Raw genomic sequence first — 56645 nt, forward strand, 5'->3', positions numbered from 1 at the left:
GTCGGCGCCTCCGGATCGTGGACGAGCAGCGGCCGTACGCCCGCCTCGCGCAGCGCCCGGTCGTGGCGACCGGGAAGGTTTGCCGGGCGTCGCGAGCCGGTGAACCTTTCCGGTCGCAGCACTAGTCACACTCAGGTGAAGCACGCGCGAGGGGCGCGCCCGTCGTCACGGGCGCGCCCCTCGGTGCTGTGTGCGGGCGGGGTCAGTTGTGCCCGAAGCGCTTCTGGCGGCCCTTGCGGGCCATGTCGCCCGGGGTGACCTGGCTGGTGCGCTGCTCCGACTGGGCCTCGATCGAGGACCGCTGCGCCTGCTGCGTGCCGCGTTCGGCCTGCGAGGTGCGCTGCTGCTGTTGCTGACTGCGGTCCTGCTTGCGGTTCTTGGCCATGGGGGTGATGCCTCCTCGTAGGGGGTCTAAAGGCCGGGGCCGCTGTCAGACTCACATACGGTACGAGGGGTCGCATTTTGGATCATTACGGACCGTAAGCACCGCCCGGAAGTGAGATTCGCCACGCCGATGATCCAGTTCCGGACCTCAACCCCACCCCGGTCGGGCAGACTCGAAGGATCCTGGAGCACATCCGATCCCGAGATCCCCGAAGAGTTGGGCGAAAGAGGGTGGAACACGTGGACCGATGCGTCGTCCTGGTGGACGCCGGCTACCTGCTGGGCGCAGCTGCCAGTCTCCTCGCGGGCGAGCCGGCCCGCGCGCGGATCACCGTCGACCACGCGGCGCTCGTCCGGCAGCTGCGCGAGTGCGCCGAGGCCGACACCCGGCTGCCCCTGCTGCGGATCTACTGGTTCGACGGCGCGCCCGGCCGCTCGCCCCAGCCCGAGCACCGCAGGCTGCGCGTGCTGCCCCGGGTCACCGTCCGGCTGGGCGCCCTGACCCGCAGCGACGGCCGCTGGGCGCAGAAGGGCGTCGACGCGGCCATGCACACCGAGCTGACCGAGCTGTCCCGCAACCGCGCCTGCTCCGACATCGTCCTCGTCACCGGCGACGGCGATCTGCTGCCCGGCCTGATGTCCGCCAAGGAACACGGCGTCGCCGTCCACCTGTGGGCCGTCCAGGCCGCCGACGGCGACTACAACCAGTCCGAGGACCTGGTCGCCGAGGCCGACGAACGCCGGGTGCTCGACCGGGCCTGGATCACCCGGGCCATCCGCGCCAAGGAGCTGGGCGGATCGTGCGCCCCGCCGCCCGTGCCCCGCCCCGAGATCGCCGCGATCCTCTCCGCGCCGCTGCCCGAGTCCGGACTCTCCTCCGCCGAACGGGCCGCCGCGCCGGCCGACGCCGCCCCGGCCCCCGCCTCCGGGCCGGACCGGAACGGGGACCAGGGGCCGGGCCCGGGCCCCGGTCCGGGCCGAGGCGGCGAGCCGGAGCCCGCACGCGAACCGGAACCGGAGTACGCGGGGGTCCGCGGCGGCGACACCGACCGGGAGACGAACGGGGAAGGGGCCGCCGGAATCCAGGTGAACGGTTCGGCCGTGCCCGCACCCGCGAACGGCAAGGCCGTCCCCACTCCCAAGGACCTCGCCGGACTCCGCGGCCCCGCCACCGCCCTCGCGCCCGCCCCGCAGTCCGCCGCCACCCTGCGCTGGTCCTCCGACCGCGGCTGGATCGACCGCCCCGCGTCGCTCGGCGAACCCGCCGAGACCGCGTCCCTGCCCACCCTCGCCCAGCTCACCAGCGCCGAACAGCGCTGGGCCGACCGCGAGGAGGACATCACCACCGTCGGCGGCGACCCCTACGAGGTCGGCCAGGTGTTCGCCCGGCGCTGGCTCGACCGGCTGCCCGAGCCCTCCCACGTACCGAAGCTCGCCGCCATGTACCCGCGCATCCCGCACCGCATCGACGGCGAACTCCTCCGCTACGCCGCCCGCTTCGGCCTGCTCGCCCACAAGGACGACCAGATCGACGAGCACGACCGGTATGCGATCAGGGCCGGATTCTGGCGCGAGATCGATCTGCACGCGGCCACCCGACACGCCCCCGCGCCCGAGGAGAACGGGCGGACCCCGTAGGCTGCTCCCTCGTGAGTACGGTGTGCGAGGTGCGGGATCTGGTCAAGACGTACCCCGCCACACGCGGCAGGCGCGGTACCCCCGCGACCCCCGAGGTGCGGGCCACCGACGGCATCAGCCTCGATGTGCGCGGCGGGGAGATCTTCGGCCTGCTCGGCCCCAACGGCGCCGGCAAGTCCACCCTGGTCCGCCAGCTCACCGGACTGATGCGCCCCGACTCCGGCACCGTCCGCCTCCTCGGCCACGACGTGGTGCGCCACCCCGAACGCGCCGCCCGGCTCCTCGCCTACCTCGGCCAGGAGTCCACCGCCCTCGACGAACTGACCGTCGCCCTCGCCGCCGAGACCACCGGCCGGCTGCGCGGGCTCGGCCTCCTTGAGGCCCGCGCCGAACGCGACGCCGTCCTCGACGAACTGGGCCTGACCCCGATCGCCGGCCGGCCGCTGAAGAAGCTCTCCGGCGGCCAGCGCCGGCTCGCCTGCTTCGCCGCCGCCCTCGTCGGCGAACGGTCCGTCCTCGTCCTCGACGAGCCCACCACCGGCATGGACCCGGTCGCCCGTCGCGCCGTGTGGGCCGCCGTCGACCGGCGCCGCGCCGACCGCGGCACCACCGTCCTGCTCGTCACCCACAACGTCATCGAGGCCGAGACCGTCCTCGACCGGGTCGCCGTCATCGACCGCGGCCGCGTCATCGCCTGCGACACCCCCGCCGGACTCAAGGAACGCGTCGCGGGCGAGGTCCGCGTCGAGCTGGTGTGGCGCGAGCGGGCCCCGCTCGACCTCCCCGAGGTGGCCGCGCTGCGCGAACTCGCCCAGGAGTCGGGCCGCCGCTGGGTGCTGCGGCTCGCCCCGGACGAGGCCCGCGCGGCGGTCGCCGCGGTGACCGGCGGGGCGGCCTTCGCCTCGCTCGACGACTTCACCCTGGCCACGCCGAGCCTGGAGGACGTGTACCTGGCGCTCGGCGGGCAGGCCCGGGGACTGGTGAAGGCGTGACGGACCCGAGGTCCCGCGCGGTGCCGTACGGTGTGCCGCGCGCCATGCCGGGGAAGCCGGCGCGCGAGGCGACACCCGAGACGTACGAGTGGACTGTCAGGAGCTGGACGAGTTGAGCACCCTGCCCGCCGAGGCCCCGGCCGCCGCCGTGGCCGGTCCGGCCCGGGACGAGGAACCGGGCGCCGCGCCGCTCGCCCCCCGCGCCCGGCTGCTGCCCGCCCTCGGCGCCGTCTACCGCGCCCAGCTCTCGCGCGCCCGGGTCTCCCGTATCCCGTTGCTCTTCGTGGCCACCTTCCAGTCCGTCGGCATCATGATCCTCATGCGCGGGGTCGTGGACGGCGGCTCGGAGGCCCGGGCCGTGGTGGCCGGCTCCGCCGTCCTCGTCGTCGCCTTCGTCGCGCTCAACCTGCTCGCCCAGTACTTCGGGCAGCTCCGGGCCGGCGGCGGACTCGACCACTACGCCACCCTCCCGGTGCCGCCCGCCGCCGTGGTCCTCGGCGCGGCCGGCGCGTACGCCTCCTTCACCGTGCCCGGCACCGTGCTCACCGCCGTCGCCGGCTCCGTCCTCTTCGGGCTGCCACTCGGCCACCTGTGGATCCTCGCGGCCGTCGTCCCGCTGTCCGGGGCGGCGCTCGCCGGACTCGGCGCCGCCCTCGGCCTGCTCGCCCCCCGGCCGGAACTGGCCACCCTGCTCGGCCAGCTCGGCATGTCCGCGGCCCTGCTCCTCGGCGTCCTGCCCGCCGACCGGATGCCCGGCCCGATCGCCTGGGCCCGCGACCTGCTGCCCTCCACGTACGGGGTGGAGGCTCTGGCACGCGCCTTCGACCCCCACCCGGACTGGCCGGTGGTCGGCCTCGACCTCGCGGTGTGCGGGGCGGTGGGCGTCGTCTCGCTCGTGGTGGCGACCTGGGCCTACCGCCGGGCCGCGGTGCGCTGATCCGCGCAGGGCGTCGACGAAGGTCGCGAGCGCGGCCTTGCCGACCGCGCACTCGTCCCGGTGCGGGAGCGGCAGGAAGCCCGAGGGCGGCTCCAGCTCCGCCTCGAAGACCTCCCCCTGGCGCGGGAAGAGGCGGGAAGCCCCGTTGGACGGGTTCCACCGGGTCTGGTCGTCCGTCACGTCGTACCGGCTCATGGCGGCTCCTCGTCCGGATGATCTTGGCGGGGCGGCGTATCCGGTCCGATGCGCCGAGGCGGCCCACAGGGACACCTGGCACGATGGCGTCGTGACCGCACCCCTGACGCCTCCGCACCAGCCGCCGCCCGATCCCTGGTCCGCGAACCCGCCGGAGCCGCCCGACGGCGGGCCTGGTGTCGCGGCCGAGGTCCGGCAGGCCGTCGTGGTCGCCCTCGCCTCGGGTGTGGCCGGCGCGCTGCTCGGGCTGCTGTGGCTGTGGCTGGCGCCGCGGGTCGGCCTGATCTCCGACGGCAAGGCGGTCTACCTGCGCAACAGCGAGGCGGAGGCGGCCGTCGGCGGGGACGGGACGTTCATCCTGCTCGCCCTCGGCTTCGGGGCCGTGGCCGCGGCCCTGGCCTTCCTGGTGCACCGGCGCGGCGGCGTCCCGCTGGTGTTCGGCCTCGCCGCGGGCGGGGTGCTCGGCTCGCTGCTCGGATGGGGCGTGGGCGTCTGGTTCGGACCGGGTCAGGACGTCGTCGCCCACGCCAAGGCGGTCGGGCCCAAGGTCCCCTTCGACGCGCCGCTCGAACTCAACATGGCGGCGGCGGCGATGCTGGCCTGGCCGATCGGCGCCATGCTCGTCCACCTGGTGCTCACGGCCCTCTTCGGGCCCCGTGAACCGCGGCCGGCCGAGGACTTCCCGGCCTGGCCGCCGCTGCCGACGCCGCAGGCCCCGCCGCACTGAGTCCGGCCGTCACCGGCCCCCTCCGGCGATTCGGCCCCGTTCTCCACGCGCGCGTGGAGAACGGGGCCGAGGCGTATCAGGATCAGGGCCCGGACAGGGGGGCGCTCAGGCGCGGCCGATCGGGGCCAGGACGGCGCCGGTGAGGCCTGCCAGGTCCTGCGGGGTCAGCTCGACCTCCAGGCCGCGCCGTCCCGCCGAGACGCAGATGGTCTCGTGGTCCGAGGCCGAGTCGTCGAGGACCGTCCGCAGCCGCTTGCGCTGCCCCAGCGGGGAGATGCCGCCGCGCACATAGCCGGTGGTGCGCTCGGCCGCCGCCGGGTCCGCCATCGCGGCGCGCTTGCCGCCGACCGCCGACGCGAGGGCCTTCAGGTCGAGCTGCCCGGCCACCGGGACGACCGCGACCGTCAGCTCCCCGTCCACGTCCGCGACCAGCGTCTTGAACACCCGCGCGGGCGACACCCCGAGCGCCTCGGCCGCCTCCCCGCCGTACGAGGGAGCCGCCGGGTCGTGGTCGTAGGAGTGCAGGGTGTACGCCGTGCCGGCCGCGGTCAGCGCGACCGTCGCCGGGGTCCCGCCGCCGCTCTTCTTCTGCTTCTTCGCCACCGGGGCTTCTCTCCTCAGTTGGGACTGGTCGGCGCGTGCGTCAGATCCACCGCCGGGAGCGACGGCAGGTGACGCAGCATCGCCGTCTCGGCCCGCAGCAGCGCCAGCTCCTCGCGCAGCCGGGACGAGGTGTCCGGGGCCTGGAGCAGCCGCTGCTTCGCCGGGGTGTCCAGCACCGTCGCGGCGGCCACCAGATAGGAGACCACCGACGGGTCGTCGGGCAGTTCGCTGGTGGTCAGCGACCGCTCCCGGGCGCCCGCGAGCCGTTTCTGGTACGTACGGAACGCGCGCAGCACGCCCTCGGCGAGCGGGCCCGCCTCGTCGCCCTGCTCCTCCGGGACGTCCTCGATCTCGGCGGTCAGGAACGGGCCGGTCGCGTCGACGGAGAGCAGCCGCACCCGGGTGGTGCCGGTGGCCATCACGTCGAAGCCGCCGTCCGGGCGCTCCCGGATGGACACCGCGTCGGCCACACAGCCGACCTCGTGGAAGGACCGGAACGGGTCGGGGCCGAAACCGGCCCCCGGACCCTTCTCCGACAGTTTCGTCTGGTCCGGCAGGCCGAGGGCCGTGGGCGCGGTCTCCCGGCCGTCGCGGATCGCGACGACGACGAAGCGGCGCGGCTCGGACTCGTCCGTCCGGAGCAGCTCGCGCATCAGCGCGCGATAACGCTCCTCGAAGACGTTCAGGGGCAGCACGAGGCCCGGGAACAGCACCGCGTTGAGCGGGAAGAGTGGCAGACGAGCGGTGGTCACAGCGGTCAAGCGTAATGGCCGCCGGGCCCGCCTCGGCCGGGCCGTCCGTCCGGATCCGCGGGGTCCGCCCCCGAGCCGGTGTCCCGGCCCGTGTCCGGGCCTGCGCGAAGGGCCGTGCCGGGGCCTGTTCCGAACCCGTCCCCGTCCCCGGTTCCGCCCCTCGATCCGCCCCGCAGCGGGGTGCGGCGCGCCACCTCGCGTACGGCCGTGGCCCGGGCGTCCAGGAAGCCGCGCAGCGGATCGTCGGCGACCAGCCGCCAGGGGAACGCGGTCGCGTGCGGGCCGATCCGCCCGAACTCGGCGAGCGCCTCGTGCCAGCGGCCCCGCTCCACCAGGACATGGACGAGCAGATTCCGTATCTCGGCCGGCCACAGATCGGCCACCGGGTACTCCGCCGACAGCGCGAGCGCCCGGTCGGCCGCCGCGTCGATCCGCTCGCCCGGCACCCCGTGCTCCGGCCCGGGGCGGGCGGCGAGCTGCGCGAAGGCCGCCCGTACCGGCAGTGCCTGCGCCAGCGAACCGGGCAGCGCGTCCTCAGCCGCCTGCTCGGCGAAGTCGAAGCACTCGTGGTGCGAGCCGTACCACTGGGCCGACAGGTACTTCAGGGCCGCCACATGGCTGCCGTAGTGGTGCGGGGCCCGGCGCAGGGCCTGTTCCCACAGGGCCTCGAACGCCGTGTGCCCGGCGCGGACGCCGCGCGCGTGGTCCAGGGCGATCCGCCACGGCACCGGATCGCGGGGATCCGCTCCGGCCGCCGCCTCGACCAGCGGCCCGACCTCGTGCAGCCGTTCGGCCCGCGCGGGGGAGTCCCAGGCGCGGCGGACCGCGAGCTGCGCGGCGACGAGCAGGGCGTCCGGGTCGTCGGGCGCGCTCGCCAGCCAGCGTTCCAGCCAGCCGTCGCGGTGGTACGCGAAGGCGGCGAGGCGGGTGACCTGGCGGTCCCGGTCCTCCCACTCGGCGGCGTCCCGGGTGGTGGCGAGGAGTTTGGCGGCGGGCTCCGGGTCGCCGAGGGCGGCCGCGACCAGGGCCGGAGCCAGCCGAGCGTCCGGTATGTCGAGCAGCACGTCGTCGTCCGGCGGGCATCCGGCGGCGAGCCGGGGCGCGTGCCGGACCAGGCGTGCGGTGCCGATCAGGGCGCGGAGCAGTGACATCGTGCGAATCATTGAAAACCGCAGGTGAGGGCGGCGCCAGAGGCGGCCTGTGAAGCTTTGGTAGCGGCCGGAAGGTTGTATCGACGGGGGTCAAGACAGCGTAAAGAAAGGGGCGAACCGGTGCCGATCCGACCCCCCTCTATCTTCTTTCTTCACGCGCCGTCCCGACCCGCCGGCCGCACCGGTCAGCCTGCCGCCGCCCCGTGGCGGCAGGCGCGCGTCCTCCGGGCCGCCCCGCCGCACCACCAGCCGGCCCTCACCGCCCGCGCGTCACCCGCGCCGCAGCAGCCGCGACGCCCCCGCCGCCACCGTCGTCGCCAGCACCCAGCCGACCAGGATCAACGCCGTCGACAGCCACTGCCACAGCCCCTGCATCCGCCAGTACCCGACCTCGCCCAGGTCGATGACCGGCAGCAGCAGGTCGAGCGCGTACAGCGTGGCGTCCCAGTGTGGTGCCTCGCCCGGCTTCAGCGGCACCGGTTCGTACCGCGAGAACGCGTACGCGCTCGCCGCCCACAGCACCGCCATCCACAGCGCGGCCCGCCCGGGCCGGTAGCCGTACGCCACCGCCAGGTCCTGCACGTACCCCCACAGCTTCCCGGCGACCGGCAGCGTCTCGCGGCGCCGCCGCTGCTTGGCGAGCAGCACCTCGCGCGCGTCCGCGTCCTCGCCGCTGTTGCGCAGCACGGTCGCGAGGCGCTCGTACGGCTCCGGCGCGTACTCCGGGGTGGCGGCCGCGACCCATTCGAGGCGCCGGGACAGCGGGAAGTGCCCGTAGGGGACGAGCGTCTCGTAGACGAATCCGCTTATCGCGAGCCCGCCCGGGCCCGGCCAGCTGCCGGCCAGGTCGAGCAGCGTCACCACCTTCGCCCCGTTGAGCACCACCCGGCCCTCCTCGGGGCGCTCCCCGCTGAACCGCAGCTCCGGAGTGACGATCCTGCGCAGCGACAGCTCCTCCCGCTGCGCGCCGTCCAGCAGGAACCGCGCCCCGCGCAGGTCCACCGCGTCGCCGAACCGCCCGTCGTCCAGCCGCACCCCGCCGTGGCACTCCACGGCCTTGCGCCGCGCCCCCTGGGCCGGCGTCACCCCGTACGGCGGGGTGGTCGTCGAACTGCCCGAGCTGTCGTAGACCCAGGCCGAGTCCAGGTAGAGGGTGCGCTCCACGGTCAGCTGCGGCGCGTTCAGCGCGCGGCGCTGCTGGGCGCCGCGCAGCACACTGCCCCGCAGGCTGAGCGACACGCCGATCCGCGCCCCGCGCAGACTCACCTCCCCGAACGTCTCGATCAGCTCGGCCTGGAAGTCCTGCGCCACCACCAGCCCGTCGGCCGCGATGGCCCGGCCGCGCCGGTCCGGCCACACCCGGATCTGGTTGATCAGCAGATCCGTCCCGATCTGCGCGTCCGTCAGCCGGATGCCCCGCTCCACCCGGCAGCGCGGCAGATGCAGATCGCCCGCCGTGTGCAGGCGCGCCGCCTCCAGCCGCGGGATGGCGCATTCCACCATCCGCAGCGTCCCGAACCGGGCCTCCGGCAGCACCACCTCCCCGTCGAAGCGGCAGCCGTTCATCTCCACATAAGGCCCTATCTCACCGCCCGCCAGATTCAGCGCGCCGGTGATCCGCACCCCGCGCAGCCGCAGCGCCGCGACCCGCCCGGCCCGCGCCTGGGGGCCGTGGAGCAGCAGCAGCGCCACGATCTCCGCCCGTACGCTCCGCTCGGCGCCCCACGCCTCGCGCACCGCGAACGGGTCGTCCCGCTCGGCGACCCCTTCTCGCAGGTCACAGGTGTCGCCGACCCGGAACGCCGTCCACATCTCCCGCTCGGGGCCGGTCAGGCCCTCCGGCATCTCGTCGTCCTCGCGCGGCTCGGTCACTGCCGCCCCCTCGCTTCCCACGATTCCGGTTCCCGGATTCGTACAGCCGTTCTTCCCGCTGTGTGACGGACTGAACGCTAACGGTCAGGAGTGGCGACAAGACGCCAGAGTGGTTCGTATCAGCCAGTGATACGAACGGCGGGCTTCCTGGGGCGTCTGAGAGAATTGACCCGTGATCTCTCGAATCGATCTGCGTGGCGCGGCCCTCCCTGAGGGTTCCGCCCTGCGCGACCTGCTGCCCCGTGCCGAATTCGACGTGGAAGCCGCCCTGGAGAAGGTGCGGCCGATCTGCGAGGGCGTACGGCATCATGGCGCGGCCGCGGTGATCGACTACGGGGAGAAATTCGACGGCGTGCGGGTCGCGAGCCTGCGCGTACCCGCCGAGGAGCTCACGCGCGCCCTCGACGAGCTGGACCCGGCCGTCCGCGCGGCCCTGGAGGAGTCCATCCGGCGCGCCCGCATGGTCCACCGCGACCAGCGCCGCACCACCCACACCACCCAGGTCGTCCCCGGCGGCACGGTCACCGAGAAGTGGATCCCGGTCGAGCGCGTCGGCCTCTACGTGCCCGGCGGCCGTTCCGTCTACCCGTCCTCCGTCGTGATGAACGTCGTCCCGGCGCAGGAGGCCGGCGTCGAGGGCATCGCCGTGTCCTCCCCGCCGCAGAAGGAGTTCGGCGGCCTGCCGCACCCCACGATCCTCGCCGCCTGCGCCCTGCTCGGCGTCGACGAGGTGTACGCGGCCGGCGGCGCCCAGGCCGTCGCCATGTTCGCGTACGGCACCGAAGACGCCGGGAGCACCGCCGGCGACGAGCCCGGCTGCGCCCCGGTCAACCTGGTCACCGGCCCCGGCAACATCTACGTCGCCGCCGCCAAGCGCCTCCTCAAGGGCCGGATCGGCATCGACGCCGAGGCGGGCCCGACCGAGATCGCGATCCTCGCGGACTCCACCGCCGACCCGGTGCACGTCGCCGCCGACCTGATCAGCCAGGCCGAGCACGACCCGATGGCCGCCTCCGTCCTCGTCACCGACTCGGAGGAGCTGGCCGAGGCCACCGAGGCCGAGCTGAAGACCCAGGTCGCCGCCTCCAAGCACGTCGACGACCGGATCGTCCCGGCCTTGGCCGGCCGGCAGTCCGCGATCGTCCTCGTCAACGGCCTGGCCGACGGTCTCAAGGTCGTCGACGCCTACGGTGCCGAGCACCTGGAGATCCAGACCGCCGACGCCGCCGCCGTCGCCGACCGGGTCCGCAACGCGGGCGCGATCTTCGTCGGCCCCTGGGCGCCGGTCTCCCTCGGCGACTACTGCGCCGGCTCCAACCACGTCCTGCCCACCGGCGGCTGCGCCTGTCACTCCTCCGGCCTGTCCGTGCAGTCCTTCCTGCGCGGTGTGCACATCGTGGACTACACGCGTGACGCGCTCGCCGACGTCGCCCACCACGTGGTGACCCTCGCCGAGGCGGAGGACCTGCCGGCCCACGGCGCGGCGATCAAGGCACGGTTCGGCTGGAAGGTTCCGGAGAGCAAGTGACTGCGCACAACCCCGCACGACGGCCGAGCGACACGCCCGGCCTCGGCATCGGCATCGGCATCGACGATCTCCCCATCCGTGACGAGCTGCGCGGCAAGACCCCGTACGGCGCGCCCCAGCTCGACGTGCCCGTCCAGCTGAACACCAACGAGAACCCCTACCCGCTGCCCGAGCCGCTCGTGGCCCGGATCGCGGAGCGGGTCGCCGAGGCCGCCCGCGGCCTCAACCGCTACCCCGACCGCGACGCCGTCGAGCTGCGCACCGAGCTGGCCCGCTATCTGACCCGTACGGGCGGATACGAGGTCGGCCTCGGCAACGTCTGGGCCGCCAACGGCTCCAACGAGGTCCTCCAGCAGCTGCTCCAGACCTTCGGCGGCCCCGGCCGTACCGCGATCGGCTTCGAGCCCTCGTACTCGATGCACGCGCTGATCGCCCGCGGCACCGGCACCGGCTGGATCTCCGGCCCGCGCAACGACGACTTCACCATCGACGTCGACGCGGCCCGCCGGGCGATCACCACGCACGCGCCGGACGTCGTCTTCATCACCTCGCCGAACAACCCCACGGGGACGGCGGTCGAGGCGGAGACCGTCCTCGCGCTGTACGAGGCGGCCCAGGAGGTCAAGCCCTCGATCGTGGTCGTGGACGAGGCGTACGTGGAGTTCAGCCACCGCCCCTCGCTGCTGCCCCTGCTCGACGGCCGGCCGCACCTGGTCGTCTCCCGGACCATGTCCAAGGCGTTCGGCGCCGCCGGACTGCGCCTCGGCTACCTGGCCGCCCACCCGGCCGTGGTCGACGCCGTCCAGCTGGTCCGCCTCCCGTACCACCTGTCCGCCGTCACCCAGGCCACCGCGCTCGCCGCCCTGGAGCACACCGACACCCTCCTCGGGTACGTCGAGCAGCTCAAGGCCGAGCGCGACCGCCTGGTCGCCGAGCTGCGGGAGCTCGGCTACGAGGTGACGGACTCCGACGCCAACTTCGTCCAGTTCGGCCGTTTCGACGGGCCCGGGGGAGCCCAGGCGGCCTGGCGGAAGATCCTCGACCGGGGCGTCCTGGTCCGGGACAACGGCGTACCGGGCCGGCTGCGGGTCACCGCCGGCACCCCCCAGGAGAACGACGCGTTCCTCGACGCGGTTCGTCAGTTGAAGAAGGAGCAGAGCGCATGAGCCGCGTAGGCCGCGTGGAACGCACCACCAAGGAGACGTCCGTCGTCGTCGAGATAGACCTCGACGGCACCGGAAAGGTCGACGTGTCGACCGGGGTCGGCTTCTTCGACCACATGCTGGACCAGCTCGGCCGGCACGGTCTGTTCGACCTGACCGTGAAGACCGACGGCGACCTGCACATCGACACGCACCACACCATCGAGGACACCGCCCTCGCCCTCGGCGCCGCCTTCCGGCAGGCCCTCGGCGACAAGGTCGGCATCTACCGCTTCGGCAACTGCACCGTCCCGCTGGACGAGTCGCTCGCCCAGGTCACCGTCGACCTCTCCGGCCGCCCCTACCTGGTGCACACCGAGCCGGAGAACATGGCGCCGATGATCGGTGCGTACGACACCACCATGACCCGGCACATCCTGGAGTCCTTCGTGGCCCAGGCGCAGGTCGCGCTGCACGTCCACGTACCGTACGGACGTAACGCGCACCACATCGTGGAGTGCCAGTTCAAGGCGCTGGCCCGAGCCCTGCGCTACGCCTCCGAGCGCGACCCGCGCGCGGCCGGAATCCTCCCCTCCACGAAGGGCGCGCTGTAACCGTGAACGGTCTCTCCACCATCCTCATCGTCGTGGGGCTCTTCCTCCTCGGCGGTGTGTACTCCTTCGTCAAGCAGAAGCAGTCGAAGAGCGTCATCGGCGTGCTCGCGTTCGGCGCCGTGATGAGCCTGGCGGCCGGCCTGCTGCGACTGGACCTGTGGTCATGAGTACGTCCGCCAAGACCTCCAAGAAGGTCGTCGTCTTCGACTACGGCTTCGGCAACGTCCGCTCCGCCGAGCGCGCCCTCGCCCGGGTCGGCGCCGACGTCGAGATCACCCGCGACTTCGACAAGGCCATGAACGCCGACGGACTCCTCGTCCCCGGCGTCGGTGCCTTCTCCGCCTGCATGGAGGGCCTCAAGGCCGCCCGCGGCGACTGGGTCGTCGGGCGCCGGCTGTCCGGCGGCCGGCCCGTCATGGGCATCTGCGTCGGCATGCAGATCCTCTTCGCCCGCGGCATCGAGCACGGCGTCGAGACCGAAGGCCTCGACGAGTGGCCCGGCACGGTCGGACCGCTCGACGCGCCCGTCGTCCCCCACATGGGCTGGAACACCGTCGACGCGCCCGCCGGCAGCGAGCTCTTCGCCGGTCTGGACGCCGACGCCCGGTACTACTTCGTGCACTCCTACGCGGTGCGCGAGTGGACCCTGGAGACCGCCAACCCGAACATGCGCGCCCCCAAGGTCAGCTGGGCCACCCACGGCGAGCCGTTCGTCGCCGCCGTCGAGAACGGGGCGCTGTGGGCGACCCAGTTCCACCCCGAGAAGTCCGGCGACGCCGGCGCCCAGCTCCTCACCAACTGGATCGGAACCCTGTGACTGTCCCGCCGAGCGGCACGCTCGAACTCCTCCCCGCCGTCGACGTCCGCGACGGCCAGGCGGTCCGCCTCGTGCACGGCGAGTCCGGCAGCGAGACCTCCTACGGCTCCCCGCTCCAGGCGGCCCTCGCCTGGCAGCGCGCCGGCGCCGAGTGGCTCCACCTGGTCGACCTGGACGCCGCCTTCGGCACCGGCGACAACCGTGCCCTCGTCCGCGAGGTCACCGAGGCCATGGACATCAAGGTCGAGCTGTCCGGCGGCATCCGCGACGACGCCACGCTCGCCGCGGCCCTCGCCACCGGCTGCACCCGCGTCAACCTGGGCACCGCCGCCCTGGAGACCCCCGAGTGGGTCGCCAAGGTCATCGCCGAGCACGGCGACAAGATCGCCGTCGGCCTGGACGTCCGCGGCACCACCCTGCGCGGCCGCGGCTGGACCCGCGACGGCGGCGACCTCTACGAGACGCTGGCCCGCCTCGACTCCGAGGGCTGCGCCCGCTACGTCGTCACCGACATCGCCAAGGACGGCACGCTCCAGGGCCCCAACCTGGAGCTGCTGCGCAACGTCTGCGCGGCCACCGACAAGCCGGTCGTCGCCTCCGGCGGCGTCTCCTCGCTGGATGACCTGCGCGCCCTGGCCGGGCTCGTCCCCGCGGGCGTGGAGGGCGCGATCGTCGGCAAGGCGCTGTACGCGAAGGCGTTCACCCTGGAAGAGGCCCTGGAAGCGGTGGCCGCGGTATGAGTGACCAGCCCAGGAAGGTGGTGACCGGCGCTCCCTGGGAGGAGCAGTTCGGTTACTCCCGCGCCGTGGAGCTGCCGAACGGCACCGTCCTGGTGGCCGGCTGCACGTCCGTCGTCGACGGTGTCATCGCCGACGGCGGCCCGTACGAGCAGGCCGTCAACTCCTTCAACGTGGCCTTCGCCGCTCTGAAGCGGCTGGGCCTCGGTCCCGAGCACGTGGTGCGGACGCGGATGTACGTCACCCACGCGCGCGACACGGACGAGGTCGGCCGCGCCCACAAGGAGCTGTTCGACGCCGTCCGCCCGGTCGCGACCATGGTCATCGTCTCCGGCTTCGTCGACCCGCGTCTGGTCGTCGAGGTCGAGGTCGAGGCCTACCGCCCGGACACCCGCCCCGCGAGTATCGAGGGAGGTGCGGCGTGAGCCTCGCCGTACGCGTGATTCCCTGCCTGGACGTGGACAACGGCCGCGTCGTCAAGGGCGTCAATTTCCAGAACCTGCGCGACGCGGGCGACCCGGTCGAGATGGCCAAGCTGTACGACGCCGAGGGCGCCGACGAGCTGACCTTCCTCGACATCACCGCCTCCTCCGGCAATCGGGAGACCACCTACGACGTGGTGCGCCGCACCGCCGAGCAGGTCTTCATCCCGCTGACGGTGGGCGGCGGCGTCCGTTCCGCCGACGACGTGGACAAGCTGCTGCGCGCCGGGGCCGACAAGGTGGGCGTGAACACCGCCGCCATCGCCCGCCCCGACCTGATCCGCGAGATCGCCGAGCGCTTCGGCCGCCAGGTCCTCGTCCTGTCGGTGGACGCCCGCCGTACGGCCTCCGGCTCCTTCGAGGTGACGACGCACGGCGGCCGCCAGGGCACCGGCATCGACGCCGTCGAGTGGGCCCACCAGGCCGCCGAGCTGGGCGCGGGGGAGATCCTGCTCAACTCGATGGACGCCGACGGCACGAAGGACGGCTACGACACCGAGATGATCACGGCGGTACGCAAGCACGTGACCGTCCCGGTGATCGCCTCGGGCGGCGCGGGCAAGCTGTCCGACTTCCCGCCGGCCATCGCGGCGGGCGCGGACGCGGTGCTCGCCGCCTCCGTCTTCCACTTCGGCGATCTGCGGATCGGCGAGGTCAAGCACACGCTGCGGGAGGCGGGCCACCCGGTCCGCTGACCCGTCGCACGCCTGACAGTTTGCCAGGAAGGGCCCCTCCGGGGGCCCTTCGTCGTGTCCGGGGTCGGCCGAGAAGTACAGGATCAGTTGCGCAATTTATCTTGTGCAAGTTTTCTTTCGCATTTATAGTCAGGGACATGACCTCGCAGGAGAATCGCCGGATCACCGACCTCGGCACCCTCAAGGCCGTCTCGCACCCGCTGCGGATGCGTCTCTACCGCGCCCTCTTCGTCGCCCGCGTCGCGACCGCCTCACAGCTCGCCGAACAGGTCGACGAGGCCGTCTCGCTCGTCAGCTACCACCTGCGCAAACTCGCCGACCACGGCCTGATCGAGGAGGCCGAGCCGCAGTCGGCGGACGGTCGCGAACGCTGGTGGCAGCCCAGTTCGCGCGGCGTCAGCGTGCATGACGAGGACATCCGGGACTCGCCCGAACTGGTCGCCGCGAACGACGCGTTCAGCCGTATCCTCGGCGATCAGCGGGCCGCCCTCCACCGCCGCTTCGTCGACGAACGCCTCACCTGGTCCGAGGAATGGCGCGCCGCCTCCCTCAGCTCCGAGTGGCTCCCCAAGCTGACCGCCGCCGAACTCGCCGCACTCGGCGAGGAACTGGACGCCGTCGTCGAGAAGTACGACCAGAAGGCCCGCGCCGCCGAGGCGGCCGGCGACACCGAGGGCCGCGAGAACGTCGCCCTCCACCTCCACGGCTTCCCCTACCGGGGCTGAGCCGATGACCACGACCGAGATCGCCGCCGCCTCCGGCACCACCGCCCGCCCGGCCCACCGCAACCCCCAGGTGCTGCGCTGGCTCGGCGCGTACACCGCCTCCACGCTCGGCGACAGCGTCTACTACCTCGCGCTGTCCTGGGCCGCCGTCAGCGGCGGCAGCCCCGCCCAGGCCGGGCTCGTCATGACCGTCGCCGCCGTCCCCCGCGCCCTGCTCATGCTCGTCGGGGGAGTGGTCGCCGACCGGCTCGGCCCGCTCCGCGTCGTCCTCGCCTCCGACGCCGTCCGCTGCCTGGCCACCCTCGGCCTCGCCGCCGTCCTCTTCCTCGCCTCGCCCGGCCTGTGGGTGCTCGCCGCGATCGGCCTGGTCTTCGGCACCGTCGACGCCCTGTTCCTGCCGGCCGTCGGCGCCCTGCCGCCCCGGATCGCCGACCGCGACCAGCTCGCCCGGGTCCAGGGCATGCGCGGCATCGCGTACCGCATGGGCTCCGTCCTCGGCTCCCCGCTCGGCGGCCTCGCCGTCGCCCTCGGCGGCTCGGCGACCGCCTTCACCGTCGCCGGCGTACTCTTCGCGCTCTCCTTGCCTCTGCTGTGCGGGCTCAGGCTCCGCGCACTGCCCGGCGAGGACGCCGGCGCGCCACGGGGCGGCACCGCCTGGCGCGACCTCGCCGACGGCCTGCGCTATCTGCGCGGCCACCGCGTCCTCGGCCCGCTGATGATCGTCATCCTGCTCGCCGACCTGGGCTTCGTCGGCCCGCTCAACATCGGCCTCGCGGTCTTGGCCGACCAGCGCGGCTGGGGCGCCGCCGGCATCGGCTGGGTGCTCTTCGGCTTCGGTACGGGCGCGGGCGCCGCCTCGCTGCTCCTCACCGTCCGCGGCCGGGTCCCGCGCGCCGGCGCCGTCATGGGCTGGAGCATGACCCTGGGCGCGATCACGATCGGCGCGCTGGCCTTCGTCCCCGTACTGCCCTTCGCCGTGCTCGTCGCGGTCGCGATCGGACTGCTCGCCGGCCTCAACGGAGTCCTGTGCGGCTCCCTCGTCCAGACCGAGGCGGACCCCGCCTACCTGGGCCGGGTCAGCGCCGTCTCCAGCCTCGGCAGCCTCGGCCTCGCCCCGCTCAGCTATCCCCTCACGGGCACGGCCATCGGCCTGTGGGGCACGGGCCCGGTGTTCGTCGTGAGCGCCTCTGTCTGCGTCGCCTCGGGCGCCCTGGCCCTCCTGGTCCCGGCCCTGCGCCGCGCCGAACTGCCGAAGTGACGCCCGGGGTGCCGGATCCCCGGACGCCCTGGGCCCCTAGATCCCCAGCTGCTTCGTCGCGTGCAGCCGTTCCACCGCCTCCGGCTCCCCCTCCAGGTCCACCTTCGCCACGTCCTGCCGGCCGAACAGGAACATCATCAGCTCGCCCGGCTCCCCGGACGCCGTCACCACCGGGGTGCCGCGGTGGGCCACCACCGTCTGGCCGTTCGGCCGCCGCAGGACCAGGCCCACCGGCGCCTTCCGGCCGAGCAGCCGCGCCGACTTCTCCAGGCGCGCCCACAGGGTGTCCGCGAACACCGGGTCCAGCTCGCGCGGCGACCAGTCCGGCTGCGCCCGCCGTACGTCCTCGGCGTGGACGAAGAACTCGACGACGTTCGCGCCCTCGTCCACCTGCTTGATCGTGAACGGGGACATCCGCGGGGGCCCCGTTCGGATGAGCTGGATCAGTTCGTCGTACGGCTTCCCGGTGAACTCGGCCTGCACCCGTTCGAGCCGCGATTTCAGCGCCTGCATCGGCACCACCGCGCCCGCCGCGGCGTCCGGGCGGCGCTCCCGCACCACCACGTGCGCCGCGAGGTCGCGGGTCAGCCAGCCCTCGCAGAGCGTCGGGGCGTCCGGGCCCGCGGCCTCCAACAGGTCGGCGAGCAGAAGTCGTTCACGCTTGGCATGGGTCGACATGCCCGCCAGCCTACGACCGCCGCCACCGGTCCGCCCAGTGGACGTCGCCGCGTGCACCGCCCGCGCGGCGGCACAATGGCGCCATGAGCAGCACGCCCCGGACCCCCAGCGACCTCGACCCGGCCATCGCCGCCCGCCTCAAGCGCGGCGCCGACGGTCTGGTCCCCGCCATCGCCCAGCAGTACGACACCGGCGAGGTGCTCATGCTCGGCTGGATGGACGACCAGGCGCTGCATCTCACCCTCACCACCGGCCGCTGCACCTACTGGTCCCGCAGCCGCGAGGAGTACTGGGTCAAGGGCGACACCTCCGGGCACGTCCAGCACGTCAAGTCCGTCGCCCTCGACTGCGACGCCGACACCCTCCTCGTCAAGGTCGACCAGGTCGGCGCCGCCTGCCACACCGGCACCCGGACCTGCTTCGACACCGATGTGCTGCTTCCCCTCCTGCCGGCCGAGCCGGCCGAGTAGGGTCGGGCGCCGTGAATCTCGAGACCTTCCGCAAACTGGCGGCGGACCGCCGCGTCATCCCCGTCAGCCGCCGGCTCCTCGCGGACGGCGACACCCCGGTCGGGCTGTACCGCAAGCTCGCCGGCGAACGCCCCGGCACCTTCCTCCTGGAGTCCGCGGAGAACGGCCGCAGCTGGTCGCGCTACTCCTTCATCGGCGTCCGCAGCGACGCCACCCTGACGGTCGAGGACGGCCAGGCGCACTGGCTCGGCACCCCGCCCGTCGGCGTCCCCACCAGCGGCGATCCGCTCGCCGCGCTGCGCGCCACGATCGAGACCCTGCACACGCCGCGGGACCTCACCGCGGGTATGCCCCCGTTCACCGGTGGCATGGTCGGCTACCTCGGCTACGACATCGTCCGCCGCTTGGAGCGCATCGGCGAGCACGGCACCGACGACCTCCGGCTGCCCGAGCTGACCCTGCTGCTCACCAGCGATCTCGCCGTCCTCGACCACTGGGACGGCTCGGTGCTGCTGATCGCCAACGCGATCAACCACAACGACCTGGTGACCGGCGTCGACGAGGCGTACGCGGACGCCGTCGCCCGCCTCGACGCGATGGAGGCGGACCTGGCCCGCCCGCTCGCGTCCACCCCGGTCGCGCTGCCGGAGTCCGACCTGCCCGCGTTCTCGGCCCGCTGGGGCGGCCTCGCTTACCAGGAGGCCGTCGACGACATCAAGGAGCGCATCCGGGCGGGCGAGGCGTTCCAGGTGGTGCCCTCGCAGCGGTTCGAGACCCCGTGCGCGGCCTCCGCGCTCGACGTCTACCGGGTGCTGCGGGCCACCAACCCGTCCCCGTACATGTACCTGTTCCGCTTCGAGAACGGCTTCGACGTCGTCGGCTCCTCGCCCGAGGCCCTGGTCAAGGTCGAGGACGGCCACGCGATGGTCCACCCCATCGCCGGTACCCGGCACCGCGGCGCCACCCCGCAGGAGGACCACGACCTCGCCGAGGAGCTGCTCGCCGACCCCAAGGAGCGCGCCGAGCACCTCATGCTCGTCGACCTCGGCCGCAACGACCTCGGCCGGGTCTGCGCGCCCGGCTCCGTCGAGGTCGTCGACTTCATGTCGGTCGAGCGCTACTCGCACGTCATGCACATCGTCTCGACGGTCACCGGCCGGGTCGCCGAGGGCAGGACCGCGTTCGACGTCCTCACCGCCTGCTTCCCGGCGGGCACCCTCTCCGGCGCGCCCAAGCCGCGCGCGATGCAGATCATCGAGGAGCTGGAGCCGTCCCGGCGCGGTCTGTACGGCGGCTGCGTCGGCTATCTCGACTTCGCCGGGGACTCGGACACCGCGATCGCCATCCGTACGGCGCTGCTGCGCGACGGCACCGCGTACGTCCAGGCCGGCGCGGGCGTCGTCGCCGACTCCGACCCGGTCGCCGAGGACACCGAGTGCCGCAACAAGGCGGCGGCGGTGCTCCGCGCCGTCCACACCGCGAACCGGATGACCGCCGGACGGCCGCCGGCCGACTGCCGACCGACTGCCGACCGACTGCCGACGGACGGACGACCGTCGGCGGATGCCGTGGGACCCCCGGAATCCACGGCATCCGCCGACTGACGTCGAAACGATCAGACACAACCGGATAACCGGATGAACGGATCCTGAGACGGTAGGGGATAGTGGGGTGCGTGAGTGCCGTACCCGTACCCCAGCCCCGCGCCGCCCGCTCCGGCGCCGCCCCGTCCGGTGCCCGCCGCAGCCTGGCCGCCGCCCTGCTGCTCGGTGCCCTCGGATCCACCGTCGTACTGCTCTCCGCCGGCCAGATCTGGGCCGAGGGCACCGCGTCGGTCGGCGGCGGCACCGTTCCGGTCGAGGCCGACGGCGGCACGGTCACCGGCGTGCCGACCGCCCTCGCGATCGTCGGACTCGCGGCGCTCGTCGCCGTCTTCGCGGTCCGCCGCACCGGCCGCGCGCTGGTGTCCGGGCTGCTCGCGCTGAGCGGCGCGGGCGCCGCGACCGCCGCCGTCCTCGGCGCCGGCGACAGCTCCGCGCTCGACGCGGAGGCCGCCCGCATCAGCGGCAACACGGCGGCCGCCGTCGAGGGCCTCAGCCACACCGTCTGGCCGTACGTCACCGCCGGCGGCGCCCTGCTCATCCTGGTCGCCGGGCTCTTCGCGCTGCGCTTCGGCACGTCCTGGCCCGCCATGGGCGGCCGCTACGAGCGCTCCGGCGCCCCCCGCCCGGCCCGCCGCAAGGCGGCCGCTGCCGCCACGACCGACCCCGACCGTCCCGAGGACCTCTGGAAGGCCCTCGACCGCGGCGAGGACCCCACGCACGGCGACTGAGCAGAGCCGGACAAGACCGGTCGTCGGTTACAAGAACCGGTCGTCGGTTGTCAGAGGTGCTCACTAGCCTTCCGGCGTGACACTTCCTGATGCCGCCGACGGCCTTGACGACCTCGACGACCGCGCGTTCCCGGCCGCCCTCGCGGCGGCCCTGGCGCTCCCGTTCGACTACGGCGAGGACCACGGCGTCGACTTCGAGCCCTACCCCGCGTTCCTGAGCGCCGAGGACACCACCGACTGGTTCCGCGCCTGGACCGGCAACCCGGACCTGGACGGCGACGCCTTCCGCGTCCTCGGCCAGGACGGCACCGGCGGTTACGCGGCCTTCTGGCTGGTCCGCCCCAAGGCCCCGCTCGCCGACCAGCCCCTCGTCTTCGTCGGCTCCGAGGGCGAGACGGGCGTCCTGGCCTCCTCCCTCGGCGACTTCCTCTGGCTGCTCGCGGGCGGCTTCGGCCCCCGGGAAGCGGCCGACCGTGAGCCCGAGTGGACCCCGCGGCCCGACGAGGCCCGCACCGCCGTCGCACGGCGCTTCGCCCCGGACCGCGAGTCGGCGGCCGAGGCGGTGATCGCGCGGGCGGCCCGGGAGTTCCCGGACTTCGACGACACGCTCATGGAACTCTGCCGCTGACCGGCTCCGTCACCGGACGCCCGCCACTCCGCTCGCCGCATGCCCCGCTTCTGCCGGATTGATGGGGAAAGATCCGGTAACCACCGCGACGTGTGATCGACCAGAGCCCCCCGAGTCACCACCGCGCGGTCATGTGCGGAAGAATGAGGCGTCACCACCGAGCACCACCAAAGAGGAGCAACTCATGTCGGGCAGCGCCCACGGACACACCCCGGCCGCCTGGGCCGGTGTCATCATCTCCTTCATCGGCTTCTGCGTCGGCGGAGTCTTCATGGTCGGCGCCAACGTGGTCGGCTTCTGGGCCGGTATCGGCCTGATGCTCCTCGGTGCCCTCGTCGGCGGCGTGATGAAGATGGTCGGCATGGGCACGCCGAAGCCCACCGCCGCCGTCCAGGCCGCCCGCGAGACCGCCACCGCGAGCATCCGGGCCCGCGCCTGACGCTCCCGGCCGCCGCGGCCGCTCACCCCGAAGGCGCAGTACGGAAGAACCGTGCTGCGCCCTCGTGCGTCAGGGGCGACAATCACCGGGTGGACCCGAATCCGACGGCGGTGGCCGTGACCGAGCCCCAGACTCCCGGGGGGACGCCCCCCGACCCGTACGCCCAGGCATATGCCGGTCCGTACGCCCCGGTTCCGGCCTATGCCCCGCCGCCCCCGCCGTCGCTCGTCCGACGGCTGCTCACCCCGGTCGGCACCCTCGCCGCCGTCGCCGCCGCCTTCGCGTACGTCGGCACCGTCGACCCCAACGAGCCCGGCCACTACCCGGTCTGTCCGACCCTGCGCTTCACCGGCCTGTTCTGCCCCGGCTGCGGCGGGCTGCGCAGCGCCCACGCCTTCGCCCACGGCGACCTCGCCGCCGCGTTCGGTTCCAACGCCCTCGCCGTCGTCGGCTACGGCGTCTTCGCCGTCGTCATGGTCCTGTGGCTGGTCCGCGCCATCCGCGGCATCCCGATGCGGGTCACCCTCTCCCCGGCCTGGTGGTGGGGGATCGGCGCCGTCCTGGCCCTGTTCACGCTGGTCCGCAACCTGCCGTTCGGCGCCGCGCTGGCCCCCTGACCGGCCCGGACCGGCCCCGCCGGAGTCCCAGTAGGTGGGACGTCCCCGCCGCCGATGCGAGGCCGGGGCCCACCTCCGGATACCATCGACCTTGGCTGTACCCAGACCGTCACCGTCCCGGAAGGGGGCTCCTCGCGTGAGTGTGCTCGACGAGATCATCGAAGGCGTGCGCGCCGACCTCGCGGAGCGGCAGGCGCGAGTCACCCTCGACGAGCTCAAGGAGCGCGCCGCGAGGGCGCCGCAGGCCAAGGACGGCGTCGCCGCGCTCAGCGGCGACGGAGTCAAGGTCATCTGCGAGGTGAAGCGCTCCAGCCCGTCGAAGGGCGCGCTCGCCGCGATCGCCGACCCGGCCGGCCTCGCCGCCGACTACGAGGCGGGTGGCGCCGCCGTCATCTCCGTCCTCACCGAGCAGCGCCGCTTCGGCGGCTCGCTCGCCGACCTGGAGGCCGTCCGCGCCCGGGTCGACATCCCGATCCTGCGCAAGGACTTCATCGTCAGCGCCTACCAGCTGTGGGAGGCCCGGGCGTACGGCGCGGACCTCGCGCTGCTGATCGTCGCCGCCCTCGACCAGGAGGCCCTGGTCTCCCTGATCGAGCGCGCCGAGTCCATCGGCCTGACGCCGCTGGTCGAGGCGCACGACGAGGAAGAGGCCGAGCGGGCCGTCGCGGCCGGCGCCAGGATCGTCGGGATCAACGCCCGCAACCTCAAGACCCTCAAGGTCGACCGCTCCACCTTCGAGCGGGTCGCCCCCGAGATCCCGGCCGGCATCGTCAAGGTCGCCGAGTCCGGCGTCCGCGGCCCGCACGACCTGATCGCCTACGCCAACGCCGGCGCCGACGCGGTCCTGGTCGGCGAGTCCCTGGTCACCGGCCGCGACCCCAAGGTCGCCGTCGCCGACCTGGTCGCCGCCGGCGCCCACCCGGCCCTCCGGCACGGACGGGGCTGACCCGGCATGACCCGCTCTCTCCGTCACGACGCGCCGACGCGCATTCCGGGCCGTGCGGCCCGGGGTGCCGCCGGTGCGCGCGCGGACGAGGGCGACCGGCGGCACGCCCCGCTGGCCCGCGGCTGCCGCCCGCGCGGCTGCCGCGCCCCCGCGCGCCGGGTCCACGGCCGCCGGGTGCGGTACGTGATCGGCGACGAGCCGGGCCAGGTCAACGGCATGCGATGGCGTCTCCTCGCCGCGCGCACGTCCTGACACCTCCACGCCGCGTGGTGCCTCAGCCTCCGCCTCTCCGTGTCGTCCCACGGAATGGTGCTCTCACGGGCACCTTTCTCCACCGGGTCCGGCCGCACCACCCGTGCGCCGCGCCCCGGGGCGACGACGGATACGAGGAGCCGAACCCGGCAAGGGTGCCGTCCGCCGTACCCACCCGTCCCACCCCTCAGGGCTTCCCTGGGGAACCAGGTGACGGGACACGGCGACGACCGGTCCCCGCCCCGGCGGAGCGAGCCACCCCCGCGAGAGAGCGGAACGCGTCAGGGCATGCGCATAACGTGACCATCGTCCAGACGTCACCGGGGCCCCGCCCCGCGAGGAGCGCATCCGCATGTCCAGCATGTCGTCCACCGATCTGACCAGCGAGTTCTTCATCCCCGACCCGGAGGGTTCGACTCCCACCCCCGAGGGCTACTTCGGCGCCTACGGCGGCAAGTTCATCCCCGAGGCCCTCGTCGCCGCCGTCGACGAGGTCGCCGCCGAGTACGAGAAGGCCAAGAACGACCCCGAGTTCGCCCGCGAGCTCGGCGATCTGATGGTCAACTACACCGGCCGTCCCAGCGCCCTCACCGAGGTCCCGCGCTTCGCCGAGCACGCCGGCGGCGCCCGTGTCTTCCTCAAGCGCGAGGACCTCAACCACACCGGCTCGCACAAGATCAACAACGTGCTCGGCCAGGCCCTGCTCACCAAGCGCATGGGCAAGACCCGGGTCATCGCCGAGACCGGCGCCGGCCAGCACGGCGTGGCCACCGCCACCGCCTGCGCCCTCTTCGGCCTCGACTGCACCATCTACATGGGCGAGGTCGACACCCAGCGCCAGGCCCTCAACGTGGCCCGGATGCGCATGCTCGGCGCCGAGGTCGTCTCCGTGAAGTCCGGCAGCCGCACCCTCAAGGACGCCATCAACGAGGCGTTCCGCGACTGGGTCGCCAACGTCGACCGCACCCACTACCTCTTCGGCACGGTCGCCGGCCCGCACCCCTTCCCGGCCATGGTCCGCGACTTCCACCGGGTCATCGGCGTCGAGGCCCGCCGCCAGCTCCTGGAGCGGGCCGGCCGGCTCCCCGACGCGGCCGTCGCCTGCGTCGGCGGCGGATCCAACGCCATCGGCCTGTTCCACGCCTTCATCCCGGACGCCTCCGTCCGCCTGATCGGCTGCGAACCGGCCGGCCACGGCCTCGCCACCGGCGAGCACGCCGCCACCCTCACCGCCGGCGAGCCCGGCATCCTGCACGGCTCGCGCTCCTACGTCCTCCAGGACGAGGAGGGCCAGATCACCGAGCCGTACTCGATCTCCGCCGGCCTCGACTACCCGGGCATCGGCCCCGAGCACGCCTATCTCAAGGACAGCGGCCGGGGCGAGTACCGGGCCGTCACCGACGACGCCGCCATGCAGGCGCTGCGCCTGCTGTCGCGTACGGAGGGCATCATCCCGGCCATCGAGTCGGCGCACGCCCTCGCCGGCGCCCTGGAGATCGGCAAGGAGCTCGGCAAGGACGGGCTGCTCGTCGTCAACCTCTCCGGGCGCGGCGACAAGGACATGGACACCGCGGCCCGCTACTTCGGGCTGTACGACACCGACGCCGAGGTGGCCGCCGACGCCGCCGCCACCGCCGAGATCGTGGGGGACGCCAAGTGAGCGGGAACATCCAGCTGCTGAGCGACACGCTCGCCGCCGCCAAGGCCGACGACCGGGCCGCGCTCATCGCGTACCTCCCGGCCGGCTTCCCCACCGTCGACGGCGGCATCGCCGCCATCAAGGCCGTCTTCGACGGCGGCGCCGACATCGTCGAGGTCGGTCTGCCGCACAGTGACCCGGTCCTCGACGGGCCGGTGATCCAGACCGCCGACGACATCGCGCTGCGCGGCGGCGTGAAGATCGCCGACGTGATGCGCACGGTCAAGGAGGCGCACGAGGCCACCGGCAAGCCGGTCCTCGTGATGACCTACTGGAACCCCATCGACCGGTATGGCGTCGAGCGCTTCACCGAGGAGCTCGCGGCGGCCGGCGGCGCCGGCTGCATCCTGCCGGACCTCCCGGTCCAGGAGTCCGCCCTGTGGCGGACGCACGCCGACAAGCGCGGTCTCGCGACCGTCTTCGTCGTCGCGCCCAGCAGCAAGGACGAGCGGCTCGGCACCATCACCGCGGCCGGCTCCGGCTTCGTCTACGCCGCCTCCCTCATGGGGGTCACCGGCACCCGCGAGTCGGTCGGCGAGCAGGCGGCCGACCTGGTGCGCCGCACCCGCGCCGCCGGCGACCTGCCGGTCTGCGTCGGTCTCGGCGTCTCCAACGCCGCCCAGGCGGCCGAGGTCGCCCGATTCGCCGACGGCGTCATCGTCGGGTCCGCCTTCGTCAAGCGGATGCTGGACGCCGACGGGGACGAGGCCGCCGCGCTCGGCGCCGTAAAGGAACTGGCGGCCGAACTCGCCGCGGGCGTGCGCCGCCCCTCGTAACACGTACGGGTGGAATTCGGACCGGGGAGGCGCGGGCGTGCCTCCCCGGTTCGTTGCTGTGGGCGTGAGCGAGAAGAACCGAGACGGAATGCGGAGCGCGCGCGAGCGCCTCAAGCAGCAGCGCGAGCAGGACAGGACACGGGAGAAGCGGCGGCGCGTCCTCGTCGTGTCGGCCGCGGTCGTCGGCGTCCTCGGCCTGGCCGCGGTCGTCGGCGTGATCGCCGCGGCCGGCGGGGGCAAGGAGAGTTCCGACAAGGCGGGCCCGGTCGTGCCGCCGGCCGGCGCGCTGGGCGGCGACAAGCCCGCCATCCCGCAGGGCCGGCCGGACGCCCCCTCCACCCTCGCGGTCTGGGAGGACTTCCGCTGCCCCGCGTGCGCCCAGTTCGAGAGCGTGATGCGGGCGAGCGTCCACCAGTTGGTGGCGTCCGGCGCGCTCAAGGCCGAGTACCACCTCGCCACCCTCATCGACGCCAACCTGGGCGGCAGCGGCTCCCTGCGCGCCGCCAACGCCGCCGCCTGCGCCCAGGACGCCGGGAAGTTCACGGCGTACCACGACGTGCTCTACACCAACCAGCCGCCGGAGACGAACGACGCCTACGCGAAGAACGCGAAGCTGATCGAGCTGGCCGCGAAGGTGCCCGGGCTCGACACGCCCGCCTTCCGTTCCTGCGTCGAGGAGGGCGCGCACGACGCCTGGGTGAAGAAGTCGCAGGAGGCGTTCAAGAAGAGCGACTTCAACGGCACGCCGACCGTCATGCTCAACGGGCAGTCGATCTTCCCGCAGAAGGGTGGCGAGCAGATCTCCCCGGAGAATCTGAAGAAGTGGGTCGCCGAGGCCAACAAGGGCAAGAAGCCGGGCACCGCCTCCCCGGCCGCCGGCTCGCCCGGACGCTGAGCAGGGCCCCGGCCGGAGGCCGGTCGGGTACCGGTAGTTACGGAGAAGTTGCCGGGCGGGCTTGCCCTGGGGCCCGTCCGGCAAGGTAGCGTCGGTCTTGCCATGGACCTTGCCTATATTCCCAGCCCGTCGACCGGCGTGATCCATCTCGGACCGATCCCGCTGCGCGGCTATGCCTTCTGCATCATTCTCGGTGTCTTCGTCGCCGTCTGGCTCGGCAACAAGCGCTGGGTCGCCCGGGGCGGCACCGCCGGCACCGTGGCCGACATCGCCGTCTGGGCGGTGCCCTTCGGCCTCGTCGGCGGTCGCCTCTACCACGTGATCACGGACTACCAGCTGTACTTCAGCGAGGGTAAGAACTGGGTCGACGCCTTCAAGATCTGGGAGGGCGGCCTGGGTATCTGGGGCGCCATCGCGCTCGGCGCGGTCGGTGCCTGGATCGGCTGTCGCCGGCGCGGGATCCCGCTCCCGGCGTACGCGGACGCCATCGCGCCCGGCATCGCCCTCGCCCAGGGCATCGGCCGCTGGGGCAACTGGTTCAACCAGGAGCTGTACGGCAAGCCCACCGACCTGCCGTGGGCGCTGAAGATCAGCGCCGGACCGAACCGTGACGCCGGGCTCTACCACCCGACCTTCCTGTACGAGTTCCTGTGGGACATCGCCGTCGCGTTCTTCGTGATCTGGGCCGGCCGCCGCTTCAAGATGGGCCACGGCCGTACGTTCGCGCTGTACGTCGCCGCCTACTGCGCCGGCCGCACCTGGACCGAGTACCTGCGCATCGACGAGGCGCACCACATCTTCGGCGTCCGGCTGAACGTGTGGACCGCGATCATCGTCGGCCTGCTGGCCATCGTCTACATCGTGATCTCGGCGAAGGTCCGCCCGGGCCAGGAAGAGGTCGTGGAGCCGCGGAAGGCGGCCGAGGCCACGGCCGCCGGGGCGGCGAAGGACGACGCCGAGGGCGCGGACGCGGAGCCGAAGGACGCCGACCCGAAGGACGGCAAGAAGCCCACGGGGAAGCCCACGGGCGAGGACTCCGCGGATCCGCTGTCCAAGGACGCCAAGCCCGAGGACGCCAAGCCCGAGGACACGAAGCCCGAGGACGCGAAGGCCGAGGACGCGAAGGCCGAGACGAAGGCCGAGCCCAAGGACGAGGTCGGGGACAAGGCCGAGGACGCCGCCAAGGCTGAGGACGGCACCGAGGACAAGGCCGAGGACGAGGACGAGGTCAAGGACGGCGCGGGCAAGCGCTGACCTCACCCCGTACGCGTACGCGTACGGATGGACAGGGCGGAGGGCCGCCGGGACCACGGGTTCCGGCGGCCCTCCCGTGTGTCAGGACCGGCGCGCGGCGAGGGCCAGGACGCGCCGTGCGCCGGTGACGACCGCCGCGTCCACGAAGCGGCCGTCGGGCAGGACGAACGCGCCGTCGTGGCAGCTCTCCGCCGCCTTCACGACCTTCTCGGCCGCGGCGATCTCGTCCGGGGCCGGCAGATAGGCCCGCTCGATGACGGGGAGCTGCCGGGGGTGGATCGCGGCCCGGCCGAGGAAGCCCATGGCCCGGCCCCGGGCGCAGTCCGCGGCGAGGGCGTCGAGGTCCCGGACGTGCGGGTGGACGGACTGGACCGGCGGCGGGAGCGCGGCGGCGCGGGCGGCGACCACGATCCGGCTGCGCGGCCAGTCCAGGCCGCGGTCGTCCCGTACCCCCAGGTCGGCACAGAGGTCGGCCTCGCCGAGGGCGATGCCGTGCACCGAGGGATGGGCGGTGGCGATGGCGTACGCGTGCTCCACGGCCAGCGCGTTCTCGAGCAGCGGGTAGAGCGGGAGGCCCTGGGACAGCTCGGCGATCCGGCCGATGTCAGTGGGGTGTGTCACCTTGGGAACACGGAGAGCGACGAGTCCGGGGAGGGAGACCAGGGTGGGGATGTCGCGGGGGGCGTGCACACGGACATGGACCGGTACGGGCTGGGGGTCGGCGAGCAGGTCGGCGGTGGCGTCGAGGGCGTACGCGCGGCGGTCCGGGGCCACCGCGTCCTCCAGGTCGACGATGACGACGTCGGCCCCGGAGGTGAGGGCCTTCTGGACGATGCCGGGGCGGTCGCCGGGGGCGTACAGCCAGGTCAGAGGGATGGGCCGGGTCGGAGGCGGGGTGGTCCCGCGGCCGGCGGGCGGGGCGGTGTGGTCGCGGTTCATACGGCTCCTTCGGCGCGCAGGGTGTCGATCTCGGCGGGGCCGAGGCCCAGTTCGGTGAGGAGGTCGGTGGTGTCGGCGCCGTGTGGGCGGCCGGCCCAGCGGATCGCGCCGGGGGTGGCGGAGAGCCGGAAGAGGACGTTCTGCATCCGGATCGGCCCGAGTTCGGGGTCGGGGACCTCGGTGACCGTGCCGAGGGCCTGGTACTGGGGGTCGTCGAGGACGTCCCGGACGTCGTAGACGGGGGCGATGGCCGCCTCGGCCTTCTCGAAGGCGGCCAGGACCTCGTCGCGGGTGCGCCGGGCGATCCAGGAACCGACGGCCTCGTCGAGGACGTCGGCGTGCGCGGCCCGGCCGGTGCCGTCGGCGAACCAGGGCTCGTCGGTCAGCTCCGGCCGGCCGACCAGCCGCAGGACGCGTTCGGCGATCGACTGGGCGGAGGTGGACACGGCGACCCAGGAGCCGTCGGCGGTCCGGTAGGTGTTGCGCGGGGCGTTGTTGCGGGAGCGGTTGCCGGTGCGGGGCTGGACGTAGCCGAGCTGGTCGTACCAGAGGGGGTGGGGGCCGATGACGGAGAGCATCGGTTCGATGAGGGCGAGGTCGACGATCTGGCCGCGGCCGGTGCGGGTCCTCGCGGCGAGCGCGGTCGTCACGGCGTACGCGGTGGCGAGCGCGGCCACGGAGTCGGCGAGGCCGAAGGGCGGCAGGGTCGGCGGTCCGTCGGGTTCGCCGGTGAGGGCGGCGAAGCCGCTCATGGCCTCGGCGAGGGTGCCGAAGCCGGGGCGGTGGGAGTACGGGCCGAACTGCCCGAAGCCGGTGACACGGGCCAGCACGAGCCGCGGGTTGGCGGCCGACAGCTCCTCCCAGCCGAGACCCCAGCGTTCCAGGGTGCCGGGGCGGAAGTTCTCCACGATCACGTCGGCGCCGGCGGCGAGCCGCAGCAGGGTGTCCCGGCCGCCGGGGGTGGACAGGTCGAGGGTCATCGTCCGCTTGTTGCGGCCGAGGACCTTCCACCACAGGCCGACGCCGTCCTTGGCGGGGCCGTGGCCGCGGGACGGGTCGGGCTTGCGCGGGTGTTCGATCTTCACGACGTCGGCGCCGAAGTCACCGAGCAGGGTCGCGGCGAGCGGGCCCGCGAAGAGGGTGGCGAGGTCGAGGACGCGCAGGCCGGACAGAGGAGGGGTGGGGGCGGGGGTGCTCATACGCGGTCGGCCTCCCGGTCCGCTTCCCGGCCGGAGTCCGGCGCGGAGTCCCGCTCGGCCTCGGTGCCGCCGGGGGCCGGGGCGAGGGCGGCGTCGATCTCGGCGCGGTACGGCATCGACGGGGACGCGCCCTCGCGCTGCACGGACAGCGCGGCGGCGGCCGACGCCCAGGCGAGCGCCGCCGGCATGGGCCGGCCCTCGGCGAGCGCCACGGCCAGGGCGCCCACGAAGGTGTCGCCGGCGGCGGTGGTGTCCACGGCGGTCACCCGGGGCGCGGGCACGGTCACCGGTTCACGGCCGCGCGCGGCGTAGAGGCAGCCGGCCGCGCCGAGGGTGACGACCACCTCGGGCACGTCGGCGAGCAGCGCCCGGGCGGCGGCGTACGGGTCGGTGCGGCCGGTCAGCGCGGCGGCCTCGTGCTGGTTGGGCACCAGCAGGTCGGTGGCGGCGAGGAGCGCGGGCGGCAGCGGCCGGGCGGGGACGGGCGCGGGGGTGAGGACGGTGCGCACCCCGTGCGCGCGGGCGGTGCGGGCGCCCGCGGTGACGGCGGGAAGGGGGAGTTCGAGCTGGAGCAGCAGGAGGTCGGCGGTGGCGATCAGGGCCTCGTCGCCGTGATCGAGGGAGGTGACGGCGCTGTTGGCGCCGGGGACGACGACGATCGCGTTGCCGCCCTCGTCGTCGACGACGATGTGCGCGGTGCCGGACGGGCCCTCGGCCGTACGGACGAGGTCGGTGTCGACGCCGCTTCGGTCGAGCGCGGTGCGCAGCCGGGTGCCGAAGCCGTCGGTGCCGACCGCCCCGATCATGGCCACCTCGGCGCCCGCGCGGGCGGCGGCGACGGCCTGGTTGGCGCCCTTGCCGCCGGACAGGGTGCGAAAGGCGCGGCCGGTGACGGTCTCGCCGCGGGCCGGGGCCTGGGCGACGTAGGCCACCAGGTCCATGTTCAGGCTGCCGAGGACGACGATGCCGGCCGGGCGGACGGGGGCGGGACGAACGGGTGCCGGACGGGGGCCGGGGGCGGTGGGAGTGGTGGGAGTGGTCGGTGGATGCGGATGGGTCATGGGCGTACGGCCTCCGAGTGCGTCAGTGCGGCCAGGGTGTCGAAGCCGGCGCCGTCGAAGGGGGGCACCGTCGTCGACAGCCGGTTCTTGAGAGGGGAGGTCCAGCGGGCGGGCAGCCGGTCGGGGTGGCCGGCGAGGAGTCCGGCGACGGAACCGGCGGCGGCGCCGTTGGAGTCGGTGTCCCAGCCGCCGGCCACCGCCGCGCAGATCGAGCGGCCGAAGTCGCCGTCGGCATGGGTGAGGGCGGCGGCGAGGAGCGCCGTGTTGGGGACGGCGTGGACCCAGTGGTAGCGGCCGTACGCGGTGTGCAGCCGGTCCACGACGGTGTCGAAGTCGAGGTCGGCGCGGGCGGCGGCGATCCCGGTACGGACGGCTTCGGCCAGCCGTGACGCGGGTGGGACGACGCGGAGTCCGGCGGCCAGGGCCCGGTGCACGTCGGCGGTGCCGTCGGCGGCGGTCGCGAGGACGGCGGCGGTGAACATCGCCGCGTACACACCGTTGCCGGTGTGCGTCAGGACCGCGTCCCGGTACGCCTGCCGGGCGGCCGAGGCCGGGTCACCGGGGTGGGTCCAGCCGTGCGCGTCGGCGCGGATCCGGGCGCCGATCCACTCCCGGAACGGGTTGCGGCGGGTGGCGGTGTGCGGTGGTTCGACGCCGTCGAGGAGATTGCGGTAGGCGATCCGCTCGGCGGTGAACGTGCGCCCGGCGGGCAGTTCGTCGAGCCACAGCCGGGCCAGGTCGGCGGTGGCGAAGCCGCGGCCGTGGCGGCGCAGGAGGAGCAGGGCGAGGAGGGGGTGGTCGAGGTCGTCGTCCGGCGGCATCCCGTCGATGTTCTCGGCGAGGGAGGTGGCGGCGGACCGGCGGTTCCACGGGTGCGCGGCGAGCAGGTCCGCCGGGACCCCGCGCGCCGTGAACCAGTCGGCGAGCGGCCAGTTGCCGGTGGCGCGGGCGAGGGCCCGGATCGCGGCCAGCGGCAGCTTCTCCACGGGCTTGCCGAGCAGACAGCCGGCGGCCCGGCCGAGCCAGGCGGCGTGCAGCCGGTGGCGGAGGGGGTCCTCCGCGGGGTCCGCCGGATTCGCCGGGTCGCGGTCCTCGGGGAGTGGGTCCGGCCAGTCCGGGCAGGCGGCCTCGATCGCGGCGAGCGAGGCAGGCTCCCGGTCGGCGAGCGGGGACGGCAGGGCCGCCAGGGCGTCGAGGAGTTCCTCGGCCGGCGGCCGCAGTTCGGGGCGCGGGAGGGGAGAGGCACCGGCCGCGGGCGGTGCCGGGTGGCCGCCCGCCGCGTACCAGCGGGCGGCCAGGGCGGCCACGGCACGGGCGTCGCGGCCGTCCTCGGCGGCCTGCCGCAGCTCGTGGCCCACCAGGTCCTCCGGCTGGACCCAGGTGACCCGCAGCGGCGACGGCGGAGGCGGCGGGGACAGAGGGGGCGGAGGCGACGGCGGAGGCGGCGGGGACAGGGTCACCGGGCCGCGCCCGTGAGCCGCGCGTACGCCGCCTCGTGCGCGCGGCGCCGGGCCGTGTCCCGGGCGAACACCTCGTGCGCCACGGCCGCCAGCGCGCTCGCCGGTGCGTGCAGGTCGAGCCGGCTCGCCTCCGCTACCCGCTTCGCCCAGTCGTCCGGGACGGCCGCCGCGCCGTGCAGCGCGCCCGCGAGCGCGCCCGCCATGGTGGCGATCGAGTCGCAGTCGCGCCCGTAGTTGACGGCGCCGAGCACCGTACGGCGGTAGTCGCCGTCGCCGACGAGCAGCATGCCGAGGGCGACGGGCAGTTCCTCGACGGCGTGCGTACGGGAGGGGCGGCGGGCGTCGAGCGAGGGGGCGCGGTAGTCGGGGCCGACCGAGTCGAAGGGCTCGACCGCCCGCCGCAGCGGTCCAAGCGCCGACTCGAAGTCCCGGTATCCGTCGGCTACTTCGGTGACCGCCTCGATGGCGGCGCGGGTGCCGTCCTTGGCGAGGGAGAGGGCGGTGTCGACGACGGAGCGGGCGGTGGCGTCCGGGGCGCAGGCCGCGGCGACGGCCGCCGCGAAGACGCCGGCGGCCTCCCGCCCGTACGAGGACTGGTGGGCGCCCGCGATGTCGAGGGCCTCGGCGTAGGCGCCCGCCGGATCGGCCGCGTTGACCAGGCCGACCGGCGCCATGTACATCGCCGCCCCGCAGTTGACGATGTTGCCGGTGCCGGCCTCGCGCGGGTCGGCGTGCCCGTAGTGCAGCCGGGTCACGATCCACTTCTCGGCGAGGAAGACCCGCTGCAGGGGGAGTGCCTCGGCCTCCAGTTCCGGGATCCACACGGTGCGGCCGATGAGTTCGGGCACCAGGTGCTCGGCGACCGCGTACGCGTCGAGGTGGTCGCGGACCGTCTCGTACACCCGGATCAGGGCGTGCGTCATCAAGGTGTCGTCGGTGACGTGTCCGTCGCCCTTGTGGTACGGCGCGAGGGGGCGGGCGGTGCGCCACGCGTCGCCGTTCCAGGGGCCGACGATCCCGGTGACGCGACCGCCGTGGCGTTCCGCGATCTGTTCGGGGGAGTAGCCCTCGACCGGGCCGCCGAGGGCGTCGCCCACGGCGGCTCCGAGGAGACTGCCGCTGATGCGGTCATCCAGAAGGGGAGTCATGTCCGGATTGTCCACCTGGGGTGGCCGGTTCCGTGGCTGCGGCCGCGAGCCGACCGGCGAATTCCACCAGATCGGTGCCCGCGAGCCACGGCAGCGCGCAGCCCGCGAGGGTCCGGCACGCCGCCCGCCAGGTCGCCGGCACCGAACTCCCGCCGCCCAGCGCCCCGGTGAGCGCGCCGGCCAGCGCCGGTGCCGAGTCCGCGACCCGGGACAGACAGGCCGCGGCCGGCAGCGCGGCGGCGGCCTCGCCCCGCGCGGCCACCGTCAGGGCGAGGGCGACCGGCACGGTCTCGGCGGCGGCGATGCCGTAGCTGTAGACGTGGTCCACGATCTGGTGTTCGAGGAGCGGGACGAGGGCGAAGGCGGTGCCGGCGGTGCGGGCCAGCCCGACCGCGTACCGGCCGTTGCGGCCGATCTCCGTACCGGGCGGCAGTTCGGCGAGGGCCGCCTCCACCGCCTCCTCCGGCGCGGCCCCGCCGAGCGCGGCGGCGACGGCCGCCGCCATCGCGCGGGCGCCGTGGACCCCGTCGCCGTCCTGCGTGTACCGGGCGTCGAACTCGGCGAGCGCGGCCGCCGGGCCCGGCTCCCCGGGGTGGGCGAGGGCCAGGACGGCGGCGCGTACGCAGGCGGCGTCGTCGAAGTAGTGCGGGTTGTCGTGCCCGGTCGCGGGCGGGCGCAGCCCGGCGGCCAGATTGCCGAGCCCGGCCCGGACCGAGATCCGGGCCCGCAGCGGGAGCACGGCCGACTCGACCTCGGGCGCCCGGTCCGCCGCCGCGGCCACCTGTCCCGCGAGGGAGTGCCAGGCCAGGTCGACGGCGGCCCGCAGCCGGAGCCCGGGGGTGAGACCGCGGAACGCCGGCTCGTTCCGGGCCAGCAGCGCCCCGGCCGTGAACACCGCCCACTCGGCGTCGTCGGACGGCCCGAGCCGGAGCGGCTCGGGCGGCTGGTTGAGGGCGAGCGGGACGGGCAGCGTGGTCGTCGCGTTCTCCTCGGCGAACGTGTCGAGTTCCCGGGTGAGCCGCCGGGTCCACTCGGGCATCCGCGCCGCCCGGTGCCGCACCGCGGGCCACCCGGCGGCGTCCCCGGCCGCGATCCCGAGCAGCAGCCCCTCGATCCGGTCGCGGCGGACGGGGGTTCCGGCGGCGCCCCCGTCGAGGCGGATGTCCCTCAGGGACGGGGCCCCGGCCGCGCCCGCCTCCGCGTCCGCGGCGCTGGGCTCGGCCGTCCTCGGGCCCGGGTCCGGGTTCATGACGCTTCCTCGGGTCGGGCCGCCGGGCTCCAGGGCCGGTTCCGGGGGCGGAGCCATGCCCGCCGCCGTACGAGAGCCCCCCGCGCTGGAGCCGTGTCCGGCCGTACGGGCGAACGGGGCCGGCCCGCCGGCCGCGCCCGGCTTCCCGGCCGCGCTCGCGGCGGCGGGTCCGGGCCGCGTCGGATCCGTACCGGCGAGGCGCCGGCCGGCCGTGCCCGGGACCACGCCGTCGGGACAGACGACCCCCAGGACGGGCGCCACCGCCGCGCCCACGCGCCGGTCCGTGGCTCCGGCCGCCGGTGTCGGGTCCGCGTTCATCGGGCGTCCTCCTCGGGGGTCAGCAGGTCCGCGATGTCCAGCACGTGGTGGCCGCGCATGGAGGGGAGGCAGCTGCCCGCCACCGGGGCGATGGCGCCGGCCCATTCCGCGGGGATCGCGGCGGCGCCGCACAGCGCGCCCGTGAGCGCCCCGGCGACCGCGGCCGTGGTGTCGGCGTCGCGGCCCATGTTGACGGCGGTGAGGACCGCCGTACGGAAGTCGCCGCGGGCCGCCGCGAAGGCGCCGAAGGCGAGGGCGACGGCCTCGGGGGCGAGGTCGGTCCAGGGGTAGCCGCCGATCACGACGGCGGAGCGGACGGCGCGTTCGCGTTCCAGCGGGTCGGTGCCGGCCCGCTCGGCGGCGACCACCGCGCGGCGCATCGAGCGCGCGGTCCAGGAGTCCATCGGGATCACCGACAGCGCCGCCGCGACCACCGAGGTGACGCCCTCGTGGCCCTCGCCACGTTCGCGCATCGCCGCCGCGACGCCTGCCGCGACCGCCTGCCCGCCGTAGATGCCCTCGCCCTCGTGGCTGACGCTGCCGTCGACGGCGACGAGCCGTGCCGCCTCGGCGGGCCGGCCGGCCGCGAAGACCCCGAACGGCGCGGCGCGCATGGCCAGCCCGTCGCTCCAGGCGTGCCGGTGCTGCGCGGAGATCGGCGCGGCCAGGCCCCGGCGGAGGTTCTCCAGGGTGCCGCGCTCGGAGAAGCCGGCGCCCCGGAACGGGCCCTCGTCGAGGTCGGCGATCCAGTGGTGCCAGGCCCGTTCGACATGGGCGACGGTCAGGGCGGAGCCGTGCCGGGCGAGCAGCAGCCCGGAGAAGATCGCGTACTCGGTGTCGTCCGTGCCCGCCGGACAGTCCGTCACGAAGCCTTCGATCCGGCCCCAGCGGCGGCGGATCTCCGAGGGGCGCAGGTTCTCGGCGGGCGCGCCGAGCGCGTCGCCCACCGCGAGACCGAGCAGCGCCCCCCTCGCCCGGTCGCGCACCTCGCGGGTCGTCGTCCTCGTCTCGCCGGCCATCTCGCTCCCCTTTCGTGGTCCTCTCATCTGTGCCACGCGGGGACCGAACCCTCACGGAGACGTGCCGTTCGGCCGGGTGACGCGGCGTCGCACCCGCGGCGGGTGGTGGCTTCGAGGGCCGGGAGAGGGGCGGGAGAGGGGCGGCCGGGGGGCCGCCGGGGAGCCGCCGGGGGAGCAAGGCGGACCTTAGTAAGTACGGCCTGCCTTGCTGGCGCGCCCCTTACATCCCGCGTATGTTCGAGGACATCGGAGGGGGCGGGCACGCCGAACCCCAGGGGAGACAAGGGGATCCGCATGTCCATCATCGAAACCGCCGCGCCACTGCACGAGGCCCACCGCGACAACCACACCCACCGCGACGTGAACGGCGGCTGGCTGCGCCCCGCCGTCTTCGGCGCGATGGACGGACTCGTCTCCAACCTCGCGCTCATGACGGGTGTGGCCGGTGGCGCCGTCTCCTCGCAGACCATCGTCATCACCGGCCTGGCCGGCCTCGCCGCCGGCGCCTTCTCGATGGCGGCCGGCGAGTACACCTCGGTCGCCTCGCAGCGCGATCTGGTCCAGGCCGAACTCGACGTCGAGCGCCGCCAGTTGCGCAAGCATCCGATCGACGAGATGGAGGAGCTGGCCGCGCTCTACGTCTCCCGAGGCGTCGAGCCCAAGCTCGCCCGCGAGGTCGCCCTCCAGCTGTCCCGCGACCCGGAGCAGGCGCTGGAGATCCACGCCCGCGAGGAACTGGGCATCGACCCCGACGACCTGCCGTCGCCGATGGTCGCCGCGGTGTCGTCGTTCGGCTCGTTCGCGCTGGGCGCCCTGCTGCCGCTGCTGCCGTACCTGCTCGGCGCCACCGTGCTCTGGCCGGCCCTGCTGCTCGCCCTGATCGGCCTCTTCGCCTGCGGCGCCCTCGTCGCCCGGGTCACCGCCCGCGGCTGGCTGTTCAGCGGCCTGCGCCAGCTCGTCCTCGGCGGCGCCGCGGCGGCCGTCACGTACGGACTGGGCATGCTTTTCGGAGCGGCGCTGTAGCGCGCGGATCGCTTCGGATCGCGTCGGATACTCCGGGCGGCCGGAACGGACAGGGATGTCCGCTCCGGCCGCCCGCGCGTGTGCTCAGCCCAGACCGAACCGCGGCGGACACGCGGGCAGGCCGTCGATCTCCACGGGCACCGATCGGTGCTCCCGCCACCGCTCGGGGGTGAGCCGGAGCCGGCGGGGTACGGCGGAACGCGCGCGTACGGCGTGATGCTCGACGCCGTCGTCCTGGCAGCCCAGCTCGCGCGACACCGTCAGCGACGCCGTGTTGTCGGCGTACGCGCCCGAGGCGGCGTGCCGCGCGCCGAGCCCGGCGAAGGCCGGCTGGAGGCGGGTCCGGCCTTCGCAACGTTCCGTGCCCCTCGTGTTTCCGCAGGTGGGTCCATAGCTTCGGGCTGTGATCTATCTCCCTGAGCGGATCCGCCGTTCCGGTGGGAGACTATGCGCAGCGCTCCATAACGAGCCGGTTACCCGGCGGTTTCGAATGCTCGGCCACCGGGCATGAGGCGTAAGCGCCGCGGGCAAGGACGCCCGCCCTGCGACGGGTCGATGGCGACCCCACCGTCGAACCGTCCCCCACGGGCACCCCCAGCGGAAGCCCGCGAGAGCCGAACGAGAGTCAGCGACACCCCGAGACGCCCCGGACATCCCGTGGGCGCCCCGGCAGACCCCTGATCGACCCCCGAGGAACATCCCTGGATGTTCCGGATCCTCGGATCTCCGGATCCCTGGTTCCTCGTGCCTCCGTGGATATCGCGGATTCCGTGGATACCCCTCGGCAACCCCGTGGCGTCCCCGCACCGGTGCCCACGCTGTACTTCCGTACCCCCGAAACCGGGCCGAAGGCGGGCTGAAGTCGGGCGGAGCCGGGCCGAAGCCGGCCCTCCGTCGGCCCCGCGCCCAGCCCGCACGGCACCTGCGGTGTCCGCATAGTGGAATCCATTTTCCACCTTGCGAGATTCCGGTCATTATGTAACTGCATGAAATTTCGCGGAGGGCCAACGTCGTCCCTCGGCTGCTGCCTATGCCACGACGACGACGGGAGAGCCGATGCGTACCGACGCCTGGTCACCCCTGGACGGTCGCCCCGCCCCCCAGGGGCTGTACGACCCCCGTAACGAGCACGACGCCTGCGGCGTCGGGTTCGTGGCCACCCTCACCGGTGTGGCCGACCACGAGCTGGTCGAGCAGGCGCTGACCGTCCTGCGCAATCTCGAACACCGCGGTGCCACCGGCTCCGAGCCCGACTCCGGTGACGGCGCCGGCATCCTGCTCCAGATCCCGGACGCCTTCCTCCGCGAGGTCGCGGGCTTCGCTCTCCCCGAGGCCGGCGCGTACGCCGTCGGCATCGCGTTCCTCCCCGCCGCGGACCCGGCCCCGGCCGCCGCCCGCATCGAGACGATCGCCGCCGAAGAGGGCCTGACCGTACTCGGCTGGCGTGACGTCCCCGTCAGCCCCGAGCTGCTCGGCGCCTCCGCCCGTGCCACCATGCCCGTCTTCCGCCAGCTCTTCGTCGCCGACAGTGCCATCGGAGAGGCCCCCGTCACCGGCATCGCCCTCGACCGCAAGGCCTTCGTCCTGCGCAAGCGCGCCGAGCGTGAGACCGGGACGTACTTCCCGTCCCTCTCCGCCCGCACCCTCGTCTACAAGGGCATGCTGACCACCGGCCAGCTGGAGCCGTTCTTCCCGGACCTGTCCGACCGCCGCTTCGCCACCGCGATCGCGCTGGTCCACTCCCGGTTCTCCACCAACACCTTCCCGAGCTGGCCGCTCGCCCACCCATACCGCTTCGTCGCCCACAACGGCGAGATCAACACGGTCAAGGGCAACCGCAACTGGATGACCGCCCGCGAGGCCCAGCTCGCCGGCGACGCCTTCGGCACCGGCGCCGACGGCCGCGGCATCGAGCGGATCTTCCCGGTCTGCACCCCGGACGCCTCCGACTCCGCCTCCTTCGACGAGGTCCTGGAGCTGCTCCACCTGGGCGGCCGTTCGCTGCCCCACGCCGTCCTGATGATGGTCCCCGAGGCCTGGGAGAACCACACCTCCATGGACCCGGACCGGCGCGCCTTCTACCAGTACCACTCCACCCTGATGGAGCCCTGGGACGGCCCGGCCTGCGTCACCTTCACCGACGGCACCCAGGTCGGCGCGGTCCTCGACCGCAACGGTCTGCGCCCCGGCCGCTACTGGGTCACCGACGACGGTCTCGTCGTCCTCTCCTCCGAGGTCGGCGTCCTCGACATCGACCCCGCCCGGGTCGTCCGCAAGGGCCGCCTCCAGCCGGGCCGCATGTTCCTCGTCGACACCGCCGAGCACCGCATCATCGAGGACGACGAGATCAAGGCGGGCCTCGCCGCCGGTCAGCCGTACGCGCAGTGGCTGGAGACCGGCGAGATCGAGCTGTCCGACCTGCCCGAGCGCGAGCACATCGTGCACACCCACGCCTCGGTCACCCGCCGCCAGCAGACCTTCGGGTACACCGAGGAAGAGCTGCGCGTCATCCTCGCCCCGATGGCCCGCACCGGCGCGGAGCCGATCGGTTCCATGGGTACGGACTCGCCGATCGCCGCTCTCTCCGAGCGCCCGCGGCTTCTCTTCGACTACTTCACCCAGCTGTTCGCGCAGGTCACGAACCCGCCGCTGGACGCCATCCGGGAAGAGCTGGTCACCAGCCTCCGGTCCTCCCTCGGCCCGGGCAGCGACCTGCTCGACCCGACCGCCGCGTCCTGCCGCAGCGTCACCCTGCCGTTCCCGGTCATCGACAACGACGAGCTGGCCAAGCTCATCCACATCAACGCCGACGGCGACATGCCCGGCATGAAGGCCGTCACGCTCTCGGGCCTCTACCGGGTCTCCGGCGGCGGCGACGTGCTTGCCGCCCGCATCCGTGACATCTGCGCCGAGGCCGACACGGCGATCGACGGCGGCGCCCGGCTCCTCGTCCTGTCCGACCGGCACTCCGACGCCGAGCACGCGCCGATCCCGTCGCTGCTGCTCACGGCCGCCGTCCACCACCACCTCATCCGCACCAAGCAGCGCACCAAGGTGGGCCTGCTGGTCGAGGCCGGCGACGTCCGCGAGGTCCACCACGTGGCCCTGCTCATCGGGTACGGCGCCGCCGCCGTCAACCCGTACCTCGCCATGGAGTCCGTCGAGGACCTGGCCCGGGCCGGCACGTTCATCGACGCCGCGGACGTCGAGCCCGAGCAGGCCATCCGCAACCTCATCCACGCCCTCGGCAAGGGCGTCCTGAAGGTCATGTCCAAGATGGGCATCTCCACCGTGGCCTCCTACCGCGGCGCCCAGGTCTTCGAGGCCGTCGGCCTCGACACCGCCTTCGTCGACACGTACTTCAACGGCACCGCCACCAAGATCGGCGGCGCCGGCCTCGACGTCGTCGCGCAGGAGGTCGCCGCCCGCCACGCCAAGGCGTACCCGGCCTCCGGCATCGCCCCGGCGCACCGCGCGCTGGAGATCGGCGGCGAGTACCAGTGGCGTCGCGAGGGCGAGCCGCACCTGTTCGACCCGGAGACCGTGTTCCGGCTCCAGCACGCCACCCGCACCAAGCGGTACGACATCTTCAAGAAGTACACGGGCCGGGTGAACGAGCAGTCGGAGCGCCTCATGACGCTCCGCGGCCTGTTCGGCTTCGCCGCCGAAGGCCGTACGCCGGTGCCGCTCGACGAGGTCGAGCCGGTCGCCGACATCGCCCGCCGCTTCTCCACCGGCGCCATGTCGTACGGCTCCATCTCCCGCGAGGCCCACGAGACCCTCGCCGTCGCGATGAACCGGCTCGGCGGCAAGTCGAACACCGGCGAGGGCGGCGAGGACCCCGACCGTCTGTACGACCCGGAGCGCCGCTCCGCGATCAAGCAGGTGGCCTCCGGCCGCTTCGGCGTCACCAGCGAGTACCTCGTCCACGCCGACGACATCCAGATCAAGATGGCCCAGGGCGCCAAGCCCGGCGAGGGCGGCCAGCTGCCCGGCCACAAGGTCTACCCGTGGGTCGCGAAGACCCGGCACTCCACCCCGGGCGTCGGCCTGATCTCCCCGCCGCCGCACCACGACATCTACTCCATCGAGGACCTCGCCCAGCTCATCCACGACCTCAAGAACGCCAACCCGGACGCCCGCATCCACGTGAAGCTGGTCTCCGAGGTCGGCGTCGGCACCGTGGCCGCGGGCGTGTCCAAGGCCCACGCGGACGTCGTGCTCGTCTCCGGCCACGACGGCGGTACGGGCGCCTCCCCGCTCACCTCGCTCAAGCACGCGGGCGGCCCCTGGGAGCTGGGCCTCGCCGAGACCCAGCAGACGCTGCTGCTCAACGGTCTGCGCGACCGGATCGTCGTGCAGACCGACGGCCAGCTGAAGACCGGCCGCGACGTCGTCATCGCCGCCCTCCTCGGCGCCGAGGAGTTCGGCTTCGCCACCGCGCCGCTCGTCGTCTCCGGCTGCGTCATGATGCGCGTCTGCCACCTCGACACCTGTCCGGTCGGCATCGCCACCCAGAACCCGGTGCTGCGCGACCGCTTCGCCGGCAAGCCCGAATTCGTCGTCAACTTCTTCGAGTTCATCGCCGAGGAGGTACGCGAGCTCCTCGCCGAACTCGGCTTCCGTACCCTGGAGGAGGCCGTCGGCCACGCCGAACTCCTCGACACCAGCCGGGCCGTGACCCACTGGAAGGCCCAAGGGCTGGACCTGGAACCGCTGTTCCACGTCCCCGACCTGCCCGACGGCGCGGTCCGCCACGCCCTCGTCCCGCAGGACCACGGCCTGGAGAAGGCCCTCGACAACGAGCTGATCGAGCTCGCCGCCGAGGCCCTGAACGCCGACTCCGCCGCGGCCGCCCAGCCCGTCCGCGCCCAGGTCGCCATCCGTAACATCAACCGCACCGTCGGCACCATGCTCGGCCACCAGGTCACCAAGCGCTTCGGCGGCGCGGGCCTGCCCGACGACACCGTCGACATCACCTTCACCGGCTCCGCCGGCCAGTCCTTCGGCGCCTTCCTGCCCGCCGGCGTCACCCTGCGCCTGGAGGGCGACGCCAACGACTACGTCGGCAAGGGCCTGTCCGGCGGCCGGATCGTGGTCCGCCCGGACCGCGGCGCCGAGCACCTCGCCGAGTACTCGACCATCGCGGGCAACACCCTCGCGTACGGCGCGACCGGCGGCGAGATGTTCCTGCGCGGCCGCACCGGCGAACGCTTCTGCGTCCGCAACTCCGGTGCCCTGGTGGTGGCCGAGGGCGTCGGCGACCACGGCTGCGAGTACATGACCGGCGGGACGGCCGTCGTCCTCGGCGAGACCGGCCGCAACTTCGCGGCCGGCATGTCCGGCGGCGTCGCCTACGTCGTCGACCTCGACCGCGACCGCGTCAACCCCGGCAACCTCGCGGCCGTCGAGACCCTGTCCGACACCGACGCGGCCTGGCTGCACGACGTCGTACGCCGCCACCACGAGGAGACCGGCTCGACCGTCGCGCGGAAGCTGCTCGACGACTGGAGCGCGGCCGCGGCCCGCTTCAGCAAGATCATCCCCACCACGTACAAGGCCGTGCTCGCCGCCAAGGACGCCGCCGAGCTCGCCGGTCTCTCCGAGGCCGAGACCACCGAGAAGATGATGGAGGCGGCGACCCATGGCTGACCCCAAGGGCTTCCTGACCACCGGGCGCGAGGTCGCGCCGACCCGGCCGGTGGAGACGCGCGTCAAGGACTGGAACGAGGTCTACGTCCCCGGCTCCCTGCTGCCGATCATCGGCAAGCAGGCCGGCCGCTGCATGGACTGCGGTATCCCGTTCTGCCACAACGGCTGCCCGCTCGGGAACCTCATCCCCGAGTGGAACGACTACGCCTACCGCGAGGACTGGGCCGCCGCCTCCGAGCGGCTGCACGCCACCAACAACTTCCCCGAGTTCACCGGCCGGCTGTGCCCCGCGCCCTGCGAGGCGGCCTGCGTCCTCGGCATCAACCAGCCGCCCGTCACCATCAAGAACGTCGAGGTCTCCATCATCGACCGGGCCTGGGACGCGGGCGGCGTACGGCCGCAGGCCCCCGAGCGCCTGTCCGGCCGGACGGTCGCCGTCATCGGCTCCGGCCCGGCCGGCCTCGCCGCCGCCCAGCAGCTCACCCGGGCCGGCCACACGGTCGTCGTGTACGAGCGGGCCGACCGCATCGGCGGCCTGCTGCGTTACGGCATCCCCGAGTTCAAGATGGAGAAGCGGCACATCAACCGCCGTATCGAGCAGATGCGCGCGGAGGGCACCAAGTTCCGCACCGGCATCGAGATCGGCCGCGATCTCACCGCCACCGACCTGCGCAAGCGCTTCGACGCCGTCGTCGTCGCCGCGGGCGCCACCACCTCCCGCGACCTGCCCGTCCCGGGCCGTGAACTGCGCGGTGTGTACCAGGCGATGGAGTACCTGCCGCTCGCCAACAAGGTGCAGGAGGGCGACTACGTCACCACCCCCCTGTCCGCCGAGGGCAAGCATGTCGTCGTCATCGGCGGCGGCGACACCGGCGCCGACTGCGTGGGCACCGCCCACCGCCAGGGCGCGGCCTCCGTCACCCAGCTGGAGATCATGCCCCGGCCGGGCGAGGAGCGGAACGCCAACCAGCCGTGGCCGACCTTCCCCATGCTCTACAAGGTCACCTCGGCCCACGAGGAGGGCGGCGAGCGGGTCTACTCGGTCTCCACCACCCACTTCGAAGGCGACGAGGACGGGAACGTGCAGTTCCTGCACCTCGTCGAGGTCGAGTTCACCGACGGCAAGCTGGTCCAGAAGCCGGGCACCGAGCGGAAGATCCCCGCCCAGCTCGTCACCCTCGCCATGGGCTTCACGGGCACGGACACCGCCAACGGTCTCGTCGCCCAGCTGGGTCTGGAACTGGACGAGCGCGGTAACATCGCCCGTGACGCGGACTTCGCCACCAACGTCGATGGCGTCTTCGTCGCCGGCGACGCCGGCCGCGGCCAGTCGCTCATCGTGTGGGCCATCGCCGAGGGCCGTTCCGCCGCCCGCGCGGTCGACCGCCACCTGACCGGAGCCAGCTCCCTGCCGGCCCCGATCCGCCCGACGGACCGGTCGCTGACGGTCTGACCCCCCCTGAACGTCCCGTACAACGACGTACGGAACCGAGCGCGGCGCTCGCCCGAACTGTCCCCGACCAAGGACGACCTGGGTGGGCGCCGATGCTTTGTCGTGTGGGTGAACCGGCGCGGGTGAACCGGCGCTCGTGGACTACTGCATGCTCATCCGGTGCGGGTGGGCGGGATCGGCGGGGCAGACGAAGGCGCGGTACTCGCCGTCGCGGCCGACCTGGATCCCGGTCGTCCCCTTCGGGAGCGGGTACGGCTCCCAACTGCCGTTCGGCTCGCACGACTCGTACGAGTCGATGGTCAGCAGCACCCTCATCTCCGTCCCGCACGCGTCGCAGAACACCCGTACCAGATCGGTCTTGTGCCAGGAGTCCCAGCCGCCGACCTTCCAACCGGGCGCGAGGGACAGGTCGTACTGGTACCCGGGCGCCAAGTCGCCCATCCGCGCGACGAGTTCGTCCTCCCAGGCGTCGATACGCGCGCCGAGCCCGGTGGGCAGATAGTCGAGGTACGGGTAGTCGGTCACCTGCTCCGGGTGCACGACGCACGGCTCCGGGAGGTAGTACGTACGCTCGACGACGCCCGGCTCGGGCTGGACGCGGAGGGGATCGGCCACGTCGCCCGCCCGCCGCCACACCAGCCGGGTGGACGGCCCGAAGTGGCTGGACGTCCCGTCGTATCGGTGCTCGTAGAACGGGCACCACAGCACCTGGAGCAGATCCGTCCCGGGCGGGGCGAACAGCGCCAGGTCCGGGACATCCCGTACGTACAACTGGGCCGGCGCGAGCAGCGGCAGCGGCCCGCCGTCGTGACGGTCGGGCTGGTGGCCGGTGCGGGTCAGCTCGTCGATCTCGGCCCGTTCGGCGGCGGTGTAGCCGTACCCGCCGTCCGCCGCCCGCGGCCGCGTCCGCACCTCGTCCAGGAGACGGCGGTGGCGCCGGACCCGCTCCGGCGCGATCCCGCGCTGCCCCGGCCCGTGCTCCTCGCACACCGGCCACGCCTCACCCGCCGGCCACAGCAGCGGCCCGCCCACCGAACTCTCCCCAGCCGCCGGCGCGCCGGGCCGCGGGTGGAGCCGGGTGGCGGTGCGGGCCCAGGAGGCCAGCTCGGGAAAGGGGACGGTGACGTCGAGGGGCCGGTACGGGGTGAGGTGGGCCATGGCGTCGACCGTACGGGCCGGACGGCGCACCGTCCTCCGGGTTTCGGGCCCGCTACCGCGCGGGCCGCACCAGCGCGTCGGGCAGGTAGCCGGACCGGAGGCCCAGGTCCCAGTCGTGGGCGCGACCGGCGAGGACGGCCAGTGCGACGGTCCCCACGGGCAGCAGGCTCCGGACGACGGGGTCGGCGGTGAGGCTCTCGCGATGTGCCACGAGCCGTTCCTCAAGAGCCTGCTCGAAAGCGGCCTGGTCGTCGTCGAGCAGGACGCGCAACAGCCGCTGGTCCGGCGAGAGTTCGCCGACCGCGTCGAGCCCCTCGGCGGCGCGCTCCCGCTCGGCGGCGTCCGGCTTGGCCAGCGGTGTCGGGCCGGGGACGGCGCCGGGGTAGCGCCCCTCGACGACGGTCAGATAGCAGGCCAGAGCGTCCATCTCGGCGAGCTCGGCCGGAGTCGACAGCGCCTCCCGCTTCGAGTACGGAACCCCGTCGCGAATGGCGGGCGCGTAGTCCTCGTGCAGCAGCGGGCCGATCACCCGGGCCCGCTCGTCTATGAGCCCGCTGACGACGGACCACGCGAACGCGTCGAGCCACATCCGGGCGTCGGTCGCCGGGTGGGCCGGCTCCCACGTCTCGTCGTACACCTGCTCGTCGCTGCCGAGCTCCTCACCCGCGAGCGGGAGGGGAACCAGGAAGTCGCCGTCGGGGAAGCAGGCCAGGCTCAGCACGCCCAGGGCGCACTCGGCGGCGGTCTCCAGGGCGGGGCGCACGTCGGGCGCCCGGAGCCCGGGGTCGGACAGGGTGCGCGCGGCGAGGTGGTCGGCCAGTTCCACGCCCAGTTCCCGGAGCCCGCGCCGCAGCGGGACATCGCCGTACCGCATGCTGTGCCACCAGCCGAAGGCCCGGCCCCGCATGTCGTCGAGGGCCTCCTTGACCCGTCGTTCCGAGACCTCGTGGCGGGCTACTTCCTTGATCGTCATGAGAGCCATCCTGACAGCGGCCACTGACAGCGCGGACCGGCCGCCCCCACCCGTCACGCGCGTACCGTCCGTGACGGGGCATGGCCTCAGGAGTCTCGTCGTTACGCGGGAAGTTCTAACTCGCTGTTGATGGCGCCGACTTGGAAGGGTCTCGACGACTTCCTGCGGTAGTCCGTGGGGGTCATGCCGTAGGCGTCGCGGAACGCTCGGCTGAACGCGGCCGCGTGACTGAAGCCCCGCTGGGCGGCGATGACCCGCACCGGCACCCTCTGGTTCAGAGGGTCTGCCAAGTCCCGGCGCGCTCGGGCGAGTCGCTGCCGCTGCAGGAAGCCGGCGACCGTCGCGCCGTTTCCCTCCAGTTGGAACAAGCGGTGGAGGTAGCTGACGGAGATGTGGTGCGCGGCGGCGATCGCGGGGACGTCCAGCTGGGGGGCGTCGGCGTTGTCACGTATGAAGGCCATGATGCGGAGCGTCAGGGTGCGCCGGTGGGTCTCGGGGGGCAAGGACCGGTCGGCATCGAGGACACCGGCGAAGAGCGAGGCGACGAGGTCGGCGAGCACCGCGCTCAGGCGCGGGGCGTCGGCCGGTTGGTAGGAGTGACTTTCCCCCGTCACGTGGGTGAGGAACGTCGCCAGCAGGGCTCCCACTCCGGCTCGGGCCGAGATGCGCTTGCCGATGGCCTGGCCGGCGGTGCGTGAGGGCAGCGGAAGGAGTGCCTTGGGCACCTCGATTCCGATGAGTTCGAACGACCCCAGGCCGGTGTCGATTTCGAACGGGCGCGAGGTATCGCTGGTGTGGTATTCGAATGCGCTGTGCGCGATGGTGTCCCTGCCCAAAGTGACCACCCCGGCCCCGTGTTTGACGAGCGAAAGATGATACGCCTCGGGATCCGACTTCTCTATCAGTTTCGGCGTGCGGAGGAAAGTGAGAGAATCGGATTCGCATTTCAGTGGGTAGACGGTCATGTCGCCCAGTGGGATGTTGCGCTGGTTCACTCGTAAATTCGCGGAGCGCTCACTCCGCAGGTCCATGGGCGCATGCGTCTCCGACATGAGGGCCTGCCAGTACTCGAATCGGTCGGCGGGCGGCAAGTCGGCACTGCGAAACGTCATCTCGGGCAGCATGAGCGCATGTCTACAGCCGGTGGCGCGGCCCGTTCAAGGAATTCCTTGGCCTGGCCTGATTCAGGCAGGCCATAGGGGGCATAAGCGGAAATTTCCGCTGGTCGACCAGTACTTCAACATTCACCCAAGGGTGGTGGAGGGTGGCGGTCCGGTTGTGGACGGATCTGCTCCGGTGACGTGGCACATCAGGCGAGAGTGGCCGAGTGGACTCTCCGTCAAGGCACTGTGTACTTCAGGCCAACGTCCTGCCTGCTGGAATTCGGCACAATCGGTGGTGGATCAACGGGCCGAGGGGAATCCGCTCGGGGTGCTGTGGATGACAGCCGAAGCCGAATGCGTGAGACGGATTCGGCTGGGGCGGATGTTCAATGCGCGTGCGACCGACAAGAAATCGCCTGCAAGGGGGGACTCGTGAGGAAGAGTATCCGCGCTCTGTCGGCCGTCGAATTCTCCGTCACCGCAACCGGTGGGGAGATTGGTGCTCGGGCCGGCGCCCTTGACGTGCATTCGTCACACGTATCCGTGGCACGCGTCCGAAACGCGTATCCGTAACACGCGGCGCTCCAGCGCGGGTTACTCCCTTGCCCTTCCGCACCTCGGGGGCCCGGCCTCGCGGCCCTGACCGGCGACGCAGGCATGGTGCCGTCTCTCGGCGCGCTGATCCTCGCAAATCCTCCAACCATCCGAAGGACGTCATGACCATTGCAGCGAAGGCCACCACAGCAGGAGCGCTGGCCGCATTCGTACTCGCCGGATTCGTCGCCCCGCAGGCCGCCTCGGCTTCCTCCCCGTCCCCGATCGGGGGCGGCACCTTGTCCGCGCAGGAGGTCGGGGCGGCCAAGGCCGCCCACGACGACCGGAACGACAGATCCAAGGACGGCTGGGGCGGCAGGAACGCCACTGCCGCCGAACTCAAGTCGAAGGAGGCGTACATGGCGGCTCACAAGCCCAAGTCCATGGTGACCGCGACCTCCAAGATGCTCGCGAACACCCACCAGGGCCAGTGGTACAACAACTACTGCGGGCCCGCCACGCTGGTGATGGCCCTGGGCATGCGCGGGATCTGGAACTATGACCAGGGGACCTTCGCCAGCTGGATCGGCATCTCGCCAAACAACGGTGGTACCGGCGTGGACGCGATGAACAAGCAGCTGAACGACGAATCGGGTGGGTTCCCCTATGTCAGGGTCAACCTGCCCTACACCCCGACCAGTGCGGACGTCGCCGCGTTCAAGAACCGCCTCATAGGTGACACCGACGCCGGCGCCTCCCTGGTCGGCAACGCGATGGAGGTGTACAACGGCCCGCACCTCGTCGGCCACCCGAACAGCAGCACGACGATCTATCACTGGTTCCCGTTCCAGGGTTACGACGGGGACTGGGCGGCCTACCTGGACTCGGCGACCACCGTGTGGTCCAGCGTGCCCGCACGGAGCGGAATGCCCAACAGCACCCTCGTGACGATCATGGGCGGCCGTGGCTACAACTGGTAGGAGACTGCTGCTCGCGGCGGTGGGCGTGGCGCTGGCGGGCACCTTCGGGTGTTCGTCGACGCCACGCGCGTCCGAGGCGACAGCGGTGTCTCCGAATCCGAGCAGCGTGGTACCCTCCCCGCCGTCCGTATCCAGGCCCCCGGCCGCTTCCGGCAAGACCTTCTGCAGGGTGGATACCCCGGCCTCCTGGAAGCAGGCCCAGGCCGCCGGCATGCTCCAGGCGGCGCGGGACGAGTCCTTGGACCCGATGGCCGTGGCGCCCGACGGCTCCTCGGTGATCGCGGCCAGTCGGCGCGATGGTCGTGTGACCCTGGTCTGGGTGCGTGACCACGGTCGTGAGCGCACCACGATCTACACCGTCGCCGACTCCGGTCAGGGTGGCCTCGGCCTGGCCGACTTCGACGGCCGCTGGCTGGTCTTCGGTGTCCTCGCCTCGAACGATGTCGGCTCCAAGTGGGAGCTGTTCGCCTGGGACTCCCGGGCCGGCGGAGCCCCCAAGAGCATCGCGAGGACCCACGTCGGCGCCGACGGGAACCCGGTGCCCGGGCCGTTCCTGTACCCCTGGGTCGACAACGGCAAGGCGACCTGGGTGCAGGGGGTCGGCAACGGGAAGAAGGACCAGAAACTCACCGACGTCCAGCGGCAGGTCCATCTCTACGATCTCGCCTCGGGCACCGACAAGATCGTGCGCACCGGGCGCATGGCACCCTCGTTCTTCGCCGGAGACACACTGGTCTGGCCGGAGGCCTTCGCCATCGACACGCCCACGAAGCTCACCGCGGCCACCGCGGGGGGCAAGCCGGGCAGCCTCCCCGCGGCGCTGGCCGCCGCCGACGGCTCACCGGCCTCGGCGAGCGACGGAACCACCTGGGCGTGGACCGGAGTGGGCAACAAGAACCTGTACGCCTGGAGGGCCGGATGGCCGGCGCCGGTCACGGTGGTCGAGGGAGAGGCCATCGACTGGGTCCGGGTCGCCGGGGATGTGATCACCTGGACCGATCCCACCGCGACGTGGGCCGCCGACCTGCGCGGACGCGCGTACACGCGGATCACGCCGCAGTACGGCGGAAGCAACAGTCACGGGAGCGCCGTCGTCGTCTCCTATCCGGGACCGGACAAACGATCGGTCGGCTACGTGTTCACCAGTGCGGGCCTTGCCCCGCTCTCCTGCCCGCGATGAGAGCATCCACCTCATAGGTGCCTTCCGGCATCGGGCCCCCGAAGGACCGCGGCCCGAGGGCGGTTTCCAGCGGTCGCCGCCGCGCATGGTCGTGTCGATCAGGCCGTGAGCAGTCCCTGCGAAACGCTCGGCTCGGGTTTTCCAGCCGAGCGCTTCGCATGGGCGGCGGTCATCCTGACAGTGACCACCGACAGCGCGGACCGGTCGCCCAGGCCCGACGGTCAAGTACCACCCTTTATGGGGTATTTGGCGGCATGGAGGCAATGTAGGGGTCCCATACGGGCTCGGTGGCCCTCCCGTTAGACTCGCCGACGATCTTGATCGGCCGAAGCAGTGGGGGACGGCGAATTGACCGGCGGACGCGGACGTTGGCTTGGCGACAGACTGGACGCGCAGGCGTTCCTCAATCCCAAGAATGTGGCGAAGGCGGTCTTCCATCCCGCCTGGATTCCCCCGGGCGTCGACCCCACGGTCGAGTCCCTCAAGCGCGCCCGGATCATCTGCGGAACGGTCACGGCCGTCGGCGTCTACAGCTTCGTGCAGGGCGGATTCGCCTTCGACGAGATGCTGGAGAACGTCCTGACGGCCAGTCTCGTCCTGCTGGTGATCACCCCGTTGACGGTCGGCGTGATGCTCCTCGTGTGGCGGCGCCGTGCCGGGCACCTGCGTCGGATGCGTACCCCGCTGACGAACTCGCTCGTCCTGCTGCTCATCTTCATCGGCTCCGTGGCCGTGACGGTGACGAACTGGCAGATGCTGAAAGGGTTCGGCTTCCTCGTCGGGGTGCTGTCCTTCTTCGGGGGACTCTGGCTCACCGTGTTCGTGGGCGCCGGGGCCGTGTACGTGTCCGGCAACTTCTTCGGCACCGCCGTCGTCCACCGATGCCTGCCGCCACTGCTCGCCATGGTGACGACATGGCTGGTGGCGATCCCCGACCTGGTCACCGGCGACCTGCACGGCCTCAGCCTCACCCTGGGCATCGTCTTCATCCTGGGCGCGCCGGTGACGGTCACCGCCATCGCCCTGCTGGAGATGCGCCGCCTCCGGCGCCACCACGGCATCCGCCTGGGCGACCACCCGGCGACCCTGCCCGTACCGGGATCCGTTCCTCCGCCGCCCTCGTACCCGCCGTCCGGCAACCCGTACGCGGCGGCGGGGCAGCAGCCTCCGTCCGGCAATCCGTACGCGCCGGGGCCGCGGACGCCGCCCTCCGCTCCCACCGGCAACCCGTACGCGGCGGGCCGGCAGGCCGCCTCGTACCCGCCCGCCGGCAACCCCTACACGTCGGGTCACTAGGCGGTGCGTGCCGAGCCTGCCGCACCGCACCGGCCTCTCCGTCTCGCGGGAGGCCGGGACTGTCCGATGCCCCCTTGTGATGCGCGGGCGTACAACCCCGCGTGGATGCCGCCTGTCTGAAGAGTGCCGGAGGCATGAGCCTTCGGTGGCTTTCCGTACGGAGATTGGGGATCAGGTGGGGAAGCAGGTCTGGAGCGTCGTCATGGCCGGTGCCGCGGCAGCGGTGCTGACGGGCGTGGCCGCGCTGCCGGCCGGGGCGGCCACGGCGCCCGAGGGTGGGGCCGCGTTCACCAGTATCAAGGTGAACGGCGGCAAGCCGATCGTGATCGGGACGACGAAGGAGGTCGCGGTGCCCACGTCCTTCCGGTTGACGACCACGCGCACGTGGAGGTGGTCCGAGGTGTACCTGTACCGCGGCGATGCGGAGCGGTACAAGGGTGATCGGCTGTCGCACGCCATCGAGACGACCGACTGCATCAGGGTGAACTCGAACGTCTGCGACGTCGACGAGACGATGTACTTCAACCCGAGCGTGTGGAGTATGCGCAACAGCGAGGCCGGGGCCTGGAAGATCGCGGCCGAGGTGCGCTTCAACGGCGACGGCCGTGACATCGACAACAAGGATCTGACGGTCTACGTCAAGCGCAACTCCTGGCTGACCGTGAACGCCTCACCCGAGCCGGTGGCCAAGGGCGGCACCCTCACCGTGACCGGAAAGGTCACGCGGGCCAACTGGGAGACCAGGAAGTACGACTCCTACGCAGGCCGCAAGCTGAGCCTGCAGTTCAAGCCTGCCGGAGCCACCTCCTACACGTGGGTGAAGACGGTGTACTCGAACAGCAAGGGTGATCTCAAGACGACCGTGAGGGCGACCAAGTCGGGCACGTGGCGCTGGGTGTACGGCGGCAACGACACCACCGGGCCGTCGACGTCGGCCGGGGACTACGTCGTGGTGAAGTGACGTCCGCCGGGCCGGCGGGCCGGTGGTAACGGCTGCGACGGTCGAGGCGTCGGGTCCGTCGCGAGCGCGGCGGACCCGACACCTCGGGCCTTCGGCAGGCCGGACGGCAGGTCTGGCGGCGGCCGATAATCCCTGGCCGGGCCCCTTCTGGTCGGGCGATAGTGGCCGCATGTCTTCTCTCGTGCGCCACGTGACCATCGACTGTTCCGACGCCTACGCCCTGGCCTCCTTCTGGGCCGAGGTCCTCGACTCCCAGGTCTCCGACGACGACAAGCCGGGCGACCCCGAGGCCCTGGTCGACTCGCCGGGGGCCGGCCTCCTCTTCATCCAGGTCCCGGAGGGCAAGTCGGTGAAGAACCGCGTCCACCTGGATCTCAGCCCCCAGGACCGTACGCGCGACGAGGAGGTCGCACGCGTCCTCGCCCTTGGCGCCACCCTCGTCGACGACCGCCGCCGCCCGGACGGCACGGGCTGGGCCGTCCTCGCGGACCCCGAGGGCAACGAGTTCTGCGTCGAGCGCAGCCAGGCCGAACGCGACGCGGCGCGGTAGTGCGCGGTGCCGGACGCGCTCTTCCGGCCACTCCTGTGCGCTGAGTACGCGTACTCATGACCACGATGCCCGCCCCTCGCGATACTGCCGGTCCATGTCCAGTTGACCGAGGAGCACATGATGCGCGTGAGGAAGACCATGGCCGTGGCTCTGCTGGCGGCCTGCGCGATGACTGCCGTCAGTGTGGTACCCGCCGCCGCGGCGGCGACCGGGGGGCTTCTCCCTCACCCTGGGCCGGACGGCCTGGTGTGGGTGGAGGAGATGACCGGGGACGGTGGTCTCGTGTCGGGCGGGGCCTGGGAGGGGCTGCCGACCGTGCTGACCGCTGCCTGCGAAGGGGGCGGCAGCATAGACGTGACGATGGCGCAGCAGACACAGGTTGCGGCGTTCACCGTCGACTGTCCCGTGGGCGATGCGGGAGTGGGTTCGGTGACGATGGACCCGGGCGTGGTGAAGCCCGGGTCCTTCGCCGTGGGGGTCGATGCCTCCAGCGACGGCATCCGCTGGTCTCTGACGGTCACCCAGCCCGAGTAACCCCACGGTGGGTGTGCCGCGCGAAGCGTGGCACACCCTGCCTGCCTCCCACGCGTTCGAAGAATGGCGGCGCGGACGACGACCAGGCCGACAAGGACAGGGAACGGGCGGGCCTCTTCCGAAGCCGGCCGGCCCCGCTCCGCCCGGGGTGGAGAGCCGGGCGGAGCGGGAGCTCTCTAGAGCCGCGTGACGAGGGCGGCGAGGGTGGCGATCCAGGCGGAAGCGCCGATGACGGTGACGGCCGTGCGCCACATCAGACGGTCGCCGGCGGGGGAGAGCGGCGCTTGAGCGTCATCTTCGGTGGATCGTGGGGGTGGTTGCGGATCTCCACCGCGCAGTCCACGGCGGCGGACGCGTCGTGCCGCGGGCCGGTGGCGGTGTAGTGCCGGAACCAGGCGACGAGCAGTGCGCAGACCGTGCAGCCGGGGGCCGGGGCGGGGTGGTGGCGGAGTCCGTGGTCGGTGGCGAGGTCGGTGGTGGTCGTGATGGTCACGGTTTTCCCGGCGGGTAGACGGGGGTGGTGAGGGTGCGGATGCTGTCGCACTCGTTGTCGGTCGGCGGGCGGAGGTCCTCGGCTCGCGCGGTCCATTCCTTGCCGCCGCCCACAGGGCGGAGGTAGACGAGGTCGTCTTCGTGGGCCATCACCCGGCCGGGGCGAGTTGTCGCCACGCGCGTGTCGACCATGTACGACCCGATCGCGGGCATCGGCGCAGGCTGCGGGCGTGAGGGAGCGATGCGTTCGGACATCACCCGCTCCTTTCTGTAGCGAATCCACTACGAGGCGTCGCCAGAGTGGCCTACAGTCGAGAGACCTTCAACTAGCGACAGCCGAAGGGTGAGTTGTGGTCAATCTCAAGGAGTTGCAGCCGGAGAGCAGTCCCCGGGCCGCCTTCGGTGCACAACTGCGCAGAGTGCGGGAGGGCCTGGGCTGGCGGCAGGAGGATCTGTCCGACCGGATCGGGTGCTCCAGTCAGCACATCTCCGCCGTCGAAACTGCTCGCAAGCCTCCGACCCTGCCCTTCGCGCGGAAAGCGGATCAGGTCTGCGGCACCACGAACACCGTCGATTCGTTCGTGCGGGCGTATCACGAGACACGGCACGGGATCCTGCTGGAGGGCTTCCCGGAGTACGTGGCCTACGAGGCGCGCGCGGTCGAGATCCGGCTGTTCGAGATCGGCGTCATTCCGGGGTTGTTGCAGACTCCGGAATACGCGCAGGCAGTGGCCAGGGGGCGTGTGCAGCGGGGCTCCCTCACTCGGGAGCAGGCGGAGGAGGGCCTGGCGTTCCTCGCCGAGAGGCAGGAGCGGCTGAAGCAGGAGCGTCCGCCCATGCTGCTCGTGGTGATGGACGAGAGCTGCATCCGTCGCCCCGTCGGTGGCCCAGCGGTCATGGAAGCGCAGTTGCGCAGTTTGATCGAGTTCGCCGAGCTGTCCAACAGCATGCTGCAGATAGCGCCCTACGAGCTGGGCGAGCGACGGTCGTTCGACCTTCCGGTCAACCATCTGACGCTCAAGGACCGGACCATGGTGTCGTACACGGAATCCCACGCCCAAGGCTTCGTCGACCGCGAAACCGCTTCTGTCATGCCTGTCCTGACGGCCTACCATCAGCTTCAGGCCGAATGCCTCTCGCAGGCCGGCTCCGTGGCCATGATCGAGCAGGTACGAAAGGGCACCCAGTGACGACCGCATCCCCTCGATGGTTCAAGTCCTCCTACAGTGGCACCACCAGCAACTGCGTCGAGGTCGCCATCAACCTCGTCGCCTCGCACGGCACCGTCCCCGTCCGTGACTCCAAGGTCTCCGACGGGCCCTCGTTCAGCGTCTCCGCCTCCGCGTTCTCGTCGTTCGTCGCCGGTGTCAAGGGCGGCCGGCTCGGCGTGTGACCGTAAGAAGCCCTGCTCCGCCCCTGGTTCGGGGCGGAGCAGGGCCTTTTCGTACGCGCGATTCAGTCGGTCGGTGGTGTGCCGGCCGCCCGCAGGGCGTCGACGACGGCGCGGATGGAGGGTCGGCGTCCGGCGTCGGTGCGCCAGGTGGCGTAGATGTGCCGGCTGACCGGCTGTCGTACGGGGACGAAGGCGACGTCGTCGTCCATCGGCAGCCGGCCGAGGCGGGGTGCGACGCAGACGCCGAGTCCGGCGGCGACCAGGGCGAGCTGGGTGTGGTGGTCGGCGGCGACATGGGCGATGCGGGGCTCGATGCCCTTGGCGCGCAGGGTGAACATCAGCCATTCGTGGCAGAACTCGCCGCGTGGCCAGGAGACCCATTCATCCTCGGCGAAGTCCTCCAGGTCGACGACCTCGCGGCCGGCGAGCGGGTGGTCGGCGGGAAGGGCCAAGTCGGCGGCGTCGTCGAGGAGATGGGCCCGTTCGAGGCCGGCGGGGACGGGCGCCCGCTTGTTGTTCCAGTCGAGGACGACCGACAGGTCGCAGTCGCCGCGCAGTACTTCGCGGATCCCGGGCTCGGGTTCCAGCTCCGTGGTGTGCACGCGCAGGTCGGGGTGAGCGGCGCGCAGGGCGCGGATCGCGGACGGGAAGAGTCCGCGCATGGCCGTCGGGAAGGCGGCGATCCGTACCTCGCCGACCACCTGGCCGCGCTGGGCCTCTATGTCGGCCTGGGCG

Annotated in this window: 56 protein-coding genes and 2 pseudogenes (1 of these 58 running past the window's edge); 37 read left to right on the forward strand and 21 right to left on the reverse strand. The window is 72.9% G+C overall.

What is annotated here, in order from left to right:
• Window positions 1-202: 202 nt before the first annotated feature.
• Complete coding sequence (locus tag ABZ693_RS25095; RefSeq protein ID WP_359881314.1) at window positions 203-385, reverse strand: hypothetical protein; 183 nt, start codon at window positions 383-385, stop codon at window positions 203-205.
• A 230-nt stretch (window positions 386-615) separates the two neighbouring features.
• On the opposite strand from ABZ693_RS25095, the gene ABZ693_RS25100 reads away from it, so the two are divergent.
• The 3 genes from ABZ693_RS25100 to ABZ693_RS25110 all read left to right on the forward strand — a co-directional run bounded on the left by ABZ693_RS25100 (window position 616) and on the right by ABZ693_RS25110 (window position 3951).
• Window positions 616-2022: an NYN domain-containing protein gene (locus tag ABZ693_RS25100; RefSeq protein ID WP_359881317.1), complete on the forward strand. Its 1407-nt coding sequence runs from the start codon at window positions 616-618 to the stop codon at window positions 2020-2022.
• 20 nt (window positions 2023-2042) lie between these two features.
• Window positions 2043-3014 (forward strand): ABC transporter ATP-binding protein, encoded by a 972-nt coding sequence (locus tag ABZ693_RS25105; RefSeq protein ID WP_359881471.1) that lies wholly within the window; start codon window positions 2043-2045, stop codon window positions 3012-3014.
• Window positions 3015-3126: 112 nt separating this feature from the next.
• The gene (locus ABZ693_RS25110) at window positions 3127-3951 is read left to right on the forward strand and encodes an ABC transporter permease (RefSeq protein WP_435842530.1); all 825 of its coding nucleotides are present in this window, start codon (window positions 3127-3129) and stop codon (window positions 3949-3951) included.
• A gap of 9 nt (window positions 3952-3960) precedes the next feature.
• On the opposite strand, the pseudogene ABZ693_RS25115 reads toward ABZ693_RS25110, so the two are convergent.
• A pseudogene (locus tag ABZ693_RS25115) lies at window positions 3961-4146 on the reverse strand (DUF6086 family protein); the annotation flags it as partial.
• Between the two features lie 91 nt (window positions 4147-4237).
• Between ABZ693_RS25115 and ABZ693_RS25120 the strand changes: the two are divergent.
• Window positions 4238-4873, forward strand: coding sequence for a DUF2567 domain-containing protein (locus ABZ693_RS25120; protein ID WP_359881320.1), 636 nt, complete (start codon window positions 4238-4240; stop codon window positions 4871-4873).
• Window positions 4874-4978: 105 nt separating this feature from the next.
• On the opposite strand, the gene ybaK is transcribed toward ABZ693_RS25120, so the two are convergent.
• The 4 genes from ybaK to ABZ693_RS25140 all read right to left on the reverse strand — a co-directional run bounded on the left by ybaK (window position 4979) and on the right by ABZ693_RS25140 (window position 9251).
• Window positions 4979-5476: a Cys-tRNA(Pro) deacylase gene (gene ybaK, locus ABZ693_RS25125; protein WP_359881323.1), complete on the reverse strand. Its 498-nt coding sequence runs from the start codon at window positions 5474-5476 to the stop codon at window positions 4979-4981.
• A 14-nt stretch (window positions 5477-5490) separates the two neighbouring features.
• Window positions 5491-6228, reverse strand: coding sequence for an LON peptidase substrate-binding domain-containing protein (locus tag ABZ693_RS25130; RefSeq protein ID WP_359881326.1), 738 nt, complete (start codon window positions 6226-6228; stop codon window positions 5491-5493).
• Window positions 6229-6233: 5 nt separating this feature from the next.
• The gene (locus ABZ693_RS25135) at window positions 6234-7391 is read right to left on the reverse strand and encodes a hypothetical protein (protein ID WP_359881329.1); all 1158 of its coding nucleotides are present in this window, start codon (window positions 7389-7391) and stop codon (window positions 6234-6236) included.
• Window positions 7392-7649: 258 nt separating this feature from the next.
• Window positions 7650-9251, reverse strand: coding sequence for an oxidoreductase (locus tag ABZ693_RS25140; RefSeq protein WP_359881331.1), 1602 nt, complete (start codon window positions 9249-9251; stop codon window positions 7650-7652).
• A gap of 172 nt (window positions 9252-9423) precedes the next feature.
• On the opposite strand from ABZ693_RS25140, the gene hisD reads away from it, so the two are divergent.
• From hisD to ABZ693_RS25190, 10 genes are all read left to right on the forward strand, one after another.
• Complete coding sequence (gene hisD, locus ABZ693_RS25145) at window positions 9424-10779, forward strand: histidinol dehydrogenase (protein ID WP_359881332.1); 1356 nt, start codon at window positions 9424-9426, stop codon at window positions 10777-10779.
• A gap of 47 nt (window positions 10780-10826) precedes the next feature.
• Entirely contained in the window at window positions 10827-11945 is a 1119-nt protein-coding gene (locus ABZ693_RS25150; protein WP_359881477.1) for a histidinol-phosphate transaminase, read from the forward strand.
• A complete protein-coding gene (gene hisB / locus ABZ693_RS25155; RefSeq protein WP_359881335.1) occupies window positions 11942-12535 on the forward strand; it encodes an imidazoleglycerol-phosphate dehydratase HisB in 594 nt (197 codons plus the stop codon). The genes ABZ693_RS25150 and hisB overlap by 4 nt, the downstream gene beginning before the upstream one ends.
• A gap of 2 nt (window positions 12536-12537) precedes the next feature.
• Complete coding sequence (locus tag ABZ693_RS25160; protein WP_359881338.1) at window positions 12538-12702, forward strand: CG2302 family histidine operon protein; 165 nt, start codon at window positions 12538-12540, stop codon at window positions 12700-12702.
• On the forward strand, window positions 12699-13352 hold the full coding sequence (hisH, locus tag ABZ693_RS25165) for an imidazole glycerol phosphate synthase subunit HisH (RefSeq protein WP_359881341.1): 654 nt from the start codon (window positions 12699-12701) through the stop codon (window positions 13350-13352). The genes ABZ693_RS25160 and hisH overlap by 4 nt, the downstream gene beginning before the upstream one ends.
• On the forward strand, window positions 13349-14092 hold the full coding sequence (gene priA / locus ABZ693_RS25170) for a bifunctional 1-(5-phosphoribosyl)-5-((5-phosphoribosylamino)methylideneamino)imidazole-4-carboxamide isomerase/phosphoribosylanthranilate isomerase PriA (RefSeq protein WP_359881344.1): 744 nt from the start codon (window positions 13349-13351) through the stop codon (window positions 14090-14092). The genes hisH and priA overlap by 4 nt, the downstream gene beginning before the upstream one ends.
• Window positions 14089-14514, forward strand: coding sequence for a RidA family protein (locus ABZ693_RS25175; protein WP_359881346.1), 426 nt, complete (start codon window positions 14089-14091; stop codon window positions 14512-14514). Before priA ends, ABZ693_RS25175 begins: the two co-directional genes overlap by 4 nt.
• A complete protein-coding gene (gene hisF / locus ABZ693_RS25180) occupies window positions 14511-15266 on the forward strand; it encodes an imidazole glycerol phosphate synthase subunit HisF (protein ID WP_359881349.1) in 756 nt (251 codons plus the stop codon). Before ABZ693_RS25175 ends, hisF begins: the two co-directional genes overlap by 4 nt.
• Before the next feature lie 137 nt (window positions 15267-15403).
• A complete protein-coding gene (locus ABZ693_RS25185) occupies window positions 15404-15991 on the forward strand; it encodes a winged helix-turn-helix domain-containing protein (RefSeq protein WP_359881352.1) in 588 nt (195 codons plus the stop codon).
• Between the two features lie 4 nt (window positions 15992-15995).
• Window positions 15996-17249: an MFS transporter gene (locus ABZ693_RS25190; protein ID WP_359881355.1), complete on the forward strand. Its 1254-nt coding sequence runs from the start codon at window positions 15996-15998 to the stop codon at window positions 17247-17249.
• Window positions 17250-17285: 36 nt separating this feature from the next.
• Here ABZ693_RS25190 and ABZ693_RS25195 read toward each other — a convergent pair whose 3' ends face one another.
• Window positions 17286-17927, reverse strand: a complete 642-nt coding sequence (locus tag ABZ693_RS25195) for a TIGR03085 family metal-binding protein (RefSeq protein WP_359881357.1) — start codon at window positions 17925-17927, stop codon at window positions 17286-17288.
• Between the two features lie 83 nt (window positions 17928-18010).
• Here ABZ693_RS25195 and hisI point away from each other — a divergent pair, with 83 nt between their 5' ends.
• The 12 genes and pseudogenes from hisI to lgt all read left to right on the forward strand — a co-directional run bounded on the left by hisI (window position 18011) and on the right by lgt (window position 28235).
• Window positions 18011-18397 (forward strand): phosphoribosyl-AMP cyclohydrolase, encoded by a 387-nt coding sequence (gene hisI, locus ABZ693_RS25200; RefSeq protein ID WP_359881360.1) that lies wholly within the window; start codon window positions 18011-18013, stop codon window positions 18395-18397.
• 11 nt (window positions 18398-18408) lie between these two features.
• Window positions 18409-19887, forward strand: a pseudogene (locus ABZ693_RS25205) (anthranilate synthase component I); the annotation flags it as partial.
• 176 nt (window positions 19888-20063) lie between these two features.
• Entirely contained in the window at window positions 20064-20729 is a 666-nt protein-coding gene (locus tag ABZ693_RS25210) for a TIGR02234 family membrane protein (protein ID WP_359881362.1), read from the forward strand.
• A 76-nt stretch (window positions 20730-20805) separates the two neighbouring features.
• The gene (locus ABZ693_RS25215) at window positions 20806-21357 is read left to right on the forward strand and encodes an SMI1/KNR4 family protein (protein ID WP_359881364.1); all 552 of its coding nucleotides are present in this window, start codon (window positions 20806-20808) and stop codon (window positions 21355-21357) included.
• A 184-nt stretch (window positions 21358-21541) separates the two neighbouring features.
• Complete coding sequence (locus ABZ693_RS25220) at window positions 21542-21796, forward strand: HGxxPAAW family protein (RefSeq protein ID WP_359881366.1); 255 nt, start codon at window positions 21542-21544, stop codon at window positions 21794-21796.
• Between the two features lie 89 nt (window positions 21797-21885).
• Complete coding sequence (locus tag ABZ693_RS25225) at window positions 21886-22413, forward strand: DUF2752 domain-containing protein (RefSeq protein WP_435842531.1); 528 nt, start codon at window positions 21886-21888, stop codon at window positions 22411-22413.
• Between the two features lie 136 nt (window positions 22414-22549).
• A complete protein-coding gene (gene trpC / locus ABZ693_RS25230; protein ID WP_359881369.1) occupies window positions 22550-23359 on the forward strand; it encodes an indole-3-glycerol phosphate synthase TrpC in 810 nt (269 codons plus the stop codon).
• A 6-nt stretch (window positions 23360-23365) separates the two neighbouring features.
• Complete coding sequence (trpM, locus tag ABZ693_RS25235; protein ID WP_359881372.1) at window positions 23366-23611, forward strand: tryptophan biosynthesis modulator TrpM; 246 nt, start codon at window positions 23366-23368, stop codon at window positions 23609-23611.
• A 376-nt stretch (window positions 23612-23987) separates the two neighbouring features.
• Window positions 23988-25271 (forward strand): tryptophan synthase subunit beta, encoded by a 1284-nt coding sequence (gene trpB, locus ABZ693_RS25240; RefSeq protein ID WP_359881482.1) that lies wholly within the window; start codon window positions 23988-23990, stop codon window positions 25269-25271.
• The gene (gene trpA, locus ABZ693_RS25245; protein WP_359881375.1) at window positions 25268-26086 is read left to right on the forward strand and encodes a tryptophan synthase subunit alpha; all 819 of its coding nucleotides are present in this window, start codon (window positions 25268-25270) and stop codon (window positions 26084-26086) included. Before trpB ends, trpA begins: the two co-directional genes overlap by 4 nt.
• Window positions 26087-26150: 64 nt before the next feature.
• Window positions 26151-26981: a DsbA family protein gene (locus tag ABZ693_RS25250; RefSeq protein WP_359881378.1), complete on the forward strand. Its 831-nt coding sequence runs from the start codon at window positions 26151-26153 to the stop codon at window positions 26979-26981.
• 102 nt (window positions 26982-27083) lie between these two features.
• On the forward strand, window positions 27084-28235 hold the full coding sequence (lgt, locus tag ABZ693_RS25255; RefSeq protein WP_359881381.1) for a prolipoprotein diacylglyceryl transferase: 1152 nt from the start codon (window positions 27084-27086) through the stop codon (window positions 28233-28235).
• An 81-nt stretch (window positions 28236-28316) separates the two neighbouring features.
• Here the strand turns inward: lgt and ABZ693_RS25260 are convergent, their stop codons facing one another.
• The 7 genes from ABZ693_RS25260 to ABZ693_RS25290 all read right to left on the reverse strand — a co-directional run bounded on the left by ABZ693_RS25260 (window position 28317) and on the right by ABZ693_RS25290 (window position 36628).
• Complete coding sequence (locus tag ABZ693_RS25260; RefSeq protein ID WP_359881384.1) at window positions 28317-29174, reverse strand: HpcH/HpaI aldolase/citrate lyase family protein; 858 nt, start codon at window positions 29172-29174, stop codon at window positions 28317-28319.
• Complete coding sequence (locus ABZ693_RS25265; protein WP_359881387.1) at window positions 29171-30373, reverse strand: CaiB/BaiF CoA transferase family protein; 1203 nt, start codon at window positions 30371-30373, stop codon at window positions 29171-29173. Before ABZ693_RS25265 ends, ABZ693_RS25260 begins: the two co-directional genes overlap by 4 nt.
• Window positions 30370-31314: a ribokinase gene (locus ABZ693_RS25270; protein WP_435842532.1), complete on the reverse strand. Its 945-nt coding sequence runs from the start codon at window positions 31312-31314 to the stop codon at window positions 30370-30372. Before ABZ693_RS25270 ends, ABZ693_RS25265 begins: the two co-directional genes overlap by 4 nt.
• A 116-nt stretch (window positions 31315-31430) precedes the next feature.
• Window positions 31431-32852, reverse strand: a complete 1422-nt coding sequence (locus tag ABZ693_RS25275) for an ADP-ribosylglycohydrolase family protein (protein ID WP_359881485.1) — start codon at window positions 32850-32852, stop codon at window positions 31431-31433.
• 38 nt (window positions 32853-32890) lie between these two features.
• Window positions 32891-34042: an ADP-ribosylglycohydrolase family protein gene (locus tag ABZ693_RS25280; protein ID WP_359881392.1), complete on the reverse strand. Its 1152-nt coding sequence runs from the start codon at window positions 34040-34042 to the stop codon at window positions 32891-32893.
• A complete protein-coding gene (locus ABZ693_RS25285) occupies window positions 34023-35348 on the reverse strand; it encodes an ADP-ribosylglycohydrolase family protein (RefSeq protein WP_435842533.1) in 1326 nt (441 codons plus the stop codon). The genes ABZ693_RS25280 and ABZ693_RS25285 overlap by 20 nt, the downstream gene beginning before the upstream one ends.
• A 257-nt stretch (window positions 35349-35605) precedes the next feature.
• Window positions 35606-36628: an ADP-ribosylglycohydrolase family protein gene (locus ABZ693_RS25290; RefSeq protein WP_359881396.1), complete on the reverse strand. Its 1023-nt coding sequence runs from the start codon at window positions 36626-36628 to the stop codon at window positions 35606-35608.
• A 294-nt stretch (window positions 36629-36922) separates the two neighbouring features.
• Here ABZ693_RS25290 and ABZ693_RS25295 point away from each other — a divergent pair, with 294 nt between their 5' ends.
• The gene (locus tag ABZ693_RS25295; protein ID WP_359881399.1) at window positions 36923-37651 is read left to right on the forward strand and encodes a VIT1/CCC1 transporter family protein; all 729 of its coding nucleotides are present in this window, start codon (window positions 36923-36925) and stop codon (window positions 37649-37651) included.
• An 84-nt stretch (window positions 37652-37735) separates the two neighbouring features.
• Here ABZ693_RS25295 and ABZ693_RS25300 read toward each other — a convergent pair whose 3' ends face one another.
• On the reverse strand, window positions 37736-37909 hold the full coding sequence (locus tag ABZ693_RS25300) for a hypothetical protein (protein ID WP_359881402.1): 174 nt from the start codon (window positions 37907-37909) through the stop codon (window positions 37736-37738).
• A gap of 798 nt (window positions 37910-38707) precedes the next feature.
• On the opposite strand from ABZ693_RS25300, the gene gltB reads away from it, so the two are divergent.
• Window positions 38708-43303 (forward strand): glutamate synthase large subunit, encoded by a 4596-nt coding sequence (gene gltB, locus ABZ693_RS25305; protein WP_359881405.1) that lies wholly within the window; start codon window positions 38708-38710, stop codon window positions 43301-43303.
• Window positions 43296-44756, forward strand: a complete 1461-nt coding sequence (locus ABZ693_RS25310) for a glutamate synthase subunit beta (protein WP_359881407.1) — start codon at window positions 43296-43298, stop codon at window positions 44754-44756. The genes gltB and ABZ693_RS25310 overlap by 8 nt, the downstream gene beginning before the upstream one ends.
• Window positions 44757-44897: 141 nt before the next feature.
• On the opposite strand, the gene ABZ693_RS25315 is transcribed toward ABZ693_RS25310, so the two are convergent.
• The 3 genes from ABZ693_RS25315 to ABZ693_RS25325 form a co-directional block, all read right to left on the reverse strand.
• On the reverse strand, window positions 44898-45914 hold the full coding sequence (locus ABZ693_RS25315) for a hypothetical protein (RefSeq protein ID WP_359881410.1): 1017 nt from the start codon (window positions 45912-45914) through the stop codon (window positions 44898-44900).
• Between the two features lie 52 nt (window positions 45915-45966).
• On the reverse strand, window positions 45967-46887 hold the full coding sequence (locus ABZ693_RS25320) for an immunity 49 family protein (protein WP_359881412.1): 921 nt from the start codon (window positions 46885-46887) through the stop codon (window positions 45967-45969).
• A gap of 101 nt (window positions 46888-46988) precedes the next feature.
• Entirely contained in the window at window positions 46989-48011 is a 1023-nt protein-coding gene (locus ABZ693_RS25325) for a helix-turn-helix domain-containing protein (RefSeq protein ID WP_359881415.1), read from the reverse strand.
• 695 nt (window positions 48012-48706) lie between these two features.
• Between ABZ693_RS25325 and ABZ693_RS25330 the strand changes: the two genes are divergently transcribed.
• The 6 genes from ABZ693_RS25330 to ABZ693_RS25355 all read left to right on the forward strand — a co-directional run bounded on the left by ABZ693_RS25330 (window position 48707) and on the right by ABZ693_RS25355 (window position 54025).
• Window positions 48707-49504 (forward strand): C39 family peptidase, encoded by a 798-nt coding sequence (locus tag ABZ693_RS25330; protein WP_359881418.1) that lies wholly within the window; start codon window positions 48707-48709, stop codon window positions 49502-49504.
• Window positions 49505-49673: 169 nt separating this feature from the next.
• Complete coding sequence (locus tag ABZ693_RS25335; RefSeq protein ID WP_359881420.1) at window positions 49674-50684, forward strand: hypothetical protein; 1011 nt, start codon at window positions 49674-49676, stop codon at window positions 50682-50684.
• A 417-nt stretch (window positions 50685-51101) separates the two neighbouring features.
• The gene (locus ABZ693_RS25340; protein WP_359881422.1) at window positions 51102-51980 is read left to right on the forward strand and encodes a proline-rich domain-containing protein; all 879 of its coding nucleotides are present in this window, start codon (window positions 51102-51104) and stop codon (window positions 51978-51980) included.
• Window positions 51981-52155: 175 nt separating this feature from the next.
• The gene (locus ABZ693_RS25345; protein ID WP_359881425.1) at window positions 52156-52941 is read left to right on the forward strand and encodes a hypothetical protein; all 786 of its coding nucleotides are present in this window, start codon (window positions 52156-52158) and stop codon (window positions 52939-52941) included.
• A 169-nt stretch (window positions 52942-53110) separates the two neighbouring features.
• Complete coding sequence (locus tag ABZ693_RS25350; protein WP_359881427.1) at window positions 53111-53491, forward strand: VOC family protein; 381 nt, start codon at window positions 53111-53113, stop codon at window positions 53489-53491.
• 102 nt (window positions 53492-53593) lie between these two features.
• Window positions 53594-54025: a hypothetical protein gene (locus ABZ693_RS25355; RefSeq protein WP_359881429.1), complete on the forward strand. Its 432-nt coding sequence runs from the start codon at window positions 53594-53596 to the stop codon at window positions 54023-54025.
• Window positions 54026-54278: 253 nt separating this feature from the next.
• On the opposite strand, the gene ABZ693_RS25360 is transcribed toward ABZ693_RS25355, so the two are convergent.
• Both ABZ693_RS25360 and ABZ693_RS25365 read right to left on the reverse strand, forming a co-directional pair.
• Complete coding sequence (locus ABZ693_RS25360; protein WP_359881432.1) at window positions 54279-54518, reverse strand: hypothetical protein; 240 nt, start codon at window positions 54516-54518, stop codon at window positions 54279-54281.
• The gene (locus tag ABZ693_RS25365; RefSeq protein ID WP_359881435.1) at window positions 54515-54772 is read right to left on the reverse strand and encodes a hypothetical protein; all 258 of its coding nucleotides are present in this window, start codon (window positions 54770-54772) and stop codon (window positions 54515-54517) included. Before ABZ693_RS25365 ends, ABZ693_RS25360 begins: the two co-directional genes overlap by 4 nt.
• Before the next feature lie 95 nt (window positions 54773-54867).
• On the opposite strand from ABZ693_RS25365, the gene ABZ693_RS25370 reads away from it, so the two are divergent.
• Both ABZ693_RS25370 and ABZ693_RS25375 read left to right on the forward strand, forming a co-directional pair.
• Window positions 54868-55707, forward strand: a complete 840-nt coding sequence (locus ABZ693_RS25370; protein WP_359881438.1) for a helix-turn-helix domain-containing protein — start codon at window positions 54868-54870, stop codon at window positions 55705-55707.
• Window positions 55704-55910, forward strand: a complete 207-nt coding sequence (locus ABZ693_RS25375) for a DUF397 domain-containing protein (protein ID WP_359881441.1) — start codon at window positions 55704-55706, stop codon at window positions 55908-55910. The genes ABZ693_RS25370 and ABZ693_RS25375 overlap by 4 nt, the downstream gene beginning before the upstream one ends.
• 62 nt (window positions 55911-55972) lie before the next feature.
• Here ABZ693_RS25375 and ABZ693_RS25380 read toward each other — a convergent pair whose 3' ends face one another.
• Window positions 55973-56645: the 3' portion of a LysR family transcriptional regulator gene (locus ABZ693_RS25380; RefSeq protein WP_359881444.1), read on the reverse strand. The gene runs 233 nt beyond the window's last position; 673 of the gene's 906 nt are visible here — the last part of the coding sequence; its start codon lies beyond the right edge, outside the window; the stop codon is at window positions 55973-55975.

The sequence above is a fragment of the Streptomyces laurentii genome, assembly GCF_040635425.1.
Taxonomy (GTDB): Bacteria; Actinomycetota; Actinomycetes; order Streptomycetales; family Streptomycetaceae; genus Streptomyces; species Streptomyces laurentii.

Excerpts from the sequence above, each read along its gene's own strand:
- ABZ693_RS25185 (WP_359881352.1), top strand. The coding sequence starts at position 15,404 with ATGACCTCGCAGGAGAATCGCCGGATCACCGACCTCGGCACCCTCAAG.
- ABZ693_RS25220 (WP_359881366.1), top strand. The coding sequence starts at position 21,542 with ATGTCGGGCAGCGCCCACGGACACACCCCGGCCGCCTGGGCCGGTGTC.
- trpM (WP_359881372.1), top strand. The coding sequence starts at position 23,366 with ATGACCCGCTCTCTCCGTCACGACGCGCCGACGCGCATTCCGGGCCGT.
- ABZ693_RS25325 (WP_359881415.1), bottom strand. The coding sequence starts at position 48,011 with ATGCTGCCCGAGATGACGTTTCGCAGTGCCGACTTGCCGCCCGCCGAC.
- ABZ693_RS25280 (WP_359881392.1), bottom strand. The coding sequence starts at position 34,042 with ATGACTCCCCTTCTGGATGACCGCATCAGCGGCAGTCTCCTCGGAGCC.
- ABZ693_RS25295 (WP_359881399.1), top strand. The coding sequence starts at position 36,923 with ATGTCCATCATCGAAACCGCCGCGCCACTGCACGAGGCCCACCGCGAC.
- ABZ693_RS25320 (WP_359881412.1), bottom strand. The coding sequence starts at position 46,887 with ATGACGATCAAGGAAGTAGCCCGCCACGAGGTCTCGGAACGACGGGTC.
- ABZ693_RS25095 (WP_359881314.1), bottom strand. The coding sequence starts at position 385 with ATGGCCAAGAACCGCAAGCAGGACCGCAGTCAGCAACAGCAGCAGCGC.
- gltB (WP_359881405.1), top strand. The coding sequence starts at position 38,708 with ATGCGTACCGACGCCTGGTCACCCCTGGACGGTCGCCCCGCCCCCCAG.
- ABZ693_RS25190 (WP_359881355.1), top strand. The coding sequence starts at position 15,996 with ATGACCACGACCGAGATCGCCGCCGCCTCCGGCACCACCGCCCGCCCG.
- lgt (WP_359881381.1), top strand. The coding sequence starts at position 27,084 with ATGGACCTTGCCTATATTCCCAGCCCGTCGACCGGCGTGATCCATCTC.
- ABZ693_RS25265 (WP_359881387.1), bottom strand. The coding sequence starts at position 30,373 with ATGAGCACCCCCGCCCCCACCCCTCCTCTGTCCGGCCTGCGCGTCCTC.
- ABZ693_RS25330 (WP_359881418.1), top strand. The coding sequence starts at position 48,707 with ATGACCATTGCAGCGAAGGCCACCACAGCAGGAGCGCTGGCCGCATTC.
- hisB (WP_359881335.1), top strand. The coding sequence starts at position 11,942 with ATGAGCCGCGTAGGCCGCGTGGAACGCACCACCAAGGAGACGTCCGTC.
- hisI (WP_359881360.1), top strand. The coding sequence starts at position 18,011 with ATGAGCAGCACGCCCCGGACCCCCAGCGACCTCGACCCGGCCATCGCC.
- ABZ693_RS25315 (WP_359881410.1), bottom strand. The coding sequence starts at position 45,914 with ATGGCCCACCTCACCCCGTACCGGCCCCTCGACGTCACCGTCCCCTTT.
- ABZ693_RS25285 (WP_435842533.1), bottom strand. The coding sequence starts at position 35,348 with ATGGCTCCGCCCCCGGAACCGGCCCTGGAGCCCGGCGGCCCGACCCGA.
- ABZ693_RS25270 (WP_435842532.1), bottom strand. The coding sequence starts at position 31,314 with ATGGACCTGGTGGCCTACGTCGCCCAGGCCCCGGCCCGCGGCGAGACC.
- ABZ693_RS25135 (WP_359881329.1), bottom strand. The coding sequence starts at position 7,391 with ATGATTCGCACGATGTCACTGCTCCGCGCCCTGATCGGCACCGCACGC.
- ABZ693_RS25310 (WP_359881407.1), top strand. The coding sequence starts at position 43,296 with ATGGCTGACCCCAAGGGCTTCCTGACCACCGGGCGCGAGGTCGCGCCG.
- ABZ693_RS25260 (WP_359881384.1), bottom strand. The coding sequence starts at position 29,174 with ATGAACCGCGACCACACCGCCCCGCCCGCCGGCCGCGGGACCACCCCG.
- ABZ693_RS25175 (WP_359881346.1), top strand. The coding sequence starts at position 14,089 with ATGAGTGACCAGCCCAGGAAGGTGGTGACCGGCGCTCCCTGGGAGGAG.
- ABZ693_RS25365 (WP_359881435.1), bottom strand. The coding sequence starts at position 54,772 with ATGTCCGAACGCATCGCTCCCTCACGCCCGCAGCCTGCGCCGATGCCC.
- hisH (WP_359881341.1), top strand. The coding sequence starts at position 12,699 with ATGAGTACGTCCGCCAAGACCTCCAAGAAGGTCGTCGTCTTCGACTAC.
- ABZ693_RS25195 (WP_359881357.1), bottom strand. The coding sequence starts at position 17,927 with ATGTCGACCCATGCCAAGCGTGAACGACTTCTGCTCGCCGACCTGTTG.
- ABZ693_RS25290 (WP_359881396.1), bottom strand. The coding sequence starts at position 36,628 with ATGGCCGGCGAGACGAGGACGACGACCCGCGAGGTGCGCGACCGGGCG.
- ABZ693_RS25350 (WP_359881427.1), top strand. The coding sequence starts at position 53,111 with ATGTCTTCTCTCGTGCGCCACGTGACCATCGACTGTTCCGACGCCTAC.